Source organism: Thalassolituus sp. (assembly GCF_034111725.1).
Classification (GTDB): Bacteria; Pseudomonadota; Gammaproteobacteria; order Pseudomonadales; family Oceanobacteraceae; genus Thalassolituus.
Window position 1 is genome coordinate 1 of record NZ_JAWUWR010000012.1, and the last position, 57,671, is coordinate 57,671.

Annotated in this window: 51 protein-coding genes (1 of these 51 running past the window's edge); 35 read left to right on the plus strand and 16 right to left on the minus strand. The window is 45.3% G+C overall.

What is annotated here, in order from left to right; genetic code table 11:
- On the plus strand, nucleotides 1-492 hold a 492-nt coding region (locus UXZ23_RS01915), incomplete at its 5' end, for a zinc metallopeptidase (protein WP_320818967.1).
- A 56-nt stretch (nucleotides 493-548) separates the two neighbouring features.
- Here UXZ23_RS01915 and UXZ23_RS01920 read toward each other — a convergent pair.
- From UXZ23_RS01920 to UXZ23_RS01930, 3 genes are all read right to left on the minus strand, one after another.
- The gene (locus tag UXZ23_RS01920; RefSeq protein ID WP_320818968.1) at nucleotides 549-3,263 is read right to left on the minus strand and encodes a kelch repeat-containing protein; all 2,715 of its coding nucleotides are present in this window, start codon (nucleotides 3,261-3,263) and stop codon (nucleotides 549-551) included.
- 148 nt (nucleotides 3,264-3,411) lie between these two features.
- Nucleotides 3,412-3,924, minus strand: coding sequence for a phosphatidylglycerophosphatase A (locus tag UXZ23_RS01925; protein ID WP_320818969.1), 513 nt, complete (start codon nucleotides 3,922-3,924; stop codon nucleotides 3,412-3,414).
- 15 nt (nucleotides 3,925-3,939) lie between these two features.
- Complete coding sequence (locus UXZ23_RS01930) at nucleotides 3,940-6,147, minus strand: primosomal protein N' (RefSeq protein WP_320818970.1); 2,208 nt, start codon at nucleotides 6,145-6,147, stop codon at nucleotides 3,940-3,942.
- Between the two features lie 144 nt (nucleotides 6,148-6,291).
- On the opposite strand from UXZ23_RS01930, the gene rpmE reads away from it, so the two are divergent.
- Both rpmE and UXZ23_RS01940 read left to right on the plus strand, forming a co-directional pair.
- The gene (gene rpmE, locus UXZ23_RS01935) at nucleotides 6,292-6,501 is read left to right on the plus strand and encodes a 50S ribosomal protein L31 (protein ID WP_015488313.1); all 210 of its coding nucleotides are present in this window, start codon (nucleotides 6,292-6,294) and stop codon (nucleotides 6,499-6,501) included.
- Nucleotides 6,502-6,637: 136 nt separating this feature from the next.
- On the plus strand, nucleotides 6,638-7,189 hold the full coding sequence (locus UXZ23_RS01940) for a hypothetical protein (RefSeq protein WP_320818971.1): 552 nt from the start codon (nucleotides 6,638-6,640) through the stop codon (nucleotides 7,187-7,189).
- A 22-nt stretch (nucleotides 7,190-7,211) separates the two neighbouring features.
- Here UXZ23_RS01940 and UXZ23_RS01945 read toward each other — a convergent pair whose 3' ends face one another.
- The 4 genes from UXZ23_RS01945 to UXZ23_RS01960 form a co-directional block, all read right to left on the minus strand.
- A complete protein-coding gene (locus UXZ23_RS01945; protein WP_320818972.1) occupies nucleotides 7,212-7,859 on the minus strand; it encodes an MBL fold metallo-hydrolase in 648 nt (215 codons plus the stop codon).
- Between the two features lie 164 nt (nucleotides 7,860-8,023).
- Nucleotides 8,024-9,541, minus strand: coding sequence for a hypothetical protein (locus tag UXZ23_RS01950; protein WP_320818973.1), 1,518 nt, complete (start codon nucleotides 9,539-9,541; stop codon nucleotides 8,024-8,026).
- A 134-nt stretch (nucleotides 9,542-9,675) separates the two neighbouring features.
- Entirely contained in the window at nucleotides 9,676-10,254 is a 579-nt protein-coding gene (locus UXZ23_RS01955; protein ID WP_320818974.1) for an LPP20 family lipoprotein, read from the minus strand.
- Between the two features lie 98 nt (nucleotides 10,255-10,352).
- On the minus strand, nucleotides 10,353-10,835 hold the full coding sequence (locus UXZ23_RS01960) for a peptidylprolyl isomerase (protein ID WP_320818975.1): 483 nt from the start codon (nucleotides 10,833-10,835) through the stop codon (nucleotides 10,353-10,355).
- A gap of 156 nt (nucleotides 10,836-10,991) precedes the next feature.
- Here UXZ23_RS01960 and hslV point away from each other — a divergent pair, with 156 nt between their 5' ends.
- The 15 genes from hslV (at nucleotide 10,992) to UXZ23_RS02035 (ending at nucleotide 26,156) form a co-directional block, all read left to right on the plus strand.
- The gene (gene hslV / locus UXZ23_RS01965) at nucleotides 10,992-11,543 is read left to right on the plus strand and encodes an ATP-dependent protease subunit HslV (protein WP_075274316.1); all 552 of its coding nucleotides are present in this window, start codon (nucleotides 10,992-10,994) and stop codon (nucleotides 11,541-11,543) included.
- Nucleotides 11,540-12,883 (plus strand): ATP-dependent protease ATPase subunit HslU, encoded by a 1,344-nt coding sequence (gene hslU / locus UXZ23_RS01970; RefSeq protein ID WP_320818976.1) that lies wholly within the window; start codon nucleotides 11,540-11,542, stop codon nucleotides 12,881-12,883. Before hslV ends, hslU begins: the two co-directional genes overlap by 4 nt.
- Before the next feature lie 133 nt (nucleotides 12,884-13,016).
- Nucleotides 13,017-13,388: a DUF971 domain-containing protein gene (locus tag UXZ23_RS01975; protein WP_320818977.1), complete on the plus strand. Its 372-nt coding sequence runs from the start codon at nucleotides 13,017-13,019 to the stop codon at nucleotides 13,386-13,388.
- 83 nt (nucleotides 13,389-13,471) lie between these two features.
- Nucleotides 13,472-16,030: a ribonuclease R gene (gene rnr / locus UXZ23_RS01980; protein WP_320818978.1), complete on the plus strand. Its 2,559-nt coding sequence runs from the start codon at nucleotides 13,472-13,474 to the stop codon at nucleotides 16,028-16,030.
- 12 nt (nucleotides 16,031-16,042) lie between these two features.
- On the plus strand, nucleotides 16,043-16,792 hold the full coding sequence (gene rlmB / locus UXZ23_RS01985; protein WP_320818979.1) for a 23S rRNA (guanosine(2251)-2'-O)-methyltransferase RlmB: 750 nt from the start codon (nucleotides 16,043-16,045) through the stop codon (nucleotides 16,790-16,792).
- 32 nt (nucleotides 16,793-16,824) lie between these two features.
- Nucleotides 16,825-17,892: a mechanosensitive ion channel family protein gene (locus UXZ23_RS01990; RefSeq protein ID WP_320818980.1), complete on the plus strand. Its 1,068-nt coding sequence runs from the start codon at nucleotides 16,825-16,827 to the stop codon at nucleotides 17,890-17,892.
- A gap of 133 nt (nucleotides 17,893-18,025) precedes the next feature.
- Entirely contained in the window at nucleotides 18,026-18,721 is a 696-nt protein-coding gene (locus UXZ23_RS01995) for a CsgG/HfaB family protein (RefSeq protein ID WP_320818981.1), read from the plus strand.
- Between the two features lie 16 nt (nucleotides 18,722-18,737).
- Nucleotides 18,738-19,106, plus strand: coding sequence for a DUF4810 domain-containing protein (locus UXZ23_RS02000; RefSeq protein ID WP_320818982.1), 369 nt, complete (start codon nucleotides 18,738-18,740; stop codon nucleotides 19,104-19,106).
- On the plus strand, nucleotides 19,103-19,756 hold the full coding sequence (locus UXZ23_RS02005; protein WP_320818983.1) for a DUF799 domain-containing protein: 654 nt from the start codon (nucleotides 19,103-19,105) through the stop codon (nucleotides 19,754-19,756). The genes UXZ23_RS02000 and UXZ23_RS02005 overlap by 4 nt, the downstream gene beginning before the upstream one ends.
- Nucleotides 19,757-19,965: 209 nt before the next feature.
- On the plus strand, nucleotides 19,966-20,523 hold the full coding sequence (gene ahpC / locus UXZ23_RS02010; protein WP_320818984.1) for an alkyl hydroperoxide reductase subunit C: 558 nt from the start codon (nucleotides 19,966-19,968) through the stop codon (nucleotides 20,521-20,523).
- 551 nt (nucleotides 20,524-21,074) lie between these two features.
- On the plus strand, nucleotides 21,075-22,628 hold the full coding sequence (gene ahpF / locus UXZ23_RS02015; protein WP_320818985.1) for an alkyl hydroperoxide reductase subunit F: 1,554 nt from the start codon (nucleotides 21,075-21,077) through the stop codon (nucleotides 22,626-22,628).
- 323 nt (nucleotides 22,629-22,951) lie between these two features.
- Nucleotides 22,952-23,719: an EAL domain-containing protein gene (locus UXZ23_RS02020; RefSeq protein WP_320818986.1), complete on the plus strand. Its 768-nt coding sequence runs from the start codon at nucleotides 22,952-22,954 to the stop codon at nucleotides 23,717-23,719.
- A gap of 186 nt (nucleotides 23,720-23,905) precedes the next feature.
- Nucleotides 23,906-24,376, plus strand: coding sequence for a hypothetical protein (locus tag UXZ23_RS02025; RefSeq protein ID WP_320818987.1), 471 nt, complete (start codon nucleotides 23,906-23,908; stop codon nucleotides 24,374-24,376).
- A gap of 93 nt (nucleotides 24,377-24,469) precedes the next feature.
- Nucleotides 24,470-25,477 carry an LLM class flavin-dependent oxidoreductase gene (locus UXZ23_RS02030; RefSeq protein WP_320818988.1) on the plus strand — a complete coding sequence of 336 codons (1,008 nt, stop codon included), beginning with the start codon at nucleotides 24,470-24,472 and terminating at the stop codon, nucleotides 25,475-25,477.
- Between the two features lie 220 nt (nucleotides 25,478-25,697).
- Nucleotides 25,698-26,156: a MarR family winged helix-turn-helix transcriptional regulator gene (locus UXZ23_RS02035; protein WP_320818989.1), complete on the plus strand. Its 459-nt coding sequence runs from the start codon at nucleotides 25,698-25,700 to the stop codon at nucleotides 26,154-26,156.
- 15 nt (nucleotides 26,157-26,171) lie between these two features.
- Here the strand turns inward: UXZ23_RS02035 and UXZ23_RS02040 are convergent, their stop codons facing one another.
- Nucleotides 26,172-27,446: a DUF1302 family protein gene (locus UXZ23_RS02040; RefSeq protein WP_320818990.1), complete on the minus strand. Its 1,275-nt coding sequence runs from the start codon at nucleotides 27,444-27,446 to the stop codon at nucleotides 26,172-26,174.
- Nucleotides 27,447-27,499: 53 nt separating this feature from the next.
- Complete coding sequence (locus UXZ23_RS02045) at nucleotides 27,500-30,694, minus strand: outer membrane lipoprotein-sorting protein (RefSeq protein WP_320818991.1); 3,195 nt, start codon at nucleotides 30,692-30,694, stop codon at nucleotides 27,500-27,502.
- A 467-nt stretch (nucleotides 30,695-31,161) separates the two neighbouring features.
- Between UXZ23_RS02045 and UXZ23_RS02050 the strand changes: the two genes are divergently transcribed.
- The 7 genes from UXZ23_RS02050 to UXZ23_RS02080 all read left to right on the plus strand — a co-directional run bounded on the left by UXZ23_RS02050 (nucleotide 31,162) and on the right by UXZ23_RS02080 (nucleotide 37,841).
- Nucleotides 31,162-31,644, plus strand: coding sequence for a protein tyrosine phosphatase family protein (locus tag UXZ23_RS02050; RefSeq protein ID WP_320818992.1), 483 nt, complete (start codon nucleotides 31,162-31,164; stop codon nucleotides 31,642-31,644).
- Nucleotides 31,645-31,785: 141 nt separating this feature from the next.
- On the plus strand, nucleotides 31,786-33,480 hold the full coding sequence (locus UXZ23_RS02055) for an NAD(P)/FAD-dependent oxidoreductase (RefSeq protein ID WP_320818993.1): 1,695 nt from the start codon (nucleotides 31,786-31,788) through the stop codon (nucleotides 33,478-33,480).
- Between the two features lie 24 nt (nucleotides 33,481-33,504).
- Complete coding sequence (locus UXZ23_RS02060; RefSeq protein WP_320818994.1) at nucleotides 33,505-34,533, plus strand: isocyanide synthase family protein; 1,029 nt, start codon at nucleotides 33,505-33,507, stop codon at nucleotides 34,531-34,533.
- A 1-nt stretch (nucleotide 34,534) separates the two neighbouring features.
- Nucleotides 34,535-35,323, plus strand: a complete 789-nt coding sequence (locus UXZ23_RS02065) for a TauD/TfdA family dioxygenase (protein ID WP_320818995.1) — start codon at nucleotides 34,535-34,537, stop codon at nucleotides 35,321-35,323.
- A gap of 8 nt (nucleotides 35,324-35,331) precedes the next feature.
- Complete coding sequence (locus UXZ23_RS02070; RefSeq protein ID WP_320818996.1) at nucleotides 35,332-36,291, plus strand: sulfite exporter TauE/SafE family protein; 960 nt, start codon at nucleotides 35,332-35,334, stop codon at nucleotides 36,289-36,291.
- Between the two features lie 7 nt (nucleotides 36,292-36,298).
- Entirely contained in the window at nucleotides 36,299-36,961 is a 663-nt protein-coding gene (locus tag UXZ23_RS02075) for an HAD family hydrolase (protein ID WP_320818997.1), read from the plus strand.
- A gap of 25 nt (nucleotides 36,962-36,986) precedes the next feature.
- Nucleotides 36,987-37,841: a DUF1330 domain-containing protein gene (locus UXZ23_RS02080; RefSeq protein WP_320818998.1), complete on the plus strand. Its 855-nt coding sequence runs from the start codon at nucleotides 36,987-36,989 to the stop codon at nucleotides 37,839-37,841.
- A 206-nt stretch (nucleotides 37,842-38,047) separates the two neighbouring features.
- On the opposite strand, the gene UXZ23_RS02085 is transcribed toward UXZ23_RS02080, so the two are convergent.
- Entirely contained in the window at nucleotides 38,048-38,641 is a 594-nt protein-coding gene (locus UXZ23_RS02085) for a TetR/AcrR family transcriptional regulator (RefSeq protein WP_320818999.1), read from the minus strand.
- Nucleotides 38,642-38,777: 136 nt separating this feature from the next.
- Between UXZ23_RS02085 and UXZ23_RS02090 the strand changes: the two genes are divergently transcribed.
- Nucleotides 38,778-39,992: an oxygenase MpaB family protein gene (locus tag UXZ23_RS02090; RefSeq protein ID WP_320819000.1), complete on the plus strand. Its 1,215-nt coding sequence runs from the start codon at nucleotides 38,778-38,780 to the stop codon at nucleotides 39,990-39,992.
- Nucleotides 39,993-40,007: 15 nt separating this feature from the next.
- On the opposite strand, the gene UXZ23_RS02095 is transcribed toward UXZ23_RS02090, so the two are convergent.
- Complete coding sequence (locus tag UXZ23_RS02095) at nucleotides 40,008-40,967, minus strand: LysR family transcriptional regulator (protein WP_320819001.1); 960 nt, start codon at nucleotides 40,965-40,967, stop codon at nucleotides 40,008-40,010.
- Nucleotides 40,968-41,094: 127 nt separating this feature from the next.
- Between UXZ23_RS02095 and UXZ23_RS02100 the strand changes: the two genes are divergently transcribed.
- The 5 genes from UXZ23_RS02100 to UXZ23_RS02120 all read left to right on the plus strand — a co-directional run bounded on the left by UXZ23_RS02100 (nucleotide 41,095) and on the right by UXZ23_RS02120 (nucleotide 46,510).
- On the plus strand, nucleotides 41,095-42,510 hold the full coding sequence (locus UXZ23_RS02100; RefSeq protein WP_320819002.1) for an acetyl-CoA carboxylase biotin carboxylase subunit: 1,416 nt from the start codon (nucleotides 41,095-41,097) through the stop codon (nucleotides 42,508-42,510).
- A 17-nt stretch (nucleotides 42,511-42,527) separates the two neighbouring features.
- The gene (gene oadA / locus UXZ23_RS02105) at nucleotides 42,528-44,336 is read left to right on the plus strand and encodes a sodium-extruding oxaloacetate decarboxylase subunit alpha (protein ID WP_320819003.1); all 1,809 of its coding nucleotides are present in this window, start codon (nucleotides 42,528-42,530) and stop codon (nucleotides 44,334-44,336) included.
- Nucleotides 44,337-44,471: 135 nt separating this feature from the next.
- Entirely contained in the window at nucleotides 44,472-45,140 is a 669-nt protein-coding gene (locus UXZ23_RS02110; RefSeq protein WP_320819004.1) for a carbonic anhydrase, read from the plus strand.
- Nucleotides 45,141-45,244: 104 nt separating this feature from the next.
- On the plus strand, nucleotides 45,245-45,412 hold the full coding sequence (locus UXZ23_RS02115) for a hypothetical protein (protein WP_320819005.1): 168 nt from the start codon (nucleotides 45,245-45,247) through the stop codon (nucleotides 45,410-45,412).
- Between the two features lie 210 nt (nucleotides 45,413-45,622).
- Nucleotides 45,623-46,510, plus strand: coding sequence for a hypothetical protein (locus tag UXZ23_RS02120; RefSeq protein ID WP_320819006.1), 888 nt, complete (start codon nucleotides 45,623-45,625; stop codon nucleotides 46,508-46,510).
- A 61-nt stretch (nucleotides 46,511-46,571) separates the two neighbouring features.
- Here UXZ23_RS02120 and UXZ23_RS02125 read toward each other — a convergent pair whose 3' ends face one another.
- Entirely contained in the window at nucleotides 46,572-47,954 is a 1,383-nt protein-coding gene (locus UXZ23_RS02125; protein ID WP_320819007.1) for a leucyl aminopeptidase family protein, read from the minus strand.
- A 166-nt stretch (nucleotides 47,955-48,120) separates the two neighbouring features.
- Here UXZ23_RS02125 and UXZ23_RS02130 point away from each other — a divergent pair, with 166 nt between their 5' ends.
- Nucleotides 48,121-48,531 (plus strand): YeeE/YedE thiosulfate transporter family protein, encoded by a 411-nt coding sequence (locus tag UXZ23_RS02130; RefSeq protein WP_320819008.1) that lies wholly within the window; start codon nucleotides 48,121-48,123, stop codon nucleotides 48,529-48,531.
- On the plus strand, nucleotides 48,528-48,950 hold the full coding sequence (locus UXZ23_RS02135; RefSeq protein WP_320819009.1) for a DUF6691 family protein: 423 nt from the start codon (nucleotides 48,528-48,530) through the stop codon (nucleotides 48,948-48,950). Before UXZ23_RS02130 ends, UXZ23_RS02135 begins: the two co-directional genes overlap by 4 nt.
- Before the next feature lie 325 nt (nucleotides 48,951-49,275).
- Here UXZ23_RS02135 and UXZ23_RS02140 read toward each other — a convergent pair whose 3' ends face one another.
- Nucleotides 49,276-50,238, minus strand: coding sequence for an alpha/beta hydrolase (locus tag UXZ23_RS02140; protein WP_320819010.1), 963 nt, complete (start codon nucleotides 50,236-50,238; stop codon nucleotides 49,276-49,278).
- 245 nt (nucleotides 50,239-50,483) lie between these two features.
- Here UXZ23_RS02140 and UXZ23_RS02145 point away from each other — a divergent pair, with 245 nt between their 5' ends.
- Nucleotides 50,484-52,121: an alkaline phosphatase D family protein gene (locus UXZ23_RS02145; RefSeq protein ID WP_320819011.1), complete on the plus strand. Its 1,638-nt coding sequence runs from the start codon at nucleotides 50,484-50,486 to the stop codon at nucleotides 52,119-52,121.
- 6 nt (nucleotides 52,122-52,127) lie between these two features.
- Here the strand turns inward: UXZ23_RS02145 and UXZ23_RS02150 are convergent, their stop codons facing one another.
- Nucleotides 52,128-53,021, minus strand: a complete 894-nt coding sequence (locus UXZ23_RS02150; protein WP_320819012.1) for an alpha/beta hydrolase — start codon at nucleotides 53,019-53,021, stop codon at nucleotides 52,128-52,130.
- Between the two features lie 288 nt (nucleotides 53,022-53,309).
- Here UXZ23_RS02150 and UXZ23_RS02155 point away from each other — a divergent pair, with 288 nt between their 5' ends.
- Nucleotides 53,310-54,206: an RluA family pseudouridine synthase gene (locus UXZ23_RS02155; RefSeq protein WP_320819013.1), complete on the plus strand. Its 897-nt coding sequence runs from the start codon at nucleotides 53,310-53,312 to the stop codon at nucleotides 54,204-54,206.
- 6 nt (nucleotides 54,207-54,212) lie between these two features.
- Here UXZ23_RS02155 and UXZ23_RS02160 read toward each other — a convergent pair whose 3' ends face one another.
- Nucleotides 54,213-55,175: a substrate-binding domain-containing protein gene (locus UXZ23_RS02160; RefSeq protein WP_320819014.1), complete on the minus strand. Its 963-nt coding sequence runs from the start codon at nucleotides 55,173-55,175 to the stop codon at nucleotides 54,213-54,215.
- 249 nt (nucleotides 55,176-55,424) lie between these two features.
- Nucleotides 55,425-57,671, minus strand: the 3' portion of a protein-coding gene (locus UXZ23_RS02165; RefSeq protein ID WP_320819015.1) for a thrombospondin type 3 repeat-containing protein. The gene runs 348 nt beyond the window's last position; only the last 2,247 of its 2,595 coding nucleotides appear in the window; the start codon falls outside the window, past its right edge — the gene reads right to left on this strand; the stop codon is at nucleotides 55,425-55,427.

Here is a 57,671-nt window from a genome sequence, read left to right on the forward strand (position 1 = left end):
GGAGACCACTACGACCCTAGCAGCAAAACGGTAAGGTTGACGAAAGACAAACTGGAAGGTCGTAGCTTAACTGCGGTTGTGGTTGCTGCGCATGAAGTTGGTCATGCCTTGCAGGATAAACGCGGTGAGGCTTCGTTTAAATTGCGTTCAGGGCTAGCAGTATTTAGTTACCTACTGCAGAAAATTGCTCCGGCGGCGCTTATCGCTGTGCCCTTGTTGGCTGTTTGGAATCCTGCGATTTCGCGTTGGGCGCTGATTGCCGCGGTTGGTTCCATGTTGATTAGCACGTTAGTTAGCTTAGTGACTTTGCCAGTGGAATGGGATGCCAGCTTTGGTAAAGCACTTCCAATTTTGAAAAGCGGTGATTATCTAAGCGACGAGGATATGAAAGACGCAAGGCATATTTTATTAGCCGCAGCCATGACATACGTGGCAGGTTCCCTGATCAGTTTACTGAGCGTGGGCGCTTGGCTTAGGGTCTTGAGACGCTGATTCTCGTATAAGAAAGGGGGGCATATCCCCCCCGCTGACTTCTACCTATTTTAGTTCTATCGAACCGTGTGTTTGATTCTGCTGCGCTGCAAGAATAGAGATAGCAGAGTTAGCAGAATGAATATCGACATCGCGCCACCTTTACGTTGTGATGGTGTCGCGACTTCTTCCGCGGTAACAGGCTCGCTAGGTACGACAGGGCTTTCATCCACTGTATCGTCTTTCACGGCTGGTGTTGGTGTGCGCGCTTTAGCGCGGAATTCCGCAGTGATATTGCAGCTTTCGGTAAGATTACTAAGCACATAGGTATCACCATCCAGTGTGCCGTTACAGCCCGATATGCTGGCCAGCTCTTGGCGATCTCCCGGAATAACGCGCATGCTTGCCGAACTACCTTCAATTAAATCCATTGATGCTGGTTCGAGACTGCCATTGCCTATGGTAGTAGACCCAACTGTCATCATGATGGCGTCGAATACGGCGCTTATGCTGCAATCGCTGGTTACGCCGTTAACCGTATAGTAAGTGCTGGCCATGGGATTGAGTATGCTCCCACCACAGCCGCTAATGCTGTTAAGGCGATAGTGATTATTTGGTGTGATGGTCAATACGATATTGTCGCCACTTGCTACCGTTTGGCTGGTGGGTGTTACTGTACCATTCGCTGATTCAGTGACACTGACTTGATAGTAAGTCACCTCAAAATCGACGGCCATATGATATGGCATCTTCCAGTTGCTGCCATCGGCGCTAACCCATACATCGTTTTTGAGTCCTGATGCGAACCCGCCGATGACCATGAGTGAATTGTTAAATACCACCGTTTGATGGTTTTTGCGTAAAGTGACTCCTGAGGTAGTGTTGACTTGAGTCCAGCTTACGCCGTTGTCGGATGACCAGGCATCGTCGGTTATACCGCTCGTGCCATAGCCACCAATGAGCCAAAGCTTATCGTTGAACACCACCACCTGATGGGCTTCGCGCGCAGGGAATTCGGCCGCGGCCGTTTCCTCGACCCAAGTGGTGCCATCGGTCGACGACCAGACGTCACTTTGTACTGGGCCCGCATGGCCAGCAATCGCCCAAAGCTTGTCATGAAACAGAACAACTTGGTGGTGGTAACGGGCGGTAAAGCCCGCTTCAGCGGTTTGCCGTGTCCAAGTGGCCCCATCAGTTGACGTCCAGACATCAGTTTTAAATCCTTCGGCAGAGCCTGCGATGAGCCATAGTTGATCTTCAAATACGATCACTTGGTGATATACGCGCGCTGAGAATGCGGCGGCAGCGGTCACCTGTGTCCAAGTTACGCCGTCTTCTGACGACCAGACATCGTTCAGTTTTTCATCTTCAGAGTTTTCCATGCCGCCGATGATCCATAACTTGTTGGCGTAGGCGACGACTTGATGTCCTTGGCGCGGAGAAAACTCGGCGTGGGGCGTTGCTTGTATCCAAGAGTATCCATCGACGGACGACCAGACGTCATTTTTTGGATAGTCGTCAAAACCACCAACAAGCCAAAGCTTATTGTTGAATTCTACGACTTGATGGCTATATCGTCCCGAAAAGGCGGCGGCGCTACTTTCTTGCGACCAGAGCTGACCATCAGAGGATGACCAAACGTCGTTAATCGCACCGTCGTTGTCTCCAGCAACGAGCCAGAGCTTGCCGTTAAATCCAGTGATTTGATGGCCATAGCGTGGTGAAAACCCTGCGGCCGATGTTTCTTCTGTCCAAGTTTCACCGTCGGCAGATGACCAGACATCGTTGAGTAAAGAGTCTGTGCCGCTGCCGCCAATGACCCAAAGCTTGTCATCAAAGTTGGTTAATTGATGAGATTCCCGCGCAGTAAAATCGGCGCTTGCGGTTACTTCACTCCAAGCAATGCCGTCAGCCGATGACCAAACGTCGTTGACTCGACCTGAGCCGTCATTGAAGCCACCCACTAACCAGAGCTGATCGTTGAATGCGGCTACCCTATGATTGTAGCGTGCAGAGAAACTAGCACCCTCGGTAGGGCTTACTTCAGTCCATTCAATGCCATCTTCAGAAGACCAAACATCGTGTTGAGCTGCGCCATCGTAGCCACCAATGAGCCACATTTTGTTGTTAAATGACACGACTTGATGGCCGCGGCGTGGTGAAAATGCCGCAGCGCTGGTTGCTAATACCCAAGTTTTACCATCGACCGAAGACCAGACGTCATTTTTACGTTCGTCGTCTTTACCGCCGATAAGCCAAAGTTTGTCATCATGTACGACGACCTGATGGCCGTGTCGCGGAGAAAATGCAGCTTCGGATTTAGCGATAACCCAATTAATCCCGTCAGCCGATGACCATACGTCATTCTTTCCAATGCCAGCCAAGCCGCCAATGAGCCAGAGACGGTCGAGGAATTTAACGGTTTGATGGTTGTAGCGATTGGAAAAATGTTTCGACGAGACCTCAATCTTGCGTTCAGCGCTTCCTTCTTTGAAGGTGTAATAGCCGGTGCGACTCAGGGTCGCTTTGTTATCAGTGACGGTGGTATTGCTTATAATATCTAAGGTTGCACAGGTAGCGTAATTACTGAGATCGCAATTCCTATCGGTACTGTGATAAAACTCAATACCTTCTGCTGGCGCGGTAAAGTTTACATCGGTGAGTGACGTTCCGATCAAGGCTTTGACTTCAAAATCTTTATTGATCGTTTCCACTGCTGATGCGTGGTTTTGTATTATTCCAAAAAGCAAAATATGGATTAAGACAACAGTTACTTGACGACTAAATTGCATAGAGAATTCCCTCTCATTCGCGTCGCGTGTCGATAACTACTGAGGCGGCGTGTGATTGGGAATTCTATCTAAAATGTCAGTTTTCAGAACTATTTGGTTGCTAAACAACCAATGTGGAGTGACAAATATTACAAGTGGCGCGTTAAAACTAGATCATTAGAGCGGTTAATTGAACAATGATCAGCGCAAATACACCCGCTAATACGTCATCAATCATAATGCCAAAGCCGCCATGTACTTTTTGATCCAGCCATTTAATCGGCCAAGGTTTCAGAATGTCGAAGAAGCGGAACAAGGCGACGCCATACGCTAACCAACCTAGGTTAGCCAAGGCGCTGTCTGAGCTCGGCAGCCATAACAGAGTTAACCAAACGCCGATCCATTCATCCCACACAATACCGCCGTGATCGTGCACGCCCATATCGCGCGAGGTGATTTCACAAATGACAACGCCAAGAGCAAACCCTGCAATAAGAACCCCTAAATAAGCCGATAGCGGCGCGCCATCTAAAAACAGCCACCAAACCGGCACGGCAGCGAGAGTACCGAAGGTGCCCGGTGCTTTTTTTGCTAACCCTGAGCCAAGACCAAAGGCGAGCAGATGAATCGGGTTCTTCATATTTGGTGGCGTCACAGGATTTCTCTCTTTATTAGCGGGCATAAAAATGCCTTGTGTTTATATCGTATCGAGTGGATCAACGTCTAAATTCCAACGTACTTTGCCAAAGCCTTTCAGCTGCTGCAAATACTGTACGAGGGCTTCTAAGGTTTGATGCAGGGGAACGCGCCCTGGGCAGAACAATTGTAGTTGGTAGCGAAAGCGTCCAGCTCTACGTTCCATAATCGCAGGAAATGGCCCGAGTAGCGTGACCGGTGCATCATTATGGGCATGCTGGCGCAGCCAATCTTGAATAAAAGCACGTGCATGTTGCAGTAACTGTTGCGCTTGAATGCGATCTTCACACTCGCTGCGCAGCAACGCCATGTGAGTATAGGGTGGCAGCTGCTGTAACTGGCGTTCCTGCAGCATGGAGAGGGCTAATGCATGATAGCCACTATCAATCAGCAGATTGAGTTGCGGGTGATCGGCGTACAAGGTTTGAATCCACACTTGCCCGGGGCTATCGGCCCGCCCAGCACGCCCCGATACTTGTTCAATCAATTGCGCGCTGTGCTCCATGCCACGAAAATCGGCACTGAACAGTCCAGCATCGCTATCGAGAATCACCACCAAAGTTACATCTGGGAAATGATGTCCTTTGGCCAGCATCTGTGTGCCGACCAAAATGCACGAGCCACCGGTGTGAATCTCATTAAATAGCTCGTCGAATGCCTGTTTATTGCGCACCGTATCACGATCAACACGGCGAATTGGGCGTTGCGGAAATAGCTGTGCAAGCTGCTCTTCAATACGCTCGGTGCCTTGCCCGACCGCTTCGACTTTGCTGCTTTGGCACTGCGGGCAATGCGCCGGAATACCTTGTTGAAAATCGCAATGATGGCAATGCAAGTGCGGTGGATACTGGTGCAGGGTTAAGCGCGCATCGCAGCGCCGACACTCAGCCATCCAGCCGCAATCACGACACGCGAGCAAGGGGGCAAAACCGCGACGGTTAATAAACACCAGCACCTGCTTATTATTTTCTAAGTGTTTTTGCATTGCCGCCAACACGGGTTGGGCAAACCCTGCCGTCAGTGGCTGATGCAATATACTGTGTAGCTTCATTTGCGGCGGTTTGGCTTTACCGGCACGTTGGGTCAGTTTTAAGTGTAAATAGCGACCCGTCAGCGCATTGTGCAGCGTCTCTAATGATGGTGTTGCTGAGCCCAGCACGATGGGCACTTGGCTTTGATGCGCACGCACTAAGGCGAAGTCGCGAGCGGAATAGCGCAAGCCATCTTGCTGCTTAAACGAACCATCGTGTTCTTCGTCCAAAATAATCAGACCAAGTTCGGGCATGGGGGTAAACACTGCGGAGCGTGTTCCGATAAGAATGCGTGCTTTGCCTTCGCTAACCTGACGCCAACCTTGTAGGCGTTCACGATCATTCAAACCACTGTGCAATAGAGCAACGGGGACATTAAAGCGTTCTTGAAAGCGCTGAACCGTTTGTGGGGTAAGGCCAATTTCTGGCACTAACACCAAGGCTTGTTGGCCCGTACTTAATACCTGATTGATTAAACGTAGATAGACTTCGGTTTTGCCAGAACCGGTAACGCCTTCCAGTAAGCAGGCTTTAAAACGACCTAAGTAAGGCTGAATCGCATGCAGTGCGGCTTGCTGTTCAGTATTTAAGGTATGAAATACCGGATCAACGGTTGGAATATTCGGTAGCGGTAGGGCTTCCTCTTCAACAATCAGCTCAAGCTCAGCCAGACGCTTAAGTTGCACAAGGGTGAAGCCTGCTGCCGTCATATCGGCATGAGCCCAGCATTCGCTGTGCTGAAACTTTGCCCATAAGGCAATTTGCTTATCACCACGCAGTTTGGGATTGGCGTCAACACTGGCGACACGGCGCCAAATGCGTTCGTTGGCTTCGCTAAGCGCGCAGCCACGGCGTAGCATTACCGGCAGCATGTGCTCCAGCACTTCGCCTAAGCTGTGGTGGTAGTAATCGGCTAACCAGCGACACAAGGCTAAGCTGTGCTCATTGATTAAGGGTGCGTCATCACAACGTTCGAGTAGGGCTCGTAATTTATTCTGCGGAACTTCCGTGCTGCTTTTACACCCAACAACGATACCAGTGAGCAATTGTCGGCCGAATTCAGCCCGCACACGTTGGCCCGGAAGGTAGTGTTTTTGCGCGTCGTTTTGCACCGGTAAATAGTCGAACGTGCGGTGCAATGGGACGGGTAGGGCGATCTCGACTACAAAAAAGGACATGAAAAGACTTGCTGCTTAGGTCGGCTCTGGTATTATGCGCGTCCTTATTGCCCTTGCAAGGGCAACTTGTATTTAAATCATTAGCTAGTAACGCGGTGCTTGGCGACAGTCGGCAGGTGGCGGCGTGAAGACATGAGGTGTCCTATGAAAGAAGGTATTCATCCAGAATACGCTGCTCTAGAAGCAACTTGTTCTTGTGGTAACGTGGTTAAAACCCGTTCAACTAAGCCTGGTACTATGTACTTGGACGTATGTTCTGCTTGTCACCCGTTCTACACTGGTAAGCAGAAAGTTCTGGACACTGGTGGTCGTATCGACAAGTTCCAGAAGCGTTTCGGTGGCTTCAAGAAGTAATAGCCCCAAAGCGAATGAAGAAACCCGCCTTGTGCGGGTTTTTTTATGTCTGGCGATTAGGCTTTCAGCTATTAAATTTCGAATGTTCCATATTCTGCTACGCTTAGACTGTAATGATTTAACGTGAGCATCAGTTATGGCAAAAAGCGAAGAAGAAGAGGTTGAACTCACCGAAGTTCAGCGGATTGCGGCGTTGGAGGACTCGGTGTCCCTCAATCGTAAGATCGTATTTGTGCTGGCTATCCTCGCTATTGTTGGTCTTTCTACGGCTTCAACTCTAGGCATTGTTAGTTTGTTGCAGCCTGACGTTGAGTACGTCGATAAGCGTGCCTTGACTCAGTTGCAAGAAGAAGTTGATTTGTTACGTAAGCAAGCGACAGAGTCTGCAGAAAGCTTTAGCCAAGCGAAGCAAATATTGGATAGCAGCAGTGCTACTGCTTTCAAAAGTGTGTTGTTGGATCAAGAGCAGAGTTATCAATTGCACCTAACAGCATTAAAGCAAGGGATGCGTGATCTTGCTCGTATGCTGCCAGGTTCGCGTACATGGCTAGATATGTACGATGAGCAAATGAATGCTGCGATCGCTCAGAGTGTGGCGCGGAGTAAGCAACTTGCTGCTCTGCAAACCAATGCGTTGCTAATCCCGCAAGCTATTCCTGGGCAAGCTGCGACTGCCTCGAAACCATAAAAGAAGTCGCTATCAATCGAGTTTAGCCGCGATGATCGGATACAAATGGGTTGTGCAAACGCTCATTGCCAAAGGTTGAGTTAGGGCCGTGACCGCAAACAAATTCGACGTTATCGCCCAGAGGAAATAGTTTTGTGCGAATGGACTCGAGCAACTGCTGGTGGTTACCTTTCGGGAAGTCGGTGCGGCCAATTGACCCGTTAAAAATCACATCACCAACTTGTGCGAATTGATTCTCTTTGCTGTAAAACACCACATGCCCAGGCGTATGCCCCGGACAATGAATCACATCCAATTCCACTTCGCCAACCTGTACCTTATCGCCATCGTTTAGCCATTGCGTTGGTGTGAATTTCTCAACGGCTGGAAAACCAAACATGGCCGATTGCTGCGGTAACGCTTGGATCCAAAAATCATCATCTTTATGCGGACCTACAATCGGTAGATGGAGCTGCTTGGCTAGCTCGGCGGTGCCGCCAGCGTGATCGATGTGAGCGTGAGTCAGTAAAATTTTAGTGGGTTTTGCCCCCATCGAATCAAGCTGTTCAATAACACGATCGATATCGCCACCGGGATCAATAATCGCGGCTTCAAGAGTGTTTTTACACATAATAATGGTGCAGTTTTGCGCAAAGGCAGTAACGGGAACTACGGCGATAACAAGAGACATGATAAACCTTTCTACAACAATCATGAGCTAAAGATGAGGCGCAAGAGTAGCGCGCTAGCGCCTTCTAGAAAAGGACTAGTGTTGTCGTACAGGCCAACCCTTACGACAAAGCGGGCAACCGCGAGTCATTCTCAATATCGGTGCCCGTTTATTGCAAGTTTGATTCAAAACGCTTCGACTTTAGGTTGTACCTGCTCGTATTGCGGCATGCTCATACCCGCAAGGGCATTGATATAGGTTGGGTCAGCAATGGTGTAATGCTTTCCGCCAAAGTTGATAGAGCTGCCCACAGCCGGTTCGGTGAAGGCCACTGCTGTGGCTACGTGCCCAGGATAATCCAAAATCACGACATCCAAATTTAATAGTGTTTCGGTTAACCACGCGAACAGTGCTGCACGATCTTCACAGTCGGAGTAGGGGTAGTACAAGGTTTCCAATGGAAATAAATAATTTTCGTAATGAAATTGCTGCTCATCGGTTTGATACGCAAATGCGGTTTGTACAAATCGCAGTAAGCGATTAACGGCAACTACTTCACTTTGACCGTTAATCATCGGCCGCAGTTGCGTAAGTAAAGCATCTTTTGCGTTAGTGGGCAGTCCTGCGCGAAAGTAACGACGCAAGGGTAGCTGCGGCAAGCTGTTTAAGTAGGCTATTTGTGCGTCGTTGTAAGGAATGTCGACATGCCATTCTTGCCCGGCATCAGTGAATGTTAACTGACGTACTTTAGATTCGCCGCTGGCCATGAATCCATCCGCAGGGATAAAGCGCATTTGCGTGCGCGCTGCATCGTATTGCCCTTGATAAGTATAGGCTTGAGAGTTTGACGACGGACGTTTATCCGGACTCTTTAATGCGTTATTTAATGTGTAATAACGCTTATCGTTTAAGGTGAAGTAAGTGACGCCAAATACCGGCTCGTCTGCTGGCATTAACAATAAAATGGAATTGTTAAATGCAACCCGGGCGTCGTATCCCGATTTAACCAGCAAGAACCAACTTAATAAGGAGCGGCTATTATCATCACGCGGATATAACGTTCCTGAAAACGCCGCAGTGAGTTGCAACATGGCCCAATCGCTTAGCTGTAATTCGTGTTGAATTTGCTGTAAGCGTTCGACCGTGGGCTGAAAATTACTCAGCGCCATGCTTTGCCATTGATTCGCGATCATGTCGCTATTAGGGCTGCCTTTAGCGGGCTTAATTAGTTTGTTATCGTACGGCACTTCGACGGCATAGCCATAAAAGTTGAACTCAGCACTGGGTTGCTGGCTCGGTGCTAAGGGCGTGATTTCTATTTGGGGTGTTGAAACCGGTAGCGGCGGAGTAGGAGTAGCTTGTGGTTGGCTATCAATAATGGGTTTGTTTGCAATCGGCTCTTTTACCTTAGGCACTTTTATTAAAGGTGCTTTTGGCAGCTCAACGGGTTTAGGTTCCGTGTTTTGTTGTTCAGGGCGTTTCAGCTCAACGGGGTCCCAGCTTTCCTTTAAAAAGCCAATAAAAGCACGGTCATTTTCATCGAGGTACTGCTGAAACGTTTCTTTTGTTTGTTGCCGCCACTGGGCAAATTCATCCGCAGCAGAGCGCGGATTGGATGGAGTGTTGGCGTAGCTGGATAGCGTTGTGAGGCTACAAAGACTCGTTACCGCCAATGAAATACCTATGTTTTTTAGCGTCAGCATGGCTTTGCCCCAAAAGTGTCGTTGTCTGCAAAATTCTTATTGTGTGATAGCGCGCTTGGTGCCCATAGTATCTAACAATCATAAAAAAAGCCGGTGAGGAATAATCCAGCACCGGCTTTGATACGAACGACGGATTACTTACGTTTAGCGATTTCTGCTGCTAATTCATCGAAAGATTTTTCCGCTTGGAATTTCTGCCACAATGCTTTTTCGTTATTCATTGATGTTTTGATTGCCTGTTCAGCTAATTGGTTCACTGTATCTGCATCTAAGCCTACCAAAACTACCATGCCACCGGTTGGGGTTGGCATTTGGCGGAAGATCTTAGAGCCGACTAAGGTTTGCTTAGTAATTTGCTTGGTCACAGAGGTATTCACACGATCAACCGTTTCTGCATCGCCAGCACCTGTGGTTTCAGCATACTGCTTGATCATGTTTTCAATTTCTACTTGCATCGTTTGTGCAAGTTCAACACGTGCTGCCGTGGCGGCCATTTGCTTCATGAAGTTCGGGCCTGCTGCGGATTTGTCAGAATAGCCAACAGCAGATAGATCTAAGCCTTCTACTGGAGCGCCACAAACCCACTCGGGCGCTGCTTGGCCAGAGCCATCAGCAAATGCACAACTAACAGCTTCTTGCGGTACAGGTTGATTCGACGAGCAAGCAACTAACAAAGTAGCCGCGGCAGCAGCGAAAAGATTACGGATGTTCATCCTGACTCTCCTTCAATCTTGCAGTAAATAATTTCTCCGAGCATAGCGGATGGATTTTAAAAATACCACCGCCTACCCGCAGGCATTTGGGTTAATGATTAGTGATGGTGACCGCCGTCACCATGCGCGTGACGATGAGAAATCTCGTCTTGAGTGGCCGCACGTACGCTAACAATTTCAACATCAAAATTAAGGGTCTTGCCGGCTAACGGGTGATTGGTATCAACATCAACCATGAATCGACCTACTTTAACGACAGTGACTTGGCGTTCGCCTTGTTCGGTTTGCACGAAGCCAATCATGCCCTTTTTCCAGACTTTAGCCCCCTGTAAGTGTTTTACTGGCACGCGCTGAACGGAACCTTCAATACGTTGGCCATAACCTTCTTCAGGCGTAACGGCGACACTGAGTTTATCGCCCGCTTGTTTGCCTTCCATTGCCTTCTCGAAGCCAGGAATCATATTGTTGTGGCCTTGCAGATAGGCAATTGGCTGATCGCTAGGGGTGCGTTCTATCGTTTGGCCTTGCTCATCAGACAGAACGTAATGCAGCTGAACAACAGAATTTTTGGCGATTTGCATGAGCAAACTCCTACATCGAAAGAGTAAATAACATCAGAAAGGGCGGCAGTATCTAGCGCCGTTCGGTCTTTGGCAAGGTACGGCAGTTTTCAACCCTTGATATGCCATTAAACACCCCCATATTCGAAGTTCTAGACACAGTTAGGATAGATTTACATGACAACAATTGTATCCGTACGACGCGGCAATGAAGTCGTCATCGGTGGTGATGGCCAAGTTTCTTTAGGCAACACCGTGATGAAAGCCAATGCGCGAAAGGTTCGCCGCCTTTATAACGGACAAGTGCTCGCCGGTTTTGCTGGTAGTACCGCGGACGCCTTTACCCTATTCGAAAAATTTGAAGGTCAATTGCAAAAGCACAACGGACAATTGACTCGCGCTGCCGTTGAACTCGCTAAAGAGTGGCGCTCGGATCGCGCTTTGCGCAAACTTGAAGCGATTTTAGCCGTCGCGGATCACACCGCGAGCTTAATCATCACCGGTAACGGTGATGTACTGCAGCCGGAAGATGATTTGATTGGTGTTGGCTCCGGCGGCAACTATGCCTTATCTGCAGCACGTGCCTTACTCGACAATACTGAGCTAAGCGCAAAAGACATTGTTGAGAAAAGCTTAAAAATTGCCGGTGATATTTGTGTATTCACTAATGGCAATCTGACGATAGAAACATTGAATTCAGACGCGCTAACGGCGGGGGAAAACGCATGAGCCAGATGACACCTCGCGAAATCGTGCACGAGTTAGACCAGCATATTATTGGCCAGCACGATGCTAAGCGTGCGGTGGCGATTGCACTGCGCAACCGCTGGCGTCGTATGCAGCTTGAGCCTGGGCTGCGCGAAGAAGTAACGCCAAAGAATATTTTGATGATAGGCCCAACCGGTGTCGGTAAAACCGAAATTGCGCGGCGTTTGGCCAAACTCGCTAATGCGCCCTTTATTAAAGTAGAAGCGACCAAGTTCACAGAAGTCGGTTATGTTGGTAAAGACGTTGAATCGATCATTCGCGACTTGGTTGAAACCGGCGTAAAGCTGCTGCGCGAGCAAGAAATGAAAAAGGTCAGCACCCGTGCCGGTGAGTTGGCCGAAGAACGCGTATTAGATGCTTTGTTGCCGCCTGCGCGTAGCAATACCACCAGTTGGGATACGACCGAAGAACCAAAAGTAGAAGACAGCTCGACGCGTCAGATCTTCCGCAAAAAACTGCGTGAAGGCGATCTCGACGATAAAGAAATTGAAGTGTCGCTGGCGCAAGCGTCTGTTGGTGTTGAAATCATGGCACCGCCGGGCATGGAAGAGATGACCAATCAGTTGCAAAGCATGTTCTCGAACATGGGCGGCGACAAAAAGACCAAGCGTAAGCTCAAAATTAAAGACGCGCTTAAGCAAATGCGCGATGAAGAAGCCGCCAAGTTGCTGAATATGGACGAGCTAAAAGCTCGAGCAGTTGAGCTGGTGGAACAAAACGGTATCGTTTTTATCGACGAAATCGACAAGGTGGCTAAGCGTGGTGAAAGCGGCACGGGTGGCGATGTATCGCGCGAGGGCGTGCAGCGCGATTTATTGCCATTGATCGAAGGCTGCACCGTAAGCACTAAATACGGCATGATCAAAACAGATCATATTTTGTTTGTGGCGTCGGGTGCTTTCCACTTGGCTAAGCCATCGGATTTGATTCCTGAGCTGCAAGGTCGTTTGCCAATTCGCGTAGAATTAAAAGCGCTGACACCCAACGATTTTGAACGCATTCTCACCGAGCCGAATGCTTCGCTAACCGTGCAGTACAAAGCTTTGATGAAAACCGAAGGCGTGGATATTGATTTTACCGCTGATGCGGTCGCTCGTTTGGCACAGATCGCTTATGACGTTAATGAAAGCACCGAAAATATCGGCGCGCGTCGTTTGCACACGCTGATGGAGCGGCTGTTAGAAAGTGTGTCTTTTGATGCAACGGACTTAACCGAAGCCGTCAATGTTGATGCTGCTTATGTGGAAGATAAACTTGGTGCCTTGGCGAAAGACCAAGACCTTAGTCAGTTTATTTTGTGAGCGCATAAAAACCCGCTGCGGCGGGTTTTTTGTTGCAGCCATGCGTTAACATTGGCTTAAGAAAATCGCTCTTATCGTCGTAAATCGTATTAGCAACAGGGTAGAATCCTGATGGTTAAAAAGAAGGTGAATCATGATCCCAACCGGTATCAAAGTAAGAAAAGCCAGTCGGTGTTTAGAACTCACTTACGGTGATGAGAGCTTTCAATTACCTTATGAATTCCTGCGAGTTCAGTCGCCGTCTGCGGAAGTGCGTGGTCATGGTGTAGGCAATGATGTGCTGCAATTTGGTAAAAAGGACGTGAACCTTGTTCGCATTGACCCAGCGGGCAATTACGCCCTTAAATTAGTATTTGATGACGGCCATGATTCTGGCCTGTACGATTGGGTGTATCTAAAGCACTTGTGTGACAATCAGCAAACGCTGTGGGATACCTACCTGCAACGCTTAAATGACGCGGGTAAAAGCCGCGAAGCGCAGCAGATCAATTTTAAAGCGCTATGAGCCGGAAGGCCGACGCCAATTGCATGCGTCGGATGGTCATCTATCCGGTATACTCAGTGTAACTATCAGATAGGAGCCGTAACTTGACGGATTCCCAAAAAACTAAGCAAAGCCCAATTCACGATCCGAATGCTGCGCTTGAGGCAGAAAAATACGAAAATCCAGTTCCCAGCCGCGATGCTTTACTTGCCTTAATTGAGCAAAATGGCAGTCCAATGACGCACAGCGATGTCTGTGCGGCTCTGCAAGAAACCGACGAAGATCGCATCGAAGCCTTGCGCCGTCGTCTAATCGCCATGTGTCGCGATGGTCAAATGATCAGTAATCGCCGCAACCAATACATGCCAATGAAAAAAGTCGACCTGGTTAAAGGCACAGTGCATGGGCATCGTGACGGCTTTGGTTTTGTATTGCGCGATGGTGCCGATGATGTGTATTTATCGAATAGCCAGATGCGTCGTGTGTTTCATGGCGACAAGGTCACCGTACAGATTATGGGTTTAGACCGTCGTGGTCGCCCAGAAGGACGTATCGTTGAAGTGCTAGAACAAAATACCCAACAAATAGTGGGTCGTTATTTTGAAGAATCGGGTGTTGGCACAGTGCAGCCTGATAACAAACGTGTGTCGCAAGAAGTATTAGTACCGTCGGATTGTCGTAATGGTGCCGAACATGGCCAGTTTGTGGTGGTGCAGATTACTCGTCAGCCTTCCGCAAAAGGGTTGCCGATGGGCGAGGTGGTTGAAGTTTTGGGTGAGCACTTGGCTCCTGGAATGGAAATCGACGTGGCGATTCGCAGTCATAATATTCCTCACGATTGGCCAGCGGATGTTCTGGCTCAGGCAGAAGGCATTCCAGCCGAAGTTCAAGAGGGCGATAAAGCGCGCCGTATTGATTTACGCGATTTGCCGTTTGTTACCATCGACGGTGAAGACGCCCGCGATTTTGATGACGCTGTCTATTGTGAGAAAAACAAAAGCACCGGCGGCTGGCGCTTATACGTCGCCATTGCCGATGTTTCACATTATGTTGGTGTTCGGTCGCCCCTAGACAAAGAAGCACACAACCGCGGCAATTCCGTGTATTTCCCCGGCTTTGTTGTGCCTATGTTGCCAGAGAAATTATCCAACGGATTATGCTCGTTAAATCCGCAGGTCGATCGTTTGGTCATGGTGTGTGAAATGACGATCTCAAAAGGGGGTCGTATTTCTGGTTATAAGTTCATGGAAGGGGTTATCCACTCCCATGCGCGTCTGACCTACAACAAAGTATGGGACATCTTAAAACCACTTGGTGAAGATGACGACGTTGAAACTCAGTTGCAATTGCGTCAGCAATTCTATTCGGTCGTCCCTCATGTAGAAGAGCTTTATTGCCTATTTAAAATTTTACGCGAGCAACGTGAAATTCGCGGCGCGATGGATTTTGATTCGGTCGAAACCCGCATTGTGTTTGATGCTGAGCGCAAAATCCAAGAAATCGTACCGACCACTCGTAACGATGCTCACATGCTGATTGAAGAGTGCATGCTCGCTGCTAACGTGTGTTCGGCAGACTTCTTCCAGCGTTACGAAATTCCTGCGTTATACCGAGTGCATGCTGGACCCGGCGCCGAAAAACTGGAAAACCTCGCACAGTTTTTAGGTGAAATGGGTTTGAGCATGAATCATGGCAAAGACCCGTCGCCAAAAGATTATCAGGCCTTGTTGCAGCAAATTCAAAACCGTCCTGATTCACATTTAATTCAGACGGTTTTATTGCGCTCGCTTAGCCAAGCGGTATACAGCCCAGAAAACGAAGGCCACTTTGGTTTAGCGTATAAAGCCTATACCCACTTTACCTCGCCGATTCGTCGTTACCCCGATCTCTTGGTTCATCGCGGTATTCGCAGTATGATTCGCAGTGAGCGTGAGTGTAATCATGTGCGTCGCGTTGACGGTGCTAAGCCCATCGCGGCAAAAGATATTTACCCGTACGATTTCGCGGCCATGGTGCAGTTTGGTGAGCAGTGCTCCATGACTGAGCGTCGTGCGGATGACGCGACTCGCGATGTAACCGACTTCTTAAAATGCGAATACATTCGTGATCGTGTTGGCGAAGAATTCGAAGGGGTTATTTCGGCGGTAACCGGTTTTGGTTTATTCGTATCGCTAAAAGACGTGTACGTCGAAGGTCTGATTCATATCAGCAGCTTAGCCAACGATTTCTATCAGTTTGATTCGATTAAGCATCGCTTAACTGGCGAGCGCACGCGTCGTAGCTTCCGACTCGGCGACAGTATTTGGATTCGTGTGGTTGGCGTTAATCTTGATGATCGTAAAGTCGATTTCGAGTTAGCCACATCGCCAGAAAATAAAGGCAAGGCGACGTTAGATGCACCAACGCCGGCGCGTTCGCCGCGCCGCCGCAGTGCGGGTGGAAAAGAAGAAACCTTAACCCCGAGCAAGCGCCCTGCGCGCAGCGGTGCCGCTAAGCCTAAAGCGGGTGCTGCAAAAGCCGATGTTGGTGGTAAGCCAGCAGCGAAAAGTAAAAAGAAAAAGCCGAGCAAGCGTCAAAAGTTGAATGCGAAAAAAGCACCAACAGCAGGTGCTCAGCCGGCAGCCAAGAAACCAGCGCGTAAAAAGCCAGCAGCGAAGAAATAGGTCACCACCCCCATGAAGTTAGACATAGTATTTGGCATTCATGCCGTGATGACCCTGCTGCAGCGTAGCCCTGATCAAGTGGTTGAGATTTGGGTGCAAAAAGGCCGTGTAGATGAGCGTATGCAGCGCTTGTTAGAGGTGGCCCAAGCCGAAGGTATGGACGTTCGTGAAGCCGATAAAGGCTTAATGAATCAGAAAGTCGATGGCAATCACCAAGGCATTATTGCCATGCGTAAGCCAGTGCAGGGTAAGTCTGAAAAGAATCTACCCGACATCCTTGATGCCATTGATGGCGATCCTTTTGTCTTGATTTTAGATGGGGTTACCGACCCTCATAACCTCGGTGCTTGTTTGCGTACCGCCGATGCCGCGGGCGTTCATGTCGTCATCGCACCGAAAGACAAATCCGCACCTATGAACGCCACGGTTGCTAAAGTCGCTTGCGGCGCAGCGGAAGCCGTCCCTTATATTCAAGTGACCAACTTAGCGCGTACCATGAAAGAACTGCAAGAACGCGGTATTTGGATTGGTGGAACTGCTGGTGAAGCTGAGCAAAGTGTCTTCGAGCAACCGCTAACAGGCGCATTGGCCTTGGTGATGGGTGCTGAAGGTAATGGTATGCGTCGTTTAACTCGCGAGCATTGTGATTTTTTAATTAATATTCCTATGGCCGGAGAAGTGAGTTCGCTGAATGTATCGGTAGCCACAGGTGTTTGTTTGTTCGAAGCAGTGCGTCAACGTCGTATTAACGTTCCCGCCTAATTCATTTATATAAAAAGCAGAGGAGATAACGCGTGTCTTGGTGGGGTGAGCTGATTCAGCAGAATTACGACTGGTTCTGGGATATCAGCATTGTGCTGGGAATTACCGTCGTTGTTTCATTACTTTGGCGCTTTGCTCGTAAGCGCTTGGTGCAAGTGTTTGCGAATACGCAAAATCATTGGGATGATGTCGTTATTGCAGCGATTGGCATGCCCATTACTTGGATGATTGTCGTCGTTGGTTTTACTTGGGCAGGCGATATTACATCGACCTACTTCGAACGTGATATCGGCGACAGTATTTCTGCAGTACGACAATTATCACTGTTGATTATGGCTGCGTGGGCTCTTTGGCGCTTAATTAATCGCGTTGAAGAAAATCAACTGATTAGCGGTATGGATCCAACAACCGTGCAGCTAGTAGGTAAGCTTGCCAAGTTGAGCGTTACTATTTTAATCATCTTGCCACTATTCCAATTATTAGGTATTTCCATTTCTGGTATTTTGGCTTTTGGTGGTATGGGTGGCTTGATTGTTGGTTTAGCGGCAAAAGATTTACTCGCCAATTTCTTTGGCTCCATGATTATTTACATGGATAAGCCATTTAAAGTAGGCGACTGGATTCGCTCACCTGATCGCAGCATTGAAGGTACGGTAGAAAGTATCGGATTCCGCATCACGTGCATTCGTACCTTCGATAAGCGTCCTCTTTATGTGCCTAACTCAGTATTTACTAGCATCGCGGTTGAGAATCCATCGCGTATGTTGAACCGCCGTATTTATGAAACCATCGGTGTCCGTTATCAAGATGCACGTCAGGTGCCGGCGATTATGGAAGCCGTGCGTAAAATGCTGCGCGAACACGACGAGATCGATCAAAATCAAACCATGATAGTGAACTTCAATGGTTTTGGAGCCTCAAGTCTCGACTTCTTTATTTATACCTTTACTAAAACCACTGAGTGGGTGAAGTATCACGATATTAAACAAGACGTGCTGCTCAAGGTTATGGCCATTATTCATGACGCCAACGCCGATTGCGCCTTCCCAACACAAACATTGCACATCGATAGTTTGCCGCCAGCGGTTGTTCAATCGTAATTTTATTGTGATCTAGGCTTTCGATTCTGAAAGCCTTTCTTCAAAAAAGTCGCCTTTAGTTGTCTTTGAGTTGTTGAACAAGAGCTAGCCGAGTAGGATTGTTTAGTCTTTCATTTATAGGGATTTGCAGCTCATGAAATGTCACAAAACTGTCATTAATTTTTCTACTCTTGGGGCTGCAATGCTGATGGCAGTGGCAATTTCCGGTTGTACGGCTACTGAGTCCCATCAAATGGTAAAATCAGCAACTGTCGAAACCTATAAATCCGATTACAGCGGCGTTAAAACAACCTTAGTGGTCGGTAACTTTCAAAATCGTTCGACCTATCTGCAGGGGCTATTTTCGTCTGGCGACGATAAACTCGGTAATCAGGCGAAAACTATTCTGAAAACCCATTTGCAGCAAACTAATCGGTTTAAAGTTGTGGATCGCGAAAATATCGAAACCATGCAAAACGAAGCCAAGTTAAATGGCGTTGAAATGAAGTTGACGGGTGCACGTTATACCGTCACTGGCGATGTCACAGAGTTTGGTCGTAAAGTAACAGGCGATAAGCAATTTTTCGGTATTTTAGGGTCAGGCAAAAAACAAACCGCCTATGCTAAAGTTACTTTGAATATTGTTGATGTGGTTAATGGTGAAATCGTTTATTCGACTCAAGCTGCAGGCGAATACGAAATGAGTAATCGTGAAGTCATCGGTTTTGGTTCTACCGCGAGCTATGACGCAACACTCAATGGCAAGGTATTGAACTTCGCTATCACAGAAGCCGTCAATAACATGGCTCGTGATATTGATTACGGTTCCTGGAAAGTAGAAGCCAATTAAAACAGGTAACGGTAATATGTTATTGCGCCGCAGTTTGATGGCTGTTGGTCTTTTATCTCTCATGACCATAGCGGGTTGTGCTGGGAAGAAGGAAATATTTTATTGGGGCGAATACGAGGGATTGGTGTACGACATGTACATCAATCCCGGCAGCGCTGATACCACCACACAAATTTCTAAGTTAACGACTGATATACAAAAAGCAGAAGCTAAGAATATGCCCATTGCTCCGGGTGTGCATGCTCACTTGGGTTATATGTATGCGTTAGAAGGGGATATTGGTCAGGCGAAAGCAGCGTTCTTAACTGAAAAAACGTTATTCCCAGAATCGGCAAGTTTCATCGACGGCATGATGAGCCGCATTGATGGAGTTAAAAAACAATGAATTATTTAACTCGTATCGCGATACTTTCTACTCTGATTTCTACTGCACTTGTTACGGGGTGTGCCAGTACTCCGCCTTATAATTACGAAGCCTTACTAGCAGCAAGCCCTCGTTCAATTGTCGTTATTCCACCAAAGAACAATACCGTTGAAGTGGATGCACCATACATCTACCTATCAACTATTTCGCGTCCACTAGCGGAAAAGGGCTATTACGTATTTCCTGTTGCAGTGATTGATAATTTCATGAAAGAAAATGGTCTGCCAACACCGGAAGAAATGAACAATGTTCCGCTGGATAAAATCTACGAGAATATTGGGGCTGATGCTGTCCTCTACGTGAATATCAATCAGTGGGGGCAGAAGTACAATGTCGTCTCATCGAAGGCGATGGTTAGTGTCAGCATGAAACTGGTTGATGCGCGCACCGGTAATTTGCTTTGGGATGGCGCAGCCTCTGTAGTAAAAGATCCAGGGGCGAGCGGCGGTGGTCTGGTCGGTATGCTGGTGAGTGCCGTTGCAAATCAAATTGTTGGTTCCATCTCTGACGCAACACCGCAATTGGCTCGAGCAGCCAATGAGACTGTGCTAAATGCTCCAAACCAAGGATTGCTCAAGGGGCCTTATGCTCCTGTGTCTAATCCGAAGTAAGTGAAAAGAACGCGATTTATCCAGTGTGCGACAAGAGAGCCAATCATCTGCGTTGTTGTATTTGGCTCGATGATTAATTTTTTAAATAGCCGTTTGCTTAAGCCGATAGTTAAATTTAATCGACCTGTTAAAAAACCTTAATTTAACTTATAGATTTTATTCCCCTACTATGGCAACTGTTACCAAAACACACTCAATGGAGCTAGACCATGATCAACACAGAAATCAAACCTTTCAGCGCAACTGCCTTCAAAGCAGGAGAATTCGTAGACATCACTGAAGCAGACGTGAAAGGCAAGTGGGCGATCTTCTTCTTCTACCCAGCTGACTTCACTTTCGTATGCCCAACTGAGCTTGGCGACGTTGCTGATCACTACGAAGAATTGCAAAAGCTAGGCGTAGAAGTGTACTCAGTATCAACCGACACTCACTTCGTACACAAAGCTTGGCACGATGCGTCTGAAACCATCGGCAAGATCAATTACTACATGGTTGGCGACCAAAGCGGCAACATCACCAACAACTTCGGTGTTATGCGCGAAGGTCAAGGCCTAGCAGACCGCGCCACTTTCTTGGTTGATCCGGAAGGCATCATCCAAGCGATGGAAATCACTGCAGAAGGCATTGGCCGTAACGCTGAAGAACTGATGCGCAAAGTGAAAGCAGCTCAGTATGTGGCTTCTCACCCAGGTGAAGTGTGCCCAGCTAAGTGGAAAGAAGGCGAAGCGACTTTGGCACCTTCACTCGACCTAGTCGGTAAGATCTAAATCTGAACTAGCTGCGTTGCCTGTGCATTGTTAAAAGTTGGTTCAGAATGCTCATTTAGGAAACTAAACTCCGCTTCTTCACCAACTTTTGCCTCGCACAGCCTGCCTCGCAAACGTTCAGACTCTAGACAGAAAGCCTCAGCGTAAGCTGGGGCTTTTTTGTTTCTGGCGTTATTTTTTCGTTCGACCCTTCGCCTACCTATTTGGTATGTCTCGGGTTCTCACTTAAAAATGCCTAGCAGCTCATCGCTTCAGTATTGCCAGATTTTCTGAGCAAAAGCGAGCTTCTCGCAAACGTTCAGACGTTAGACATAAAGCCTCAGCGTAAGCTGGGGCTTTTTTGTCTCTGGCGTTATTTTTTCGTTCGACCCTTCGCCTACCCATTTGTTGTGTCTCGGGTCATTTGTTCCTAGTTATGCTTAAAAATGCCTTGCAGCTTATAGCTGTTAGTAAAAACCTATCGAAGTCTTAGAAAACATTGATTTCAATTATTGATTGGTCGTCGCTACTATAAGTCCATAGAGTGAAATTCATAACAGAAGGTAAACACCATGCTTGATGCAACGATGAAACAACAATTGGGCGCCTACTTAAACAATCTGCGTAATCCGATTGAATTATTGGTGTCTGTAAATGATTCGCCAAAATCGAAGGAGCTAGAAGAGTTAGCCAACGAGATTGCGGCACTAAACGAAAAAATTTCTGTGAGCACGACGTCCGATAAGATCGGTGGTCGTTCGCCAGTGATGACGATTGCCAAAGAAGGCGCAGAAGCCCGTGTTGCATTTGCTGGTGTGCCAATGGGACATGAATTCACTTCTTTGGTATTGGCGCTATTGCAAGCGGGCAGTCATCCATCCAAAGAAGCGCAGGCTTTGCAGGATCAAGCTAAGTCGCTGAGCCGTGAACTGAACTTCGAAGTGTACGTGTCGCTATCGTGTCACAACTGCCCAGACGTCGTGCAAGCGACTAACTTAATGGCGGCGCTGAATCCAAAAATCACCGCCACTATGATCGACGGCGGTGTATTTCCGGATGAAGTAAAGCAACGCGATATTATGGCGGTGCCATCGCTTTACCTGAATGGTGAGCTATTCGGTAATGGTAAAATGACCTTGGCGGAAATACTCAACAAGGTTGATGATGAAGCAGATGCCAAAGCGGCGGCGGCACTGGCCGATAAAGCACCTTATGACGTATTGGTTGTTGGTGGTGGTCCTGCTGGCGCTTCCGCTGCGATTTATGCCGCGCGTAAAGGCATTCGCACCGGTATTGTTGCTGAGCGTTTTGGTGGCCAAGTGTCTGATACCGTGGGTATCGAGAACTTCATTTCGGTGAAGTATACCGAGGGCCCAAAACTGGTTGCGCATTTAGAAGAGCACGTCAAAGAATATGATGTTGACATTATGAACACGCAAAAAGTTGTGGCGGTGCGTAAAATCGACTCTGGTTTAAGCGAAGTTGAATTGGCTAACGGTGCCGTATTGAGCAGTAAATCAGTAATTTTGGCCACTGGTGCGCGCTGGAGAGAAATGAACGTGCCGGGCGAAGAGCAATACCGTAATAAGGGGGTTGCCTACTGCCCACACTGTGACGGCCCTCTATTTAAGGGCAAAAAAGTTGCAGTCATTGGTGGTGGTAACTCGGGTATTGAAGCTGCGATTGACTTAGCGGGTATCGTTGCGCATGTCACGGTATTGGAATTTGCTGATACCTTGCGCGCCGATGCGGTATTGGTGAAAAAAGCTCAATCCATGAGTAATATCACCATTATCAAACAAGCAATGACCACCGAAGTGCTGGGTGATGGTACTCGCGTGACCGCCTTGCAGTACAAAGACCGCGCCACTGATGAGACGCATGTTGTTGAATTAGCGGGTATTTTTGTGCAAATCGGCCTAGTACCGAATACCGAATTCTTAAAAGACACAGTAGGCCTGACTCAGCGTGGTGAAATTATTATCGACGGTCATGGTCAAACCAACGTATCAGGGATACTCGCCGCAGGCGATTGTACGAACGTAGCGTATAAGCAGATCATTATTTCCATGGGTGCAGGCGCAACCGCTGCTCTTGGTGCTTTTGATTACTTAATTCGAAATTAATGATCCGCAACTGAACCCGCAGCACCCCTGAGTCCGCTTGGAATGAAGTAGGCGTCGTCAGGTTGGGAACCGACCGGTCCTTGGCAATGAATGTCTTGGGCCGGTTTTTTGTCGGCAGTAACAGTCAGTCGTGCTAACTGAATTCAATGATTTAGAGATAGTTGCTGAGTGCGAATCATTTGTCCCTAACATCTTGATGCTAATGAAAGTTCCTGAGATATACGCATTTTTGTAACGAGATTCAGCAGGATGCCGTATTTACTACTAAGCTTGTGATCAAAAATGAGACGTTTGAGTTGTAAATAACGAGGGGGCGAATGTCAATGACCGAAGCAATAGTAGTCTATGATCGATTTTCTTGCGACCATTGTGCGCACAACGGTCATCTTGATTTTGATTTTACGATGGCATTCCAACCTATTGTTAACTGTAAAAATAAAACCATATTTGGATACGAAGCTTTGGTTCGCGGTTTAAATAATGAATCGGCCTTCTCTATAATATCGAAAGTAAATGATGATAATCGCTATTTGTTCGATCAGCTATGTAGGATAAAGGCCATAGCACTTGCTGCCAAATTAAATTTGGATTCAATGCTAAGTATTAACTTCTTACCGAATGCTATATATAAGCCGGAACGCTGTATCCGTACAACCTTAGATGCTGCTAAGAAATATAATTTTCCTGCCAATAAAATTATGTTTGAATTTACTGAGGTGGAGAAAATTGAAGACTCTTCTTTTATAAAAAAGATTGTTGAATATTATAGTGAGTTGGGTTTTATTACGGCTGTTGATGACTTTGGTGCTGGGAATTCAGGTTTAGGACTTCTGGCTGATTTCCAAACAAATATTATTAAGCTTGATATGGGATTGATTCGAGACATTCATAAAGACATCAATCGACAAATTATTATAAGGAATGTATTGGCAATGCTCCATGAATTAAATATTACACCGTTAGCCGAAGGTATTGAGGTGATTGAAGAAATGGAGTGGCTTCGAGATTCTGGTGTCGAGTTGATGCAAGGATATCTTTTTGCCAAACCAGCCTTTGAGCAATTGCCAGAAGTCGATTTTAACGCCTTCTAGTGTGTCATTCTACCTTGCAAAGTATTGTTCGAATGACTAGCTGGTTTAGTGACCTGTAGTTATAAGTGCATAGACTTCAGTGTATATTTATCAATACTTGAACGTTATTCCTTGAAAAATTTCTCAACTTTTCCAGTTATTCCTATATTGACTGGATTGCAATCTTACACTTAATTGAGACTAATAATGAAAAAATCGAGCGCACAATTGACGAAAATGATTTTTGCCAAAACGCTTACCGTAATATTCTTCTGTCTTACGGCGGTTATTATTTTTTCGTTGTTTGTAAATGTTGGCGAAGGGATAATCAATCAAGAAGATATCACCACTGTACTTCTTGGGAGTATTAATACTGGGGTTATAGCGCTGGCGGTGTTTGAGTTGGCATTAGTGGTTAAGAAAGAATATGCATCGCCCAACGATGATGAAGAAAAAGATGCCGTATCCAGTCTTCGTGAAACACTGCCACGTTTCATCGGCATGGTTTGTGTCGCTTTATCACTTGAGGGATTAATTATGGTTATCAAATATAGCCAGCTAGAATTGGCGGGTAACTTGTATTATCCCGTGGCGATCATCGCAAGTACCGCGCTATTGTTAACGGCTCTAGGTCTATTTATATATTTAACCGGTAAAGGCGCCGTTAAAGAGTTATAAGCCCGTGCGGTAACAATCTGTTCCTTAAAACCAGGCAGACGCGAGCTAGGCTTTCTGTCAGGCTTTGATCCTTATTTTATAGAGGCTGGGTCTATGTCTGTTTTAGAGAAAATGCCTTTCTCTTTGTTAGAGCTGGCCTCGGTTCCTACCGGCTCTGATATTTCCACAACATTGTTAGAGCTACGTCGCTATGCGCAGCATGCTGATACATTAGGTTTTACCAGACTATGGTTAGCCGAACACCATAATATGGAAGGTATAGCGAGTAGCGCGACTAGCGTGCTTATAAGCGATTTAGCGGCACATACCGAGCTAATGCGCATTGGTTCTGGCGGCATTATGCTACCTAATCATCCGCCATTGGTGGTGGCCGAACAATTTGGTACTTTGGCTTCCTTATACCCTGACCGAATTGATTTGGGACTGGGTAGAGCACCGGGTACTGACCCGCTTACTAGTCGAGCTTTGTATCGAGATGAACGTCGCGCCGATAATTTCCCGGAAGAAGTTGCTGAGTTGCAACGACTGTTGGGAAAAGATGTTGATGCTAGCCTAGGTAAAGTACATGCATACCCAGGTCGTGATACTAATGTACCAATTTGGATTTTAGGATCCAGTTTATTCAGTGCGCAGTTGGCCGCTAAACGCGGACTGCCCTATGCATTTGCTGGGCACTTTGCACCTGCTTTAGCTCAAGAAGCTTTAAGTTTGTATAGACGTTTATTTAAGCCATCGTCAACTTTGCAGCGCCCTTACGCAATCTTATGCTTGCCGCTAATTCTTGCAGATACGGATAAGGAGGCGCACTACCTCAGTACTAGTTCGCAGCAAAGGGTATTGGCGCTTATGTATGGTAAGCCACTGTATCTACCACCTCCTGTTACCGATATGGATCTTCACTGGGATTATGCAAGTAAGCGCCAAGTAGAAAAATTTTTAGCACTGTCAGTTGTTGGTAATTCAAAGACAGTTAGCTTTAAATTACAAACGATACTTAAGCAGTTTCAAATCAATGAGCTTATGTTTACAAATGATATCTATGATCGAGATAAGCGTTTGCATGCGTTGACATTATTGAAAGGCTTAGATATTTCTAACTAGAACATAGACTTTGAAAATAGAAATCAAAGTTTATGTATACGAATAATTATGGTTATCAAATGATTTCTATTTTTTGAGTAAATAAGTCAACAAATGTCGTAAATTGAAAGTGATATTTCCCAGAAATATCTTATGTTGATGTTTGGGCCAATTGGGTCTTACCCAACGGCCATATATGATTGCCATTTGAAATACTAGAAAAACGAGATAAACTAAACCGATGCTAAAAGAAAACTCACCAGTAAGCCCTATGGCACCAGAACCTTGTCTCAATCTTAGTTTGCGTAAAGCAGATCGAGTTATTAACCATGTCTATAACCGCCACCTTGCTGAGTGCGGTTTATCCGTCAGTCAGTTTTCGGTCATGCGAGCGATGCATTATGCGGGGACTTGCACTAGTCAGGTGATTCAAGACATCCTCGTGTTAGACCAAACGACTCTCAGCCGTAACCTTAAAAAATTGGTTAGCGATGGCATGGTTGTTATGAAGGAAGATAAGGAGGACCGTCGTCGAAAACTACTCTCGCTTTCAGCTAAGGGAAATATAATGTTTTCAGCTGGAGAAAAGCATTGGAAGTTAGCGCAAAACGAAATGAGAGAAACTCTCGGTAGTAGCATCGCAGACCAAATTATTGAGTTAAGTGATACGATCGTCGAAAAGTGCGGCACTCCCATTTAAAACTATCCCTTCATACTAAAATCCAATGTTAATACCTAATGTTATTTGATCTTTGGCCGCAAACTGGCCAAAGAAGCCGCGATGGACTCCATAAAATATATCTGCACCTAACTCAAGTTGAACAAAAGTACTGAGTTCGTACTTCACTTTTGGTCTTACCAGACCGTCCGAGTTATCTAAGGAATGCAAGGCCAAGGCCTCTAATATAATCGTTTCATTGGCGTAGTAGCGGCGTAACAATAATGTGAGCGTATTCTCTACGGCATCTTCTGTAATATCTTGTTCGTAACTTAACAATTGGCGTCGAAACCATTGGCCACTGATTAAGGTGTCGCTAATACCTGAGTAATCCAAACCGATAACGTATTGAAGTTCTTGCGCTTTATTGATAAATCGCTGATCAGGATTGTCTGTTGAATAATAGCGCGAGTTGTTTAAAACAAATTCAGTTCTTAGTACGAAATCTCCAAAGGCGTTATTCGCTGTGCCGCCGATAAGAGTATTACGCTTGTACTCTTGGTTGACGCTTACCGCACCACCATCAATGTCAATGAAGACAACAGGGTCATCTTGATAATGGTAAAAGTAATTGAAGGTAATATCCCAGCCAGATGCGAAAGTCGCATAGCGCAATGCCAGTTCGCTATTATGTAATGATTGCTGTGGTTCTTTTGCTGAATTGACCTGCAATGAGGTTGCCATTTGCGATAGCTCAGGCAACGGATGGCTTAGTTCAAACTGTGTGCCAGTTTTGGCGTATTGATTGAATTTAAGCTCTGGTATGACGATGACAGTAAGAGAGCTGCCATCGCTAATAGGAATGTCCGCGCTAGCAGATGTAAGCGAGATCCGTGAATTATCGAAGTCATCAAGAATAAATTCACGATAATTCAGTGGATTAATAACGTCCAGTAGTCGTAAGCCATCGCTTGCACCCCAAACAATAGTTTGCTTCCCAAGACGCCAGTAGATTTCTTGTGTTTCCAAGTCTACGAAGGCCTCTCTAAACTGAATTTCTGATTGTCGACTATCTATTTCGTTCTCAAGATCATAACGGAATCGGACGTCAATTTTGAAACCTATTTGGTTAAATTCACCATATATATCGGATTTCAATAAGCTTTCCGATTTAACTACATCAACCTCATCGAGGTTATCATTCTGAGTTATCGATGTTTCGTGTACTACTTGATTAGCTATAGATATGTCACCTGCATATAAAACTTGTGGGCTAAAAATCAGAGCGGTAATTCCGAAATACAGACCGAGATTCTTATTTTCTTTAAGCATTTCAAACCTTTTCACCGTTGGCCCACAAAAATTAAATAGTTATTTCATTATTATTAGCGACGCGATAGCGCCCGAACATCAAATATTGATTCGGGAACTTCTGTATCATAATCAATGTCGGAGAAAATAAACTCGGTCGTATGACCTGTTTTATAGTTCATCACCACTAGTTTCTTACGACTCCATATTCCTTGAATTTTTTCTAGATCTTTAAGGTATATGGTTTTTAGCGGTTTATCCTTACCATCCCAATAATCATTCTTAACAATAATCCAATTGGTCTTATCAACTAGAAATTCAGTGCGACTATAGCCGAGTTCGTCGGCTATTTTATCCGATTTTGGTATGGCACGAATTTGAAAAACATCCTGACCTTCGTATTGAACACTACCTAATAGAGTGAAGTTATAATCTGACAACTCCATTTTTCCCTCGTTTTTAATATCTTCATAGGTGAAATCAGTGCCTAGAAAGTAGTCGCCACGATTTGATGCAGATATCCGTCTTGATTTTTTAGTGGCTGGTAGATATAGCCACTGATCATCTTCGTGCTCAGGGGATTGATAGTCATAGGTAAGGAATGCGGTATCCTTTACGTTAGTCGGACGATTATAAACAACTAAGGTTCTCTTCTCTTCGTCTAAAGTGCGACGATAAATTGTAGTTTCGCTGATGCGCTCCTTACCTTGTTTGTTAATCAGACGCATCCTGAGGCTACGAGTAACGTGATCCCCTTCGTCTACCTGAACGATTTTGGTGACAATTTCTTCTACGTTTATCAAGCTCTCGCTGGCGTCAGATTTGTTAGCGAGGCCTAATGTACCCGCTACGATAAGTAGAATGGCAGTGCTTGATAGCGGAATCACAAGTGATTCTTTTGCACCATGTATAAAGGCGGGTTTGGTCAGCTTAATAAGTGCAGGAAGTAGGGTCATGCTGCACAAAAAACTACCGACAACGGCAACTACAACAATAGATCCAAACTCATTTAGCGGCACTACACTACTGGCGATCAGAACACCGAATCCACACGCAAGAGCGATAAAGTTAAAGAGTAATGCTCGTCCCGTGCTTGGATATAACTTGGCGATTAAGTCATCGACATTTTGATCGGGCTGCCCATCTATGTTCTCCTCTGTACGAAATAACTCTCTAATGCGATCAATTGTGTGGATCGAAAAGTCTACTCCTAAGCCTATTGCTATTGATGCAAACATAGAGGCACCGATTCCTAGTGGAATTTTTAGGATGGCCATAGTCGCGTAGACAAATAGTAGTGCGGTACAAACAGGTATTAGTGTGAATATTCCTGCGAGCATTGAACGGAACATGAGTGCGGACACTAATAGTACGAGAACTAAAGCGATACCAAGACTGAAGAAGTGACCATCTCCTAGGTCTCGTATCCAGAAGTAATCAACGGTTACGCGGCCAGTCATAGTTGCCGTTATATTTTCATCGTTGAACTCGCGTCCAATATAAGCTTCTAGGCTCTCAACAATTTCTTTATTACGGTGATAGCTTCCAGTCTTAAATGTGAGTCGTACGTTAGCTACTTTATAGTCATAATCGACCTCTTCATCGAAATCTGTTGATTCACCTGAAGCTGAATAGATTAAGAAGTACTGCGCAATGCTCTTACGATCGCTAGGTAATACATAGGCGGAAGGGTCGCTATTATTAAGCGACATATTCATTTGCTTAAGATAATCAACGATAGATGTAGCACTAGTGACATCGTCAAAAGCTAGAGCGTAATTTTGCAAAGCTTCTACTTTAAGTAGAGCTTGTGGTGAAAATAAACCCTCCTTTTCATTAGTTTCGACAATGATATCTAAGTTATTTGCGCCATTTGTATGGCCGTTGATGAGTTTGTCGGCCTTATAAATTTGTTCTTTTTTATTAAAGGTATCTATTCGGTCTTCATCAATAACAATATTTGAGCCCGTGATCGCTCCTATCGCAATGATCATGCAACCTATTACTACAACTGACTTAGAGTACTTTAATGACAAAGTGCCAATTTTTTGGATGAAGCGCGTAAATATATCTCGCTTTTTGTCATCGTTGTTTAGGTAATTCTGTAAGTAGCGCTTAGACGCTTTGGGTTTAGTTAAAATGAGCACTGCAGGGAGTAGGGTCATAGAGTAGACCCATGCAAGAGCAACCCCAACGGCAGCGAAAAGACCAAAAAATTTAAATGGAGGCATGTCCGATGCAAGATAAAGCCCAGCGAAGCCAGCGATCGTCGTTAGAGAGGTTAGTGCAACCGGCCGCCACATCTCCGCCATCGTATCAATAACTAAGTCACGATTAATATCACGCTTTGTATCTGCCTGAAGTTCGAAATAATGACCCAATATATGAATAGTATCGGCAACGGCAATGCCAATAAGGATAACGGGTAAAGCATTGGTAATAACGTAAAACGAAACTCCAGAAGCTGCCATAATGCCAATAGTAGAAAGAACCGTGGTGGCAATCATCATCAAAGCCAGTAAACCTGAACTGAGTGCTGAGAAGCAGATGACTACGACTGTGAAGATAATTAGTCCTGCAATTGGGTTCAATATCTTCATATCATTATCGATATACTCACCGAGGTAGCCAGCAATAGCGCCTTCGCCAGCAACGTAGGACTCGATACTTGTATTGTGCTCTTCATTAAATTTAGTAACTTCCGCAGAAGTTAAATCGTTGACCTGCTTGTAGGTTAGATTGGATATATCCTGATTCCATAGCTCAGCAATTATAAGAGCAACATCACCTTCTTTCGATACGATACTACCGTTGTAAAGTGGAAAATTCTGAATAGCTTTTTTAACTAGAAGTGCCTCCGAGACCGACGACGGCATAGGATCAAGAAAATCCTCAACTATTAAGCTTCCATCATCCCCGAACATGTTCTTCTCTGTAGCCAAACTAAAGACTTTGTCTTCCTTAATATTTTCAAAGTCTTGTAATGTGCTCGTTAAGCTAGCTATTAGTTGAAGTACTTCAGGGGTGTAGATGTCGGCTTTTATTGCGACCACAACTGGATCGTTTAAACCAAATTGATCGCGAACTCTCTCGCGATATAGCAGCGCAGGATTTTCAGGAGAAAGGAACGCATCCCCGCGTGTATCTTTCACTATTGTTGGCAAAAAGCTCGCGGCACCTATAAAAAAGATGAGCGGAACAATTACCAAAATAATTGGATTCCTGAACAGATTTGAAAAAAATCGCCAGCTGGCAGTGTCGTTTCTCATGGACCAACCTCCATTGTTATTAGACGTAATGAGCCTTTGCTTTGATAGCTATAGTCATCGCACGGCACTCCAGACCGATAATGCATGTACATGCATGCATTGTCAAACTGGATTTGGAATAGTTTGATTGAAGGATTCTTAGATAGACTTATATGTTACAAAATCACTATCTGACCTTTTTAAGCTAAAAAACAGCGATTTTATGGATTTTTAGTAAGTTCAGTCTGATTTTTTATTGACCTGTTTGTCAGGTTGCGTGTATTAAAATTACTTGAAAGTACATATTATGTAGGTGCATGGTAATGCAATCTGATTGCAACTGATAAATTCATGTATTAGCATGCATTTGGTAAGTGTTAGAGCAAATAATGTATGTTCGTAAGTCTCAATACTTTTAAATTTAATTAATTTGTAGAAATACGACTGATTGGTGGCATAAAAGCGTTTACTCGGGAGGAGGCTAGGTCATGAATACAATGAAAAATAGCGAAGTATTTAACTATAAAAAAATAAATGACTTTATAAGTACAAGTGGTCAACCCTCGAAAGAGGACTTTAGGAAGATTAAAGAGGATGGTTTTGAATTAATTATTGATCTGGCTCCTATAGATTATGAAAGATACTCAATACAAGACCAACCAGAAGTTCTAAGAGTTTTAGAATTACCCTACATTCACATCCCCGTCGACTTTAAATCTCCAGCTATCGAAGATTACGAATATTTCAGCAACACGCTAAAGAAAAATTACGGAAAAAAAATATGGATTCATTGTGCTGCTAATTATCGCGTCACAGTATTTTTTTCTATTTGGGCAGAGAAAAATTTGGATTGGACCGAAGATCATTCCAAAAAACTGATAGATTCCATTTGGAAATCAGACCCCAACTGGACAATGAACGATATTTGGCGCGATTTTATGGCTTATGCAAGATCAATGGAGCCAGCTTAATTTAACTTATAAAATATTTTAATTTTGAAATATTGTTTTAGCATTAACCGAATATCATTAGGATTATAAGAAAAAATATTCTGATTCGTGCAGTTAATGCGAACGAATATAATACTAATTTATTTAAATCAGGGAGATGATATGAACGAATTAATTTCAGTAGAAGATCATGAAGCTCAGTGCGACTTGCTAATTATTGGGCACTCAATGGCTGGCGGGTGCCTTGCAAGACAGATGAAGATCTCACATCCGGAAATGAAAATTACCGTCATTGAGCGAAAAACTGAATTCGGGTACTGGGTAGGCGAATCTACTTTAGAGGCATTTTGGAATTATGCTGCCACTAGTTTAGATTTGGGCCATTATCTCGACACTAATCACTTGTACAAGCATGGTCTGCGCTTTTTCTATGACTCGAAGGAACATGACTTAGCGCTAAAAGATATGAGCGAAGTCGGACGTTCTTGGTATCACGGTACTCCCGCTCATCAAATTGATCGTAAAAAGTTTGATACTGATCTTTGTCGTATGAATATTGAATCGGGCATTGATGTACGACTCGGTTTAACCGTTACGGATATCGTTTTGGACCGTGATAACGGCCACATAATTACAACTCCTAGCGGTAATTTTCGAGCAAAATGGGTGGTAGATGCTGCTGGTTTTGCCTCGCCGATTGCTCGCCAACTTGGCATTTGTGAAATAAAAAATGATGAACACCCGATTAGTTCATATTGGGCCCGTGTATCAGGCGTGGCAAATCTTGATTTACTTGGTGGCAAAGAATGGCGTGAAAGAGTGCGTTATACCACTCGTACCTTGGCAACAACACACTTTATGTACGGCGGCTACTGGTTTTGGTTAATCCCTCTTGATGCCGAGACATACAGTATCGGGCTTGTTACCAAAAATGATGAATGCGACATAAAGATTAAAGGCGAACAAGAATTTTTAGATTTCTTACGCACTCATAAGTGCATGGAAGAGCTATTGCCAGTAGAAACGACAAAGATTCTTGACTATACCCAGATGAAAAATCTGTCTCGTCGAGTATCGGCTCCTTATTCTGAAGATCGTTGGTTCTTAACGGGTATGTCTGCCGTATTCTTAGATCCTCTATTGTCACCAGGGTCGGCTTATCTTTCCGATAGTAATCGCATGATCGGTGACATGATCAAAGCGGATATGCAAGGCGATGATGAAGCTTACCGTGTAATGGTTCCAGTCTTTAACCGTTTCTCCCAGTTCTGGCTTGATAACTTTTTTCTGCATATTAAAGGTCTATATCATCCTTGTTATGACCGTCAAAAAGTCTATTTTACCTCGATGTTGATGCAGTGGTTTGGGATTATTCTGCCTTCGTCAATGGTGAAGAACTGGGGCTATATGCCCGGTATGACGATGGCGGATTTACAGGGTTTTTATAATCAGATGGATTATTTAAGTGCTAATAATGTTATCCATAAAATTGATCATATAGCTCATGAATTTGAAGACTTATTGAAGAGTCGTGGATTGGAATTTTCGCATAATGAAGGTCAATTCTTCGATGTTGAAATCGACGATTGTTTCATGGAAAACACCCGCACCATGGGTAGCACATTGACCATGGACTCTATTATGCACATCGAACAAAAGATGCTTGAAGTTACTTATCTCGGCATTCTTCAGCGTTTGGCTGAACTAGACAATGTTCAGGCAACTAAAGCCGACCTAATGGATGCAGCGCGAGAGTCCTGCCAATACGAATTGACTGTATTGGAGGCCTTTAACACTTTATGTACGAAAGCTAATAAGACTCGTAAAGAGCAAGAAAGCCAAGTAGCAATGGCCTAACCCACCCACATGGAGATCTAAACTATGGAAGATTTAACCGTAAGTCACCGCGATACTGAAATGTTAGATACAGAGAACTCTCTCATTCCTACCGCTAATGCAGCAATGTTGGCTGATCAAATTTTGAATGTCATTTTTGATAAGCGCCGTTTACTACCCGACGAAGATATCGCCGAAGTAGATGAGCGAGAAGAGCGTCAAGTTCACTTTGAGAGAATCCTTGCTTATGTCGAAGCAAGAGAGAAAATTCAAATGATTTTACCAGCATTTCCGGTTAAGTCTCCAAATCGTAATAAAACATTGGCTCACTTACCCGACTACGCAGAACGCCATGCATTTAAGCAGTTGAGCCTATTATGTGATGAAATAAAGTCTATTTATTCACCAGGTGCTGAAATTTCTATCTGCTCTGATGGCCGAGTTTTTTCAGATTTACTACGAATTTCAGATGAGCACGTCACCGAATATGGTGAGACCTTAAGATCAATGGTCGAAGAGTCGCACCCTGGTGTATTTACCTTCTTTAATTTAGATAAGGTTTATAGCTCGATATCGTGTTTTGAGACGATGCGAGAAGATCTAATGGTATCCTATGGCGAAGCGCTGTCGGATTTAGTTTATCGAACTAAAACCGAGCCTCATGCTAAATCCATGTACCTTGGAATCACGCGTTTTATTTTTGAAGATTTTAGCGGAATTGATCCATTCCGATCATTGGCTCGAAATGCTATACAAAAAGCTTCAAAGCTGGTCTCTTATCGTGTTATTCAGCGCTCGAATGCCTGGAGCCGTTTATTAAAAGAGCAGTTTCCGAAGGCCGTGCGCCTTTCTATACACCCGCAGTTTCGAGTATCAGAGAAGATAGGCATCTATCTTGGTGATGCAGAAAATGCTTGGGTAACACCTTGGCATTCTGTCGCGGTTGTTGAAGATGATCGCGTTCTTTTTATGAAACGTTCTGATGCAGAATCGCAGCCAGACGTGCTACTTGCATACCAAGATGGTCGTCCGAGTCACTTCGTGCGTCAGATGCAATTAGAGCGAGCTTCTTGATATGAATATCGAAAATCTATGTGAATTCGGAGGTATCGTTCACGCAGCGGACAATACCAATTTGCTCGAATTGCCTAGCAGCTACATCGAGAACTTATTTAGGGATTATCATTTACTACTATTTCGTGGGTTTGATTCTTTATCTAAGGAGGAAATGGTGGCTTTTTCGGAGCGATTCGGGCCGCTATTGAAATGGGATTTTGGCTATGTTTTTGACTTACAAATCCAAGAAGATCCTAAGAATCACATCTTTCGTGAAGGTCGTTTGGAACTGCATTGGGACGGTAGTTATCTTGGGCCTGAAAAGACGCCGAAATACAGCTTTTTTCAGTGTGTCGAGGGTAATGATTTTGAGGGTGGTGAGACGATTTTTTGTAATTCCATCAACGCATTTGACGACAGCGACGAAGAATTCAAGAGCAAGTTAAAGGCCGCCAAGATTACCTATCAAACCGAAAGAAAAGCTCACTTTGGTGGAACCTTGTCTTGGCCACTTGTTTGTCCTATGACCAACGACGGTCGGCCGGTGATTCGTTATATGGAGGCCTTTAACGAAGATAATGAAGATATCAATCCCATCGATGTGTCGGTTGATGGTATGGATCGCTCAAATTCGGATGCCTTCTTACGTGAGCTTAATGCTCATTTGTATAATCCGAAGTATCTCTATGAGCACCGTTGGACAAAGGGTGAGTTTTTGATGTTTAACAACAATGCGTTGTTGCACGGTAGAAACTCATTTCAGAGTGCTTCGGATCGGCGGCGCATACAGCGCGTGCATATCCTTTAGAGGTGGCTATGCATATAGATGTTAGCGATAGAAGAACTATCAATGATGAGTCTTCGAAAAATTCATCAACAAGTCAGTTCGTTAAAGATTTAATTTTCTTTATAAGTGCCATTTTAGTCGGTTTATTGGTCATTGTGTTTTCTTTCGATGCGCCAATGGAGCTGATTTTAGAGCGATGGCCCGTGTTTTTTACCGCTATCGTCGCCGCAGCCGTTGCTAATGCAACGGCTGTTGGTGGCGGTTTTATATTCATGCCATTGTTTACCTTCGGTTATGGGTTCACTTCTCTAGAATCGTTAAAATTAGCATTGGCGACGCAAGCATTTGGAATGACGTCTGGAGCCTTGGCTTGGTCGGCAAAGCGAATCGTAATGAGTGTTCTAGGATTCTCGCTAGTCTTTGCCATTACCGGGATGCTTATCGGAAGTTTCTATATTACTCCTGATCAAAATTATATCGACATTGCCTTCGGTGCCGCATCTTTAGGTTTAGCGGTTATCTTGGTTATCGAAGTTTACTATTCCAGAAATAGTTCTGGGCATACGGACATCCGTAAGCCGACTCGTTTCGACCTTATTGTATTTGCCGTTTTGTGTCTTATCGGTGGAATGGTAAACGCTTGGGTTTCTATCGGTATTGGTGAGGTTGTCGCGTTATGGATGCTATTGCGTTGGCGCTATCCGCTTGCGCTATGTATTTCAACCGGTGTGGCTGCATTGGCCGGCTGCTCGATTGCTGGATTGCTTATTCATTCTGAATTAGGCGGTATTCGTTGGGATTTCCTCGCGTTCACAGCGCCTGGAGTTGTCATTGGCGGCCGTTTGGGGGCCAGAATGGGCGTAGCCATTTGTGGTGATAGTGGTGGCGTTGGAAAAGTATTTAATATCAAATCTGGCGATAGACTGAAGCACTTTATTATCGCTGTTATATTCGTCGATGGCGTGGCTGTATTAGTTAATGCGTTATGAGGCTTTAATGGAAAACAAAAAATTATTTGTATTCGATCTTGATGGCACAATCGTAGATACTGTGGAAGATATCGCTGCATCAATGAATGCTGTTCTTAATTACTATAAATTGCCAATTAAACCATTAGAGCATTACCGCAAGCTCGTTGGTAATGGAACATTGAATATGGTTAATAAGACGTTAGGAGATGATTTTAATGCCGTTGAGGAAGCTCATTTCTTGTTTGAGTTGAACTACCGAGAAGATTGCTTGGTTCGTTCTAAGCCATTTCCTGATATCGACGTTGCGATGGCGGCTATTGTTAGCTCAGGTCATTATCTGGCGGTCTTAACCAATAAAATTCAGCCGTTAGCTCAGAAGATTGTTGCTGCAATGTTCCCTAACGTTTCTTTCGATGCCATTGTCGGGCTAAGTCCTGAAAATAAAGCGAAACCAGATCCTGAGACCTTACTCAGACTGATAAATCAGTTTAAACCAGTTGAGTGTTTCATGATCGGAGATACCATCGTTGATCTGCAAACAGCCCGTAATGCTGGAATTAACTCAATTGCAGTATTGTGGGGGTATTCTAGCGCCAAGGAATTGCAAACGATGAATCCAGAACGGTTATTTAGTGACGTTGATTCGATGTTGTTAAGTTTTGGTCTTGAAGTTGTTGTTCCTGCTTAAATTTATATAAAAAATGGAGGATTTTATGAAGTATCTAAAGTGGTTAGTTGTTAGCGGAATCTCGATGTTAACTCAGTTAGCCTATGCGCAAGAAGATGCACTTATTGATCAAAATGATAAAGTTAATAAAGCATATATTATTTTGCAGGCGGAAATCGTTGATGTAGACATGTTCTTTAATCAGTATGCAGTGCCAGCCGAAGTTGAAGTTGATTTTTACGGTGGAAAGCCACTGGTTGCAACTTTCGATAAAGAAGTTTTTGAGGGGGAATGGGATAACAATTGGACAATTATTCTAACTTTCCCATCATTAGATGCGGCTAAAGAATGGTACTACAGCGACAACTATCAGGCAGTACTACCTTATCGCCATGCAGCTACAGCATTCGGTAATATGGTTTTCTTTGAGGGTACTGATCAAAGTAAAATTAATTGGAACATTCGCCAGTACAAAAATGCTGAAGTTGATTTGGTTGAACCATTAACTTTGGATACAGAACCGGATTATTTAATCGCGATTGATGCAGGTTGGACAAGCAAGAGAGGGCGCTTTCAATTAGAAGCAGCCTTTGATTCGGTAGATGTGACGGGTCATACCATGGCGCTCTCATATCGCATTATTACTGATGAAAGCTTTGCAGCTCAAAGTTGTCATTATCCCTTAGTTGTATCTGTAGGCGACACTTCAGGAGATTTAAAGAGATTGGGTGTGTATTCTGATGCGGAACGAGACTGGACCAATTTAGAGTTTACTTTGAAAGGAAAACATATTTCACCATTACTCGAGTCTACTAGTCGCGTGATATTCGATTTATCTTCACCAAGAGGTGGCGATTGTGGTGATACACGCTTAGAAGTCAAAAATCTAGTTATACGTTAACTCTTCTTTCTATCGTTAAATTTATAAGGCTGCCTTCGTTGTTGCAAGAATATTCTCTGTATTTCTTTTAGCTTGGCAGCTTATACATCATAACTTTTTTATCAGTATCACCAAATTATGGAGTTTGCATTCTGATCTCTATTGGTGACAGTTCTTCTGCATCACTCGGATGTGTGTTCGCTAATATTAGGTCGGAATTTTAATTGCTAATTTTTAGAGACGCTGTAAATAATTTGTACCGCAGTGCTGGTGAGGTCAGTTAATCTGGCTTTATTGTCATCTAGCAATCGATTAAGTATTAATTGGTTTATACCCGAAACAATTATAACGCCTATATCATGTGATATTTCGTTTAAATTATCGCCATTTAATATATGTATTTTTACTTGATTGCATAAAAAATCAGCAAATACATCAGCAACTTTGCGGCGTAATTCCTGTCCTTCTAAGCCCAGTGCTCCTAATTCGATATACAAAGCTCGCATTAGTACCGTTTTGTTTTGAATTTCTTCTAAATAAGCATGGCTAATTTTCTCTACTTTCTCTTGCCACGAATCAGTGCTTAAAAATGAAGTAAGAATTGCCTTCATTATCTGCGTACTTGTTTCTTCGCTTAATGCCAACAGGCACTCGTCCTTGTTGGTAAAATGTTCATAAAAAGTCCGGCGAGATATATGCGCTGCGGCTGTAATATCGGTTAGGGTGATATCACGAAACGACTTGGCGTCTAGACACGTTTCTAACGATTCTAGAATGCGAGTGCGATGTGAAGTGCTTTGGGGGAGTGCAATATTTTCCATACATTAAAGTGTATTCGAGGCCTCTGTTGTGGTCTATCTAAGCATTCACTTATTCTTCACCTTAGATTTGGTACTTGAAAGTACCATAACCTGTCATTAGATTGGTACTGTCAGGTACCAATAAGGTCGTATTCTTATGAAAAGCGAAACAATACCGAGCCGCCATGGTGCAGACAAAGAGGCTGCATACACAGTTTTACAGCCGATGACGCTGTTTTTAGGAAATATCGAGGTAGTTCAACCGAGTGATGTGGATTGGTTTACTTTAGGGCGCAAGTTGAATGATGGCGATCCGCTGGCAGATGCCCTGGTTGCTTGGATGCTGGCTGAAGATGCAGCTAATAGACGCAAGCTGTTCTACCAAGTCGTTGATGGTGTCATTCCTGTCGATTCACAACTGCCGGAGCCATTGTTGGCTTTCATGCAGGCCGTTACAACAGCGCCAAAGTGGCTTGATCATAAGCAGCTGGCCATTGCGACGGACGTCATTGCACGCACGGGCAAAATTGGTATGCGGGTTCTGCGTGATTTCGGCTTAATGGCGGGTTATCAGGCTGGTGCGATTAATCATACTTTGGTGACAACAGGCACTCTGGAAAAGGGTGCTCCGCGGCGTATAGCAGAAACAACGAAATGGTGGATAGATTGCACAGGTTCGGTTGCGTTGAACATTGGTGGTGCCGGCTTTCGCTCTACATTAAAAGTGCGTGCTATCCACGCCATGGTTCGACGTCATGTTGCAGCCAAGCCCGAATGGGACGCCAGTTATTACGGCTTACCGATTAATCAGGTTGATATGCAGGCGACCTACTTAGGTTTCTCAGCTGTGTTCTTAATTGGCTGTCGTTTGCTTGGCTGTATATTTACGAAGGAAGAGGCCGAGTCGGTTATGCACCTTTGGCGTTATATTGGCTGGCTAATGGGAGTCGATGAAGCGCTATTGAGTCACTCTGAGGAGAGTGGTCGAGTTGCGCTCTATCGGAATATTTTAAGTCAACCAACTGCTGATGAGAGTAGTCGTGTTCTTGGGCGGGCATTAATGGATGAGCCTCTTGAGCGCCACTACCGTGTATTTCCTTGGTTACGGCGTCGTATCGAAAAGCAAATTCATCTCAGCGTGACACGTTTAGCAGTAGGACAGCGAGGCATGAAAGCCCTGGGCTTGCCACCTTACATCTTGCCTTGGTATCCCTTGTTATATGCTCCATTGAATATGACTTATTGTTTATTGGCGCTTGCTATCCCTGCACTTAAGAATGTGAAAGGCAAAATAGGACGTTACCGTCAGCTGCAACAAATCAAAGTCGGGTTTGGTGCTCAGCCAGCTGAGCTGAAACGGATGGAGGTATGAGCTGCTTGGCCGTTGTTATGCTTTAGACGGCTGTGAATTGCGCAAAAACATCCGTTCGAATTGTTTAATGTTTTGCTGAATATATTCAATAAATGCGCGCATGGCTGGGGTTGGGTGTTTGGCAGCGGGATACACCACACACCAGCTGCGACGCAGGGGGAAGCCCTGCACATTAGGGATAACGAGCGTACCCAGTTCTAGTTCTGGCAAGATGCTAAGTTTAGGGAGAACAGCCACGCCAAGACCCGCAAGTACGGCATGTTTTACCGCATCATTTGATCCCAACTCCATGCCTTTAGGCATTTTGAAGCGCTTATCTTGGCAATGTAGCTCCAGAGCTAAGCGACTTCCCGATCCTGATTCGCGTAGCAATAGTTGGCTATCTAAAAACTCTTGTGGTGTTACCACGTCTTGTTTCAGCAGAGGATGTCCTGTTGGTACAACCGGAACCAGTTCATTATCGAGAAAGGGGAGTGACGTTAAGGGTTTTTCGTCGGGTACCATCCCCATAATAACTAAGTCATCGCTGTTTTCGCTGAGTCGTTTGACCGCAGTGGCGCGGTTAACAACTTTTACGCTGACATTGATATCTGGATGAAGGTTAAGGAAAGCTCTCAGTAAGTAGGGCACGACGTATTGAGCAGTATTAACCGCAACCAGCTTTAACTCTCCCGCCACTTTTCCTTGTATTGCCGCCAGATCAGTTTGTAAGGCTTTTAATTTGCTAAAAATACTCACCACGGCTAGGTATAGGCGTTCTGCAGCCGCTGTGGTGTATAGCTTACGCCCAACGTACTCAAATAGCGGCGTGCGCAGTGCCTGCTCAACCTGTCTGATTTGGCTACTTACCGCGGGCTGGGTCAATCCTAATAGTTCGCCTGCTTGGCTGTAACTCGACAAATCATAAACGGCCTTAAATACCTGCAGCTGGCGAAAGGTGAGTCGGCTGGCTATTTTCTGTACGGATAATGGCATTTTGATCGACTCTAAAGCTTATCTATAAGTCATAGGTTATAGATAGACTAAGAAATATCAATTATTACTTTGGTTTCGACTGGTCTACTGTTATGTCAGTTTTCAGTCCGCAGAAAAGGGCCGCCCCATGTTGAAAAAAGTACTAATCGCTAACCGTGGTGAGATTGCCGTACGTATTGTGCGTGCCTGTGCCGAAGCCGGTGTGCGCTCGGTGGCCATTTATACCGAACCTGATCGTTATGGTTTGCATGTGAAGCGTGCGGATGAGTCCTATTCGTTGGGTGAAGACCCTATTGCCGGCTACTTAGATCCAGCGCGTATAGTCAATCTAGCGGTAGAAACCGGCTGTGATGCCATTCATCCGGGTTATGGCTTCTTGTCTGAAAATCAAAATTTTGCCCGGTTATGCGAAGAAAAGGGCGTCATCTTTATTGGGCCTGCATCGGATGTGATTCATAAAATGGGCGATAAGACCCAAGCACGCGACAGTATGCGTGCGGCGGGTGTGCCTATCACTCCAGGTTCTGACGGCAACTTAGCCGATCTCGATGAAGCGTTAACGTTAGCGGGTGAAATTGGTTACCCAGTGATGTTGAAAGCAACATCCGGTGGTGGTGGTCGTGGCATTCGTCGTTGTGATACGCCGGAAGAATTAAAATCCCAGTACCCGCGAGTAATTTCTGAAGCAACAAAAGCCTTCGGCTCGGCCGATGTCTTCATGGAAAAGTGCATCGTTAATCCGCGTCATATTGAGGTGCAAATTCTCGGTGATAGTCACGGTAGCGTCGTGCATTTATTCGAACGCGATTGTTCTATCCAACGCCGTAACCAAAAACTGATCGAAATCGCCCCTAGCCCGCAACTGACTCCAGAGCAACGACAATACATAGGCGGCTTAGCGGTAAAAGCCGCGGAGGCGGTTGGTTATGAGAATGCGGGTACGGTTGAGTTTCTATTAACCGGTAACGAAGTGTACTTCATGGAAATGAATACTCGTGTACAGGTTGAGCACACCATTACTGAAGCCATTACCGGTGTTGATATTGTGCGTGAACAGTTGCGCATTGCTGCAGGGTTACCGCTCAGTTATCGCCAAGAAGATATTCAATATCGCGGCTACGCTCTGCAGTTTCGTATTAATGCGGAAGATCCGAAGAACGACTTTTTACCAAGCTTTGGTCGTATCAGTCATTATTACGCACCGGGTGGGCCGGGCGTACGGGTTGATACGGCCATTTATACCGGATACGAAATACCGCCGTATTTCGATTCCATGTGTTTAAAACTGGTGGTGTGGGCACTTACTTGGGATGAGGTAATTGCTCGTGGTCAGCGTGCCCTCGATGACATGCGCTTGCACGGCATTAAAACTACCGCAAATTATTATCAGCAAATTTTACAGCACCCTGATTTCAAAAAGGGCGAGTTTGATACCAGCTTCGTACCAAGCCACCCCGAATTAATGAATTACTCAGATAAACGTCATCCAAGCGAAGTTGCTTTGGCCATTGCCACTGCCATTGCAGCCCATGCGGGTTGGTAAGTCACAGGAGAAAACACATGACTAACGCAAAGAAAATTGAAGTAACCGATGTTGTTTTACGTGACGCCCACCAGTCATTAATCGCTACGCGTTTACGCACCGAAGACATGCTGCCAATTTGCGAAAAGCTAGATCAAGTGGGCTATTGGTCTCTGGAAGTATGGGGCGGGGCAACATTCGATGCCTGTGTGCGCTTCTTAAAAGAAGATCCTTGGGAGCGCTTACGTCAGTTGCGTAAAGCTCTGCCAAATACCCGCTTGCAAATGTTGCTACGCGGTCAAAATTTATTGGGTTATCGCCATTACGCTGATGACGTGGTCGAAGCATTTGTGCAAAAAGCAGCGGATAACGGCATTGATGTGTTCCGTGTATTCGATGCACTCAACGATATGCGTAACATCGAAACAGCAATGAAAGCGGTTAAAAAAGCCGGTAAGCATGCTCAAGGTGTGATTTGTTACACCACAAGCCCAGTGCACACTGCGGCATTATTTGTGCAGCAAGCGAAAGACATGCAAGCCATGGGGGCAGATTCTATCGCCATTAAAGACATGGCGGGCTTACTGACGCCTTATGGTACTTACGATTTGGTTAAGGCCATTAAAGCTGCCGTGGATTTACCTTTGGTTGTTCATAGTCATTCGACTTCTGGCTTGGCACCTTTGTGTCAAATGAAGGCGATTGAAGCAGGTGCCGATCGCATTGATACCGCAATTTCTTCATTCTCGTCAGGTACAAGTCACCCAGCCACTGAATCGCAGGTAGCTGCGCTAAAAGGTACCGATTACGACACCGGTCTAGATCTGGTATTACTGGGCGAAATTGCTGATTATTTCCGCGAAGTGCGTAAAAAGTATCACCAGTTTGAGAGCGAATTTACTCGCGAAGACGTATCGGTGCAGATTAGCCAAGTACCGGGCGGAATGATGTCGAATTTAGCGAACCAGCTAAAAGAACAAAATGCATTAGATAAAATTCGCGACGTATTTGCCGAAATTCCACGCGTGCGTGAAGATCTAGGTTTTCCTCCGTTGGTAACGCCTACATCGCAAATTGTTGGCACCCAAGCGGTGTACAACGTGCTGGCGGGGCAGCGCTATAAAACCATCACCAATGAAGTAAAACGTTACCTGCAAGGCGGCTACGGCCATGCGCCTGCCGCGGTAAGCGCGGAGTTACTGAAAAAAGCCATCGGTAACGAAGAGGTTTTAGAGGGACGTCCAGCGGATTTGCTCTCGCCAGAGCTAGAGAAGTTGCGTGCTGATATCGGTGCATTAGCGCTTTCCGAAGAAGACGTGCTGACCTTTGCTATGTTCCCAGACTTAGGTCGCGAGTTTTTACAACAGCGTGCAGATGGTACCTTGAAGCCAGAAGAGTTATTGCCAGTCGAGGCCGTTGCGAAAGGTAAGATGGGCACGTCGGTGGCCACTGAATTTTTAATTGATGTTCATGGCGAAACCTACGAAATTGCGGTGACGGGGGTTGGTGAAACTGGATCTGGCCGTCGTAAATTGTACTTGTCATTAGACGGTATGCCCGAAGAGGTAATCTTTGAGCCATTGAATCAATACGAAGGAAAAGCTGGCAGTGGACGCGGTCGCGCTACTGAACCGGGTCACGTAACACCTGCTATGCCGGGTAATGTCGTAGATGTGTTGGTAAAAGTGGGCGATGTCGTTAAGGCCGGTCAAGCCGTTATGGTTACCGAAGCCATGAAGATGGAAAGCGAAGTGCACGCCAATATTGCCGGTACGGTTAGCGCGGTTCACATTCAAAAGGGAGATCGTGTCACCCCAGGCGAAATTTTGATCGAAATCACTGCTTAAGCTGATTGGTTAGCGGCTTGTTCAGCAAATGCCAAGTCGCGCACTCTTGCCGAATATTGTTGGAGATGTCATCTCTAAGGCTTCGCCCTGAAACTGTAATGCCTTATGCTATGCAGACTTATATGAGGATTGACCGTGGATAACATCATCAAGGGTGTGCTCGATTTCCGGCAGAATGTCTACCCTGCTCGCAAAGATCTGTTTGGTACTCTAGCAGGAGGCCAAGATCCAGATACTTTATTCATAACCTGTTCGGATTCTCGAATTGATCCTAATCTGTTAACGGGTTCTGACCCTGGTGATCTCTTCATTTGTCGCAATGCTGGCAATATCATCCCACCGCACAGTAATGAAACAGGCGGCATGACAGCCTCGATTGAATACGCCGTTGCAGTGTTAGGTGTACGCCATATTATTGTTTGTGGACATACTGATTGTGGCGCTATCAAGGGGGCGATGGATCTTAGCGCACTCAAGGGCTTACCTCATGTTAAAGAATGGTTAGGTCACTGCCGTTCGGCAATGGAGATTGTGCGCGAGCGTCATGGTATTGAAAGCGGCGCTTGTTTGGCACCAGAGCATTTAAACGAAGCTATCGAAGAGAACGTATTGCAGCAGGTGCAGCACATGCGTACACATCCGATTGTGGCTGCCAAATTGGCGACCAAGAAGGTACAAATTCATGGCTGGGTTTACAATATCGAGTCGGGACAGATACGTTGCTGCGATCAGCATAGTGATGCATTTACCGATTTTGATGAGCACTATAGGGATGATATTTCAAGATTGTCCTACAAAAACTAAATAAAAATGAGGCCATTTGAGCCAAGGCGGTCGTGGCTTGAATAGTCTATTGGCTGTACTCTTTTTGAGCGTATCATCAACATCTCATTACCAAGAGTCATAATATGACTGACTCAATTAGCAGATTATCTGCAGATGCAAGGGATCGCATTGGTGATGAAGGTGTCACAGACACAAGATCAGGAAAGACCGCAAGCCCTTATGTCCCCGCTGGATTGATTTCTGCCGGTTTGGGCAAAATTAGTAGAAATATCGAACACATTAAACAATAAGAAAAACAACGTTCGTGGTTAGTTAGTCAGGAAAAGCCCACAGTGAGTGGCCTGTAGTTGACACGCTAATATATGTTGTTCCCTTCTTGTTTTTGTCGTCCGAGAAATTCGTACAATTTCTGAAGCACGGTCGTGTCCTGATAGTTTTGCACCATTATTATAATAAAAGAATAAACCGACCAACCTTGGGTCAGGACAGGAGTGCTGCAAATGTCTCACGAAAAATCGAATGCTCCAGCGAAAAAATTGCCACCAATTAATATGCGCTATGTGAAGCGTGAAAACGTCAGCGTTGACGATTGCATCGGCATGTACAAATTATTTAGTGTGTATTATCAAAATACGCCGTTTGAAACATTTATGGCAGACTTGTCCAAGAAGACGGGTGTGCATATTGCTAAGCGAGTAACCGACGGCAAAGTAGTCGGTTTTTCTACCGCAGTGTCTTTTTTGACTGAAGTCGATGGCAGGCAAGTGCGTATGCTATTTAGCGGTGATACTGTTATGGCAAAAGAATATTGGGGTAATCCTGCATTCCCTCAGTCTTTCTTCCGTTGGGTATTAGCAGAGCGTTTAAAGCATCCGTTTATCGAATTAAATTGGTTCCTTATCTCAATGGGTTACCGCACCTATTTAATTTTGGCTAACAATTTTTATGATTATTACCCAAATATTGACGGTGAAAATAAGCATCTTAAAAATGTTGCTTTTGCTGCCGCGGATACATTATTTCCAGGCAAATTAAACCGCGAGAATGGTTTAGTTGAGTTTGGTGATGAAGCTTGTGCCTTGTCTGATTTCGTAACGCCAATTACCGATAAAGAACGTCAGGTTCCTAAGATTGCTTTCTTCGAAAAGTGCAATCCAGATTGGATGAATGGTAGTGAAATGGCTTGTGCTGGTTCACTGAGCTGGAGCACGTTTGGTCGTGCACTGCTGGATATGCGTCGTACCCTGTTCAAAAAGGGCAATCGCAATGCTAAGAAACAAGCGAGTTCTGCTGTGGTTAATCACAAGCCAGAAACCGTAGAAATCACTTTGTCTGAAATTGAACAACGTGAAATCGTAGCAAGCACCACAGGCAATAACGCTGCTTAATTAATAGGCGCTATTGTTTGTAAAAAAAACCCGCTAATAGCGGGTTTTTTTATATCTGTCGTTAATCAGCGAAACGATTACGCAGGTAATTAAACATTGCTCGTAAGCCCATCGCCTCTCCGCCAACGGGGCGGCCAGGTAGTGAACGACGATTCCACGCCATAACATCAAAGTGCACCCATGGAGTGTTATCGACAAAAGCTTCAAGATACAAGGCCGCAGTAATGGCTCCACCAAATGGCGTTGGCACGGAATTGACTAAATCAGCAATATCACTTTTTAATGCGTCTTTATAAGCTTTATGCAGGGGTAAGTTCCAGACCGGATCACTGACCTGTTCACCAACTTGCATCAGGTCTCCCGCTAATTGCTGCTGATTGGTAAAAAATCCGGGTAATTCTGTACCTAGAGCAACACGGCAAGCGCCGGTTAATGTTGCAAAATCGATCATTAATTCCGGTTTTTCGCTCGCACCTTCAGCTAACGCATCGCATAAGACTAAACGGCCTTCGGCATCGGTGTTATCAATTTCTACTGTTAATCCTTTACGGGTATTTAATACATCACCTGGGCGAAACGAATCGCTACTAACGGCATTGTCTGCCGCAGGAATTAACAAACGCAAACGTACAGGGAGATTGGCAGCCATAATAAGGTAAGCAAGCCCAACTGTGTGTGCTGCGCCGCCCATATCCTTTTTCATATAACGCATGGCTTCGCCCGGTTTTAAATTTAAGCCACCGGTATCAAAGCAAATTCCCTTACCCACTAAGGTAACCTTAGGATGATTTTCATCGCCCCAGTGTAAATCCAATAGTCGCGGTGCATGGGCGCTGGCGCGACCCACAGCGTGAATCATAGGATAATTTTCTTGCAGCAAAGCATCACCGACGATTTCATCAAAGTCGGCGTTAAATTCGCCAGCAAGCGCTTTAACCTGTGCCGAAAGATCTTGCGGCATCATATCGGCGGCAGGGGTATTAATTAGATCACGGACGCGGAAGGTACCTTCGATAAGGCGCTCGGCCTCAGCAATTGCCAGTGCATCGGGTAGGGCTAAAAGTGCTTCGGCACTGGCTTTTTCTGTGTAGCGATCAAAGCGGTAGGCGCCAACTCCCCATGCGAAAGCAATAGCCGTTAATTGGTTGGTATCGAAGGCGCGATCCGGTGTGTAGATTCCAGCAGGAAGGGTGCTTGCCAGCTGTCCGCAAGCGAAAAAATCGTCAAGCGATTCGCAGGCAAACACTACTTGTCCCAGCGCCCCGTCGGCTGCGGGAATAAGGGCGGTGCCACTGCCTTTGTAGCCAGAGTTTTTGAGCCAGTTACTGGTACTGGCTGGTTGCTCTGCTAGCCAGCGTTCGTAGTCTGCTTTTTCAATAAGGCTGAGTGGAATACCTTGTTGGCCATGGATCAACTGGGTTGTTATTGCAGCGCGCACTGACATAAAAACAATATCCTAATAAATATAAACACTGCGCTCAGTATAGGTGACATTAGTGCGTCACAAAACAGCTACCTTAAGGTCGCTGACGCTAACCGGTATTTGCGGTAACATTGCCCACTTTTTGATACATACCTAAAGCCCCTGACGGTGCTGAAGCGAGGGTGATATGGTAAATGAATTTGCAGGCGGGGCGCTTATCGGCCTAGCTGCAGGACTGTTATGGCTAGGTATTGGTCGCATCAGTGGTATGACCGGCGTATTGTCGAGCCTATTTTTATTGCGCGAAACTCAACGTCATTGGGCAATTTTCTTTTTATTGGGATTGGTGTTGGCTTATCCCTTATTTCAGCTTTTCGGTTTAGCTGCTCCAATTCATATTACCTCGAATGTACCTTTGCTGATTATTGCCGGTTTATTTGTTGGTTTTGGTACCTACGTGGGTAACGGCTGCACCAGTGGTCATGGCGTCTGCGGTATGGGGCGCTTATCGGTGCGCTCTACTATTGCGACGGTTGTTTTTATGGTGTCGGGGATTATTACTGTTTGGTTGATGCGCGTCGTTGGGGGTGATCTATGAGTCATCTAATTGCGCTATTAAGCGGCCTAATATTTGGTTTAGGATTACTACTATCTGGTATGAATGATCCGGAAAAAGTACGAGCATTTTTAGATATAGCAGGCAATTGGCGCCCCGAGTTACTGGCAGTAATGGGCTCAGCTGTGGTTATTTTTGCTTTGGTATATCGTGTGAGCTTAGGCAAAAAACAGCCTTGGTTTACCGGTGCATTTCATACCCCAAGCATTAGCCGAATTGATCTTCGTTTAGTTTCTGGCGCTGTATTATTTGGGATTGGTTGGGGGTTAGTAGGATTGTGTCCGGGGCCTGCATTGGTCGACTTGTTCGCATTTGATCCTAGTATTTTGATTTTTGTTGCTGCCTTATTAGTAGGCAATCGCTTGGCACATTGGTTGGTTGGGCCGGTGCAGCAGAAATAAGTTCTCATGACTGAGTCTTGTTTTCTACTGCAAGGCTTGGTCATCGTTATAGTTTTCTATAATCGAGTCGTAAGAAATATATCATTTCAATAATAAGTCCTCCGTGCGTTTAATAGTTTAATGCTAACAAAGAGGGGTTATTATATGAAAACAGCTATCGACCTATATGTATTATCAATAACGCCAGAATCGCTGTGGTCTGCAGTGGTGTTTGCGGTGGTATTGCTGGCGGAGTCGGCAATGCCGGAAGAGGTTGTCGCCTGACGGTGTACTCGAAGGATAACGATGGCCGTGCTCTACATGAACATATGCACGGCCACAATGGTTAGCTTGCGCTAGCGGCTTCTTTTTTGGGCTTAGAAACTGCGGGTTTTACCAATACACGGCTTAAAAACTGATGTGCATCGGCTGCTGATTGCTCTGGAATTTCTTCCATCGGAATATGACCAACACCTGGGTACACAATCACTTCTGATCCGGGTATATCGCGTGCGAAAAGTTTGGCATTCGCAGGTGGAATCCAGCGATCTTTATCACCCCACATAATCAATGTAGGCGCTTTTACATGCTTAACGCGCTCTGCTGTCATGTGTTCTAGCTCTTCAAACAGGCGAATTAAAGACTGACGATTGCCGCGTGCTAACATCATGTCGTGGTAATACGTAATGGCGTTATCGGTTATTTTCGAGCGATCCCCATAAACATCCCCAAGGGTGATATTCACCATAAAGCGCGGTGTGCCTAAAACAATTGCATGGCGCAGTATGGGAGTCGTGAGAAGCCTCATTAACCAAGGTAAAGGCATGGGATAACCAGCAGCATCTAGCAGTATTAGGCTATCAACTTTACTTGGGTGCTTGGCCGCAAGTTCCCAAGAAATATATCCGCCCAACGAACTACCCACCAAGCTAAAGTGCTCCAGTTTTAGGTGCTCTAACAAAGCATTGATCTTGTCACCAATACGCTCGACTTCGTAACGGCCATTGGCAATCGCACCGGTTAGGCCGAAGGCGGGAACGTCGATACGAACAAGCTTGTAGTCTTCTTTTAGTTCTTTAACCCAACCGTCCCAAGTGTGCAGCGACGCCATAATGCCATGCAGCATAACCAGCACAGGTGCATCGGAATCTGTACGTCCTTCAACGCGATAATGAATTTCGTTGCCATCACAAGGAAAGAACTTCGAGTCTTCATTGGCATAGGTGGCGCGCATTGTTTGCTGATCAAGGGTCGTCATACCCATATAACGCAGTGTGCGCGCGAATAAAGAGGGTTTAGAAGAAGACATGTCGGAGCTCCATCGTTGTTGTTATTGGTAAAACAAGCTTAGGAAGTGGCTTGTTTCTGCAAGATTTGACCTAGCATGCCTGTGCGTGTGTTGGCTGACTAGGTGCGATTGGGTCAGGATTCCGTAGTACTTTGTCTTTTGTCTGTAAGCAGATGGCAACCATATTGTCAGACTCCTGCCACGGCGCTGTCATACCGATCGGATTAACTAGCATTCCATCAAAGGTCTACAGTGGACGCTGGCCAATGCCTCTTTCGCGTCGTGAGTTTTTGTTGGATAGCGCTGGTAGTACATTGCTCGCGCCCTTGTTTCGTTTACCGTCATCGCGTCGCGGATTTCCATTTCGTCATGGCGTGGCAAGTGGCGATGCTCTAACCGACCGAGTCATATTATGGACTCGAATATCTTCCGATCATGATACCGCCAGTGTTGGCTTTCGCTATGTCGTCGCTCTGGATCAAGATTTGAAAAACAGGGTCGTCGATGCCTACGGAGTTACGGATTCTAGTCGCGATTTTACGGTTAAGATTGATGTCGATGGCTTGCAAGCAAACACCACGTATTTTTATGCTTTTGAAGCTTTAGGTCAGTGGTCAGACACAGGGCGAACTCGCACGTTGCCGGAAGGTTCATGCAAACATCTACGTATTGCATTCACCTCCTGTTCTAACTTTGCCCAAGGTTATTTTAATGTTTATCGCGATTTAGCCGCGCGTACCGATCTCGATGCTATTTTGCATCTCGGTGATTACATTTATGAATACGCTAACCTCGAAGAAAGCCTAACCACTGGACGCATACATGAACCTCCACGCGAGACATTAACCCTCGCTGATTATCGAGCGCGTCATGCTTGCTATAAGAGCGATCGTGATTTACAGCAGGTACATCGCCAGCATGGTTTCTATATCATTTGGGATGATCATGAAGTCGCTAATAACGCATGGCTAGGTGGCGCAGGTAATCACGATGAAGCGACCGAAGGCGCTTGGCAGAATCGTTTAACTGGAGCTGTTCAAGCCTATTTTGAATGGATGCCGGTGCGCGAACCCGTTAATCAACAAGGGGTTTATCGCAATGTTCGTTTTGGTGATTTACTCGACTTAAACATGTTAGATACGCGCCTAGCCGGTCGCGATGCCCAAGCTGAAACCTTGGAGGAGCGCAATCATAGTGATCGAACCTTGTTGGGCCATCCTCAAGAGCAATGGTTAAGTGAATGCTTGCAAGCGGCCCAACAGCAAGGAGTGCGTTGGAAAGTCATGGGCCAACAGGTCATGGTAGCGCAGCTTGGTACCAATGATCGTCCTTTTAATTACGATCAATGGGACGGATACCCAGCGGCAAGACAGCGCTTATTCGACAGTGTTCGCTCAGCAAATGTTGAAAATTGGGTGGTATTAACTGGCGATATTCATTCGAGTTGGGCAATGACCTTACATGATGATCCATTCGCAGATTTACCGACACCTGCGCTGGGTGTTGAACTAGTGACGCCAGGGGTGACCTCACCTGGGATTACCCAGTATGCGCAAGCAAAATTAGCAGCGTCTTCGCTAGAAGCCTTACTACCACATCTTGAATTTGTTGATTTTTATTATCGCGGCTATGTGCTGTTAGATATTACGCATGAGCGTATGCAGGCAGAATGGTGGGTCGTTGATCAGGTTGATAATTATAAATATCGCAGTGATTGCTTGCGTGCGTTACAGATTCCAGCAGGCGAAGCGACATTTATTGTTGCCCCTGAAATCACTCCATCTAAGCAGCAAAACTTGGCAGATATCCCGAGTTTTTCCGGTGAGTTCACTTACTTGCGCGAATGGCGACGACCAGAAAACCAAGGTGTTGATGGTATGATCGCCGCACAAGCATCACGCTAAATACGATTACTTTTCTAATAAAAACGCTAGGCAGTCGGCGGCACTTTGCTCTGGAATTTCTTCCATGGGCATATGTCCGCAATTATCGTAAATCACCGCACGAGCGTTTGGAATCTCCTTAGCAAAACGATGCGCATGGGCAACTGGAATCCATGCATCTTGCTTGCCCCACATGATCAGTGCTGGCTGAGTAATATTTTTCAGTGGGCGCGTATCGAAACCAACATTATTACGAATGTAACGCACAACACGAGCGGCTGAAGCCCGGTTTCCCGGGCGCATCATCATGTCGTAGTAGCATTCTAATTGTTCTTTTTTAATGCGATCTGGCTGGCCGTAAAGAGAGCGTACTGAACCATACAAAGCCTTGCGCGGGATCTTCATACGCGATGCTGACCATCCAGCAAAGGGCACAGCCAATGATGAGATAGTCGCAGGTGGAATAAAAAAGAAACCAGCAGCATCTAATAGTACAAACTTACTCACTTTATGCGGATAGCGTGCTGCAAAGTCCCAGGTCATCCAACCACCTAACGAATTTCCGGCTACCATGCAGGTTTCTATCCCTAGTGCATCAGTAAATTCGTTCAAAAAGTCACTGTACATGTGTTTGTACACACCTTTTGGGTGTGGGCCTGTAAGACCATAGTTTGGATTGTCTAAACAGATGACACGGAAGTGCTTGCTGAGAATGTCGCTCCAATCGTTCCAAGTATGCAGAGAAGAAAACATACCATGGAGTAAAAGCAATACAGGACCTTGGCCGACGTCACGGTAATGAATCTTCATCCCCTGCAGCTCTAGATACTTCGAGTCGGGTAATTCGTGGCGTTGTTTGATTTCCTCTAGGGGGATCGCGAAACGCTCTTCGGATAACGACGCCAAGGCTCGCTGGAACATAATTCAACCTCATTTGATGATGGCGACTATTGTCTACGGATAATGCAATTAATATAAGGGATTATCATGCCGAAATTCGGTCTATTTGCGTATTTTTCACTCAATGATGGGGCGTGGAATCGAAAGTGATACAATCAAAGCCGTTTTAGTATGCAAAAGTGACATTATGTCTAGAAACTTTCCTCCCATTTTTTGTTTGCGGTTCGGCTTAAATTGGTAACGTTTGACTCGCTAAGCGAGCATGCATCATATCAATTGGGGTTTAGTGTTTTTGAAGCGCATGCGGGTATGGCAGCCATTGATTATATAGCGCCACATTTTCCGCGGCTGAATCTAGACGAATTAGCTCAATTCTTTGCCGACGAAAGAGTTTGGCTTAAGGTTAGCGAAGATAATCATGCTGAGACTAAGCAGGTATTAATATCGGCTCAGTATGTATTGCAGACTCACGATTGTCTTTATGTTGAAATTCCAAATCATAGCGAAGATCCCGTTAACACTCAGTGGACGACTGTATGGGAAAATCACGAATTACTAGCGATATACAAGCCACCGCTGTTGCCGGTTAGTCGCACGACGCGAAATTTATACGGTACTTTGATTTCTCTTGTTCGTCGCCATAGTCCGTGGACGCAAGCACAGTTATTACATCGCTTAGATACAGAAACATCAGGTCTTATTTTATTGGCGAAAAATTCTTACGCTGATAAAAAATGGAAGAAAAAGTTTGAGCGTCTAATGCAAGGTAAAATTTATCATGCTTGGGTGTTTGGCAAACCGGATTGGCAAGAAATGACATTGGAATGCGACATCTCCGAGCGCGAAGGCAGTGCTATTCGTAGTCGTATGTACGTCGTTGAAGACGATGTTAGCGATTATAAAAACCCGAAACTTAGTAAAACCCATTTTCAAGTAATTCGTAATGAAGATGATAGGTCGCTCATTGAATGTCGATTATTTACCGGTAAAAAACATCAAATTCGTACGCATTTAGCTTATCTTGGGTATCCCATTGTTGGCGATAAGATTTATGCATTTGATGGTCTTTATTATTTAAAACGCTTTCAAGGCCCGTTAACCGCAGAAGACTTTCGAATGTTAGGCAGCGAGCATCATTTGCTGCAAGCAGTACGTTTAGAGTTATGTATCGAAAAAGACAGCATTCAGACCATTGAGTTGAAGTAATAGATATTACTTGTCGGTGGGGATCACTGCTTCTTTAGTGGTATTTTCCAGACTTGAATTTAAGCGCACGATTTCATTTTTGGTATATGTTGTTCTCGCAATGCTCTCGCCATTTGCCGCTTTTTTCATATTTCGATAGGTTTCTCGACCCATTTCGAAGAAGTCGATACTCACGAAGGCGTGTACTAAATGGTCTTTTAATAATGCTTTATAGCTCGGCAATATTTTGCCGACACCAATAATGATAATCTTTTTATGCGTCTTTAGTTCGTTGTTATAGATTTCTACCGTATCCCGGAAGGTGTCGATATCATTCATTGGCCAAGCGCCTACGGAGAGAAATACATCAGAACCAATACCATTAAAGGTATTGCTGAGTTGCGTCATGGTACGTTCAACATTATCGCCAGAGTTCCATGGGCAACGTTCAGGCTCGTACCAACCACCTTCACCTTGTAAACGTTGACCATCCAAGAAGCTTTTTTGACCGCTTAGAGTGCGCCGTACGGCTAAGATTCGTTCGGCAAGATTGGGGTCATGGTTTACCGTCATTAAACAGATGCAACCGCCGTTAGGCTTGAGTTCTTGTGCCATCAGGGCGAGTTCTTGTCCGAAAGTCACGTTATCGGCACCGACATAGCCACGGCTAAGTACTTTATCGACACCACTGAACGGTGAATCAAACGTTAAAATAGGAATGCGTGCCTGACTAATGGCTTGTGCGATAAATTCAGACTTAGTTACAGAAATCGCAATGGCATCGTATTGGCGAGAGGCGAGTGCTGTCTCGATTGCATTGTATTGCAAGTGGGCATTGGAATCTCCGTGTCCTCCTAGTAAAACGCAAGTATCGGCATTTAATGCGGCGGCTTCTTGGCATCCCTGAGCGGCATCGATGAAGTTTTGATCATCAATACTTTTACCGACTAGAGCGAAATTCATACCTTCAGCGGCTACTATTGAATTCATTAGTAGCCCTACGCAAAGCTGCAGTGCGGTACCGGTGATCCTAGATAACATTGGAAATTCTATGCCTGTACTAAATCAAAGCGATTTATAGGTTAGCAGTCGTGGAATTGCATTGCTAGATAAATGAAAACCGCTCTCAAATACAGTATTTTAAGCTTAGTCTAAGTACGCCACTATTGAGCGGATATTTGGAGTATAAAAAACCGAGTTATTCTCGGCTTTTTATACTCTAGGAAGACGATGAGGTACCTATATTGGTTGGAATCGTCTGGCGTAAAAATAGCGCTGTCGGAAGACGACGCTTATACAAGCGATGAGTAGCCAGAATGGCGATAGGCTGCCACCGCCTCCAGAGCTACTTTTGCGTTCTACTGTCTGTTCGGTTACTGGCTCTGGAATTTCTGGTGTTTGGCTGCTTTCAGTGATGTCTGCTGCAATCTGTTTGATATCGACACGGTCATCAGTATTAGTACTTATTATATGCAGTGATTCCATACCGTAACGACCTATGCCCTCTAGAAAGCGAGAATTTCTTTCGCCGTCGAACAAGGTGATGTAATTAACTTGCTGGCCATTAAACTCCATCACGCCTTTGTCGAGCATTATGATTAAGTTGTGTTCTGTATAGTCTCGGGGGCTTTCTGATCTCGAAAAATGATATTGTGCTGTGGTTTCAGAATAAAAGCTTTCGCCTTCCCGCATTTCAAAAGGTAAATATTTTAATCCATCAGGATAGGTAATTTCGCCATCATACCCGCGTTGGGTGATATAAATACCGTCTTCACGAATTTCGTAAACTCTTTCGTATAAACCGATTAAACCTACTGCATCGTCGTGAAATTGATTATTTTCTAGCGCTTCAATATTGCCAGTGAAAATATCATGTAGAGACGGAGTGCCACTGTGATCAGAAAAAGCCTCATAGGTGTATTCGATATTTCCAAGGGGAAAATACTGGGTAATATCGATCGTTTCAAACTCGTTATAAACGAAAGGATCGGTGCCGATATTCCATTCATACACATCGACCGCACCGTCGCTGTCAGAATCTCCATAGAAATTTTCGCGGTAGCGTGGATCTCTTGATTCTATCGTCGCTTCGAGGGCGTCAGACAAGCCATCTTGGTCATCGTCGGTATCGCAGGCATCGCCCCAGCTATCTATAAAAAGTAAGCTGCTGTCTTCATAGTTTTCTTGATAAGGGTTGTAGACCAGGGGGCAGTTATCATCAATGTCGGCGACACCATCACTGTCGGTATCAGCATCGCCGTAATCACAGAGATCACCGAGGCCGTCACCGTCGGAATCGGTTTGATCTTCCTCGTATTGGTATGGGCAGTTATCTAATTGGTTAACAATACCGTCGTTGTCGGCATCTTGTCCGAAGGCAATGGCATCGACATTGAGTGATGCGTAAGTGTCCGAGTACCAGCTAAATTCAGCAGTAAATACAATGGTAACTAGGTGAGGGCCACTGGTTAAAGATCTATATCCTAACCTGTTAACGTTCTCGCTCCCATCAATTATTACGCTGACGGTTATTGCTTCAGCCGCATAAGGGTTGCTATCTTCTAAAAAAACTATATTTAATAGGCCAGCAGACGCGTTATTAAGCGCAACAGTAAATTGGCTTGTGATAGTTTCGTCAATATTTTCGTATGGGTTGTGGGCATTGATGACGCTTCGGATCATTAGGGTTCGATAGCTCTTGGTGCCAACGTCACCGGTATCGTCAAGCGCCCACAATTGACTCGGCGTCGCCAACACCCGGTCTGATCTGCCACTGCTAAAATCAATGACAAGGTCATCGGTGGTCGCAGGAATTGATTCTGAATCGGTTGGTGATGAGCCTAGTAATACTTCAATAAGATTATTGTAGCCGTCGCCGTCAAAATCTTCGGTCGCATCCGTCGGCGTTTTCGGATCGGTATTTAATGTGGCTTCCAAATCGTCGGAAATACCATCATCGTCGTCATCGTCATCACAGACATCACCAAAACTATCATTATCTGAATTTAACTGATCGGTGTTACTTATTAAGGTGCAGTTATCTTCAGTTTCTATAATGCCGTCGTTGTCGGTATCGGCCGCAAAGATTATGTCTTTGAATTGAAGAACCTGATCGCTCGAGGTGGGTATTTCATGTGCAATCGTTATCAGGGTTGGACCGGCAGTAATTTTCATGGTGAGATCGGCTGTATAATCAGCTTGTGTTTCACCATAAATTTCATTGCCTTGTTTTACACCATTGATATAAACATCGGGAAGTACTACCCCGTCACTACTATAAAAAGATATTTTTACAATGCCGTCGATCGCTGGGTTCAATGGAATATCCAGAGTTGCAATAATATTTTCGGTGTAACCTCTACCAAGTTCTATGGCCCAATCTTGATAGTTCCATGCGTAATATGGCGCGAAGTGAATTTGGCTTATATCAGTGAAATCTTTTTCGAAAAATGTGACCGATTCGGGAATGGAGTTAATATCATCTGC

Coding starts and splice junctions, on each gene's coding strand:
- UXZ23_RS01940 (WP_320818971.1), top strand. CDS start 6,638: ATGGCAAAAAGCGAAGAAGAAGAGGTTGAACTCACCGAAGTTCAGCGG.
- UXZ23_RS02070 (WP_320818996.1), top strand. CDS start 35,332: ATGCATATAGATGTTAGCGATAGAAGAACTATCAATGATGAGTCTTCG.
- ahpF (WP_320818985.1), top strand. CDS start 21,075: ATGCTTGATGCAACGATGAAACAACAATTGGGCGCCTACTTAAACAAT.
- UXZ23_RS01960 (WP_320818975.1), bottom strand. CDS start 10,835: ATGCAAATCGCCAAAAATTCTGTTGTTCAGCTGCATTACGTTCTGTCT.
- UXZ23_RS01920 (WP_320818968.1), bottom strand. CDS start 3,263: ATGCAATTTAGTCGTCAAGTAACTGTTGTCTTAATCCATATTTTGCTT.
- UXZ23_RS02085 (WP_320818999.1), bottom strand. CDS start 38,641: ATGGAAAATATTGCACTCCCCCAAAGCACTTCACATCGCACTCGCATT.
- UXZ23_RS02090 (WP_320819000.1), top strand. CDS start 38,778: ATGAAAAGCGAAACAATACCGAGCCGCCATGGTGCAGACAAAGAGGCT.
- UXZ23_RS01945 (WP_320818972.1), bottom strand. CDS start 7,859: ATGTCTCTTGTTATCGCCGTAGTTCCCGTTACTGCCTTTGCGCAAAAC.
- UXZ23_RS02160 (WP_320819014.1), bottom strand. CDS start 55,175: ATGAATTCAATAGTAGCCGCTGAAGGTATGAATTTCGCTCTAGTCGGT.
- UXZ23_RS02145 (WP_320819011.1), top strand. CDS start 50,484: ATGCCTCTTTCGCGTCGTGAGTTTTTGTTGGATAGCGCTGGTAGTACA.
- UXZ23_RS02055 (WP_320818993.1), top strand. CDS start 31,786: ATGAACGAATTAATTTCAGTAGAAGATCATGAAGCTCAGTGCGACTTG.
- UXZ23_RS02095 (WP_320819001.1), bottom strand. CDS start 40,967: ATGCCATTATCCGTACAGAAAATAGCCAGCCGACTCACCTTTCGCCAG.
- UXZ23_RS02125 (WP_320819007.1), bottom strand. CDS start 47,954: ATGTCAGTGCGCGCTGCAATAACAACCCAGTTGATCCATGGCCAACAA.
- UXZ23_RS02135 (WP_320819009.1), top strand. CDS start 48,528: ATGAGTCATCTAATTGCGCTATTAAGCGGCCTAATATTTGGTTTAGGA.
- hslU (WP_320818976.1), top strand. CDS start 11,540: ATGAGCCAGATGACACCTCGCGAAATCGTGCACGAGTTAGACCAGCAT.
- hslV (WP_075274316.1), top strand. CDS start 10,992: ATGACAACAATTGTATCCGTACGACGCGGCAATGAAGTCGTCATCGGT.
- UXZ23_RS02050 (WP_320818992.1), top strand. CDS start 31,162: ATGAATACAATGAAAAATAGCGAAGTATTTAACTATAAAAAAATAAAT.
- UXZ23_RS02140 (WP_320819010.1), bottom strand. CDS start 50,238: ATGTCTTCTTCTAAACCCTCTTTATTCGCGCGCACACTGCGTTATATG.
- UXZ23_RS02045 (WP_320818991.1), bottom strand. CDS start 30,694: ATGAGAAACGACACTGCCAGCTGGCGATTTTTTTCAAATCTGTTCAGG.
- UXZ23_RS02040 (WP_320818990.1), bottom strand. CDS start 27,446: ATGCTTAAAGAAAATAAGAATCTCGGTCTGTATTTCGGAATTACCGCT.
- UXZ23_RS02075 (WP_320818997.1), top strand. CDS start 36,299: ATGGAAAACAAAAAATTATTTGTATTCGATCTTGATGGCACAATCGTA.
- UXZ23_RS01930 (WP_320818970.1), bottom strand. CDS start 6,147: ATGTCCTTTTTTGTAGTCGAGATCGCCCTACCCGTCCCATTGCACCGC.
- UXZ23_RS01995 (WP_320818981.1), top strand. CDS start 18,026: ATGAAATGTCACAAAACTGTCATTAATTTTTCTACTCTTGGGGCTGCA.
- rlmB (WP_320818979.1), top strand. CDS start 16,043: ATGAAGTTAGACATAGTATTTGGCATTCATGCCGTGATGACCCTGCTG.
- UXZ23_RS02000 (WP_320818982.1), top strand. CDS start 18,738: ATGTTATTGCGCCGCAGTTTGATGGCTGTTGGTCTTTTATCTCTCATG.
- UXZ23_RS02080 (WP_320818998.1), top strand. CDS start 36,987: ATGAAGTATCTAAAGTGGTTAGTTGTTAGCGGAATCTCGATGTTAACT.
- rpmE (WP_015488313.1), top strand. CDS start 6,292: ATGAAAGAAGGTATTCATCCAGAATACGCTGCTCTAGAAGCAACTTGT.
- UXZ23_RS01925 (WP_320818969.1), bottom strand. CDS start 3,924: ATGCCCGCTAATAAAGAGAGAAATCCTGTGACGCCACCAAATATGAAG.
- UXZ23_RS02035 (WP_320818989.1), top strand. CDS start 25,698: ATGCTAAAAGAAAACTCACCAGTAAGCCCTATGGCACCAGAACCTTGT.
- UXZ23_RS02020 (WP_320818986.1), top strand. CDS start 22,952: ATGACCGAAGCAATAGTAGTCTATGATCGATTTTCTTGCGACCATTGT.
- UXZ23_RS02005 (WP_320818983.1), top strand. CDS start 19,103: ATGAATTATTTAACTCGTATCGCGATACTTTCTACTCTGATTTCTACT.
- UXZ23_RS01950 (WP_320818973.1), bottom strand. CDS start 9,541: ATGCTGACGCTAAAAAACATAGGTATTTCATTGGCGGTAACGAGTCTT.
- oadA (WP_320819003.1), top strand. CDS start 42,528: ATGACTAACGCAAAGAAAATTGAAGTAACCGATGTTGTTTTACGTGAC.
- UXZ23_RS02060 (WP_320818994.1), top strand. CDS start 33,505: ATGGAAGATTTAACCGTAAGTCACCGCGATACTGAAATGTTAGATACA.
- UXZ23_RS02155 (WP_320819013.1), top strand. CDS start 53,310: ATGGCAGCCATTGATTATATAGCGCCACATTTTCCGCGGCTGAATCTA.
- UXZ23_RS02065 (WP_320818995.1), top strand. CDS start 34,535: ATGAATATCGAAAATCTATGTGAATTCGGAGGTATCGTTCACGCAGCG.
- UXZ23_RS02100 (WP_320819002.1), top strand. CDS start 41,095: ATGTTGAAAAAAGTACTAATCGCTAACCGTGGTGAGATTGCCGTACGT.
- ahpC (WP_320818984.1), top strand. CDS start 19,966: ATGATCAACACAGAAATCAAACCTTTCAGCGCAACTGCCTTCAAAGCA.
- UXZ23_RS01955 (WP_320818974.1), bottom strand. CDS start 10,254: ATGAACATCCGTAATCTTTTCGCTGCTGCCGCGGCTACTTTGTTAGTT.
- UXZ23_RS02025 (WP_320818987.1), top strand. CDS start 23,906: ATGAAAAAATCGAGCGCACAATTGACGAAAATGATTTTTGCCAAAACG.
- UXZ23_RS02130 (WP_320819008.1), top strand. CDS start 48,121: ATGGTAAATGAATTTGCAGGCGGGGCGCTTATCGGCCTAGCTGCAGGA.
- UXZ23_RS02150 (WP_320819012.1), bottom strand. CDS start 53,021: ATGTTCCAGCGAGCCTTGGCGTCGTTATCCGAAGAGCGTTTCGCGATC.
- UXZ23_RS02030 (WP_320818988.1), top strand. CDS start 24,470: ATGTCTGTTTTAGAGAAAATGCCTTTCTCTTTGTTAGAGCTGGCCTCG.
- UXZ23_RS02115 (WP_320819005.1), top strand. CDS start 45,245: ATGACTGACTCAATTAGCAGATTATCTGCAGATGCAAGGGATCGCATT.
- UXZ23_RS02120 (WP_320819006.1), top strand. CDS start 45,623: ATGTCTCACGAAAAATCGAATGCTCCAGCGAAAAAATTGCCACCAATT.
- UXZ23_RS01975 (WP_320818977.1), top strand. CDS start 13,017: ATGATCCCAACCGGTATCAAAGTAAGAAAAGCCAGTCGGTGTTTAGAA.